Annotated in this window: 48 protein-coding genes and 1 other RNA gene (1 of these 49 only partly in view); 35 read left to right on the top strand and 14 right to left on the bottom strand. The window is 66.0% G+C overall.

Going from position 1 to position 56782, the window contains the following annotated elements:
* The 7 genes from AABF56_RS10565 to AABF56_RS10535 form a co-directional block, all read left to right on the top strand.
* Positions 1-915, top strand: partial view of a TRAP transporter large permease gene (locus AABF56_RS10565; protein ID WP_272805882.1) — the 3' portion only. It extends 408 nt beyond the left edge of the window; the window shows 915 of its 1323 coding nt (coding positions 409-1323); the start codon falls outside the window, past its left edge; its stop codon occupies positions 913-915.
* Between the two features lie 131 nt (positions 916-1046).
* Positions 1047-2102, top strand: a complete 1056-nt coding sequence (locus AABF56_RS10560) for a TRAP transporter substrate-binding protein (protein ID WP_244766822.1) — start codon at positions 1047-1049, stop codon at positions 2100-2102.
* Positions 2103-2183: 81 nt separating this feature from the next.
* Positions 2184-3548, top strand: a complete 1365-nt coding sequence (locus AABF56_RS10555) for a glutamine synthetase family protein (RefSeq protein ID WP_443021155.1) — start codon at positions 2184-2186, stop codon at positions 3546-3548.
* A gap of 207 nt (positions 3549-3755) precedes the next feature.
* A complete protein-coding gene (locus AABF56_RS10550; RefSeq protein WP_244766820.1) occupies positions 3756-5135 on the top strand; it encodes an aldehyde dehydrogenase family protein in 1380 nt (459 codons plus the stop codon).
* Positions 5136-5140: 5 nt separating this feature from the next.
* Positions 5141-6286 carry an iron-containing alcohol dehydrogenase gene (locus AABF56_RS10545; protein ID WP_272805880.1) on the top strand — a complete coding sequence of 382 codons (1146 nt, stop codon included), beginning with the start codon at positions 5141-5143 and terminating at the stop codon, positions 6284-6286.
* A gap of 220 nt (positions 6287-6506) precedes the next feature.
* A complete protein-coding gene (locus tag AABF56_RS10540; RefSeq protein WP_272805879.1) occupies positions 6507-7223 on the top strand; it encodes a ParA family protein in 717 nt (238 codons plus the stop codon).
* 255 nt (positions 7224-7478) lie between these two features.
* On the top strand, positions 7479-9002 hold the full coding sequence (locus AABF56_RS10535; protein ID WP_272805878.1) for a globin-coupled sensor protein: 1524 nt from the start codon (positions 7479-7481) through the stop codon (positions 9000-9002).
* 229 nt (positions 9003-9231) lie between these two features.
* On the opposite strand, the gene AABF56_RS10530 is transcribed toward AABF56_RS10535, so the two are convergent.
* On the bottom strand, positions 9232-10650 hold the full coding sequence (locus AABF56_RS10530) for a L,D-transpeptidase family protein (RefSeq protein WP_272805877.1): 1419 nt from the start codon (positions 10648-10650) through the stop codon (positions 9232-9234).
* 335 nt (positions 10651-10985) lie between these two features.
* Between AABF56_RS10530 and AABF56_RS10525 the strand changes: the two genes are divergently transcribed.
* Positions 10986-11840, top strand: coding sequence for a DUF4432 family protein (locus AABF56_RS10525; protein ID WP_272805876.1), 855 nt, complete (start codon positions 10986-10988; stop codon positions 11838-11840).
* A 158-nt stretch (positions 11841-11998) separates the two neighbouring features.
* Positions 11999-12337 carry a TIGR01244 family sulfur transferase gene (locus AABF56_RS10520; RefSeq protein WP_064330593.1) on the top strand — a complete coding sequence of 113 codons (339 nt, stop codon included), beginning with the start codon at positions 11999-12001 and terminating at the stop codon, positions 12335-12337.
* Between the two features lie 187 nt (positions 12338-12524).
* Here the strand turns inward: AABF56_RS10520 and AABF56_RS10515 are convergent, their stop codons facing one another.
* From AABF56_RS10515 to AABF56_RS10500, 4 genes are all read right to left on the bottom strand, one after another.
* On the bottom strand, positions 12525-14174 hold the full coding sequence (locus tag AABF56_RS10515; RefSeq protein WP_272805875.1) for a thiamine pyrophosphate-binding protein: 1650 nt from the start codon (positions 14172-14174) through the stop codon (positions 12525-12527).
* A complete protein-coding gene (locus AABF56_RS10510) occupies positions 14171-15367 on the bottom strand; it encodes a CaiB/BaiF CoA transferase family protein (protein ID WP_272805874.1) in 1197 nt (398 codons plus the stop codon). Before AABF56_RS10510 ends, AABF56_RS10515 begins: the two co-directional genes overlap by 4 nt.
* Positions 15368-15538: 171 nt before the next feature.
* Entirely contained in the window at positions 15539-16486 is a 948-nt protein-coding gene (locus AABF56_RS10505; RefSeq protein WP_064330590.1) for a DMT family transporter, read from the bottom strand.
* Positions 16483-17442 (bottom strand): alpha/beta fold hydrolase, encoded by a 960-nt coding sequence (locus AABF56_RS10500; protein WP_272805873.1) that lies wholly within the window; start codon positions 17440-17442, stop codon positions 16483-16485. The genes AABF56_RS10505 and AABF56_RS10500 overlap by 4 nt, the downstream gene beginning before the upstream one ends.
* A 189-nt stretch (positions 17443-17631) precedes the next feature.
* Between AABF56_RS10500 and AABF56_RS10495 the strand changes: the two genes are divergently transcribed.
* From AABF56_RS10495 to metF, 4 genes are all read left to right on the top strand, one after another.
* Positions 17632-18399 carry a ribonuclease gene (locus tag AABF56_RS10495; RefSeq protein WP_272805872.1) on the top strand — a complete coding sequence of 256 codons (768 nt, stop codon included), beginning with the start codon at positions 17632-17634 and terminating at the stop codon, positions 18397-18399.
* A gap of 177 nt (positions 18400-18576) precedes the next feature.
* A complete protein-coding gene (ettA, locus tag AABF56_RS10490; protein ID WP_244766810.1) occupies positions 18577-20226 on the top strand; it encodes an energy-dependent translational throttle protein EttA in 1650 nt (549 codons plus the stop codon).
* A gap of 148 nt (positions 20227-20374) precedes the next feature.
* Positions 20375-21382 carry an ArsR/SmtB family transcription factor gene (locus AABF56_RS10485; RefSeq protein ID WP_244766809.1) on the top strand — a complete coding sequence of 336 codons (1008 nt, stop codon included), beginning with the start codon at positions 20375-20377 and terminating at the stop codon, positions 21380-21382.
* 1 nt (position 21383) lies between these two features.
* Positions 21384-22286 carry a methylenetetrahydrofolate reductase [NAD(P)H] gene (metF, locus tag AABF56_RS10480; RefSeq protein ID WP_272805871.1) on the top strand — a complete coding sequence of 301 codons (903 nt, stop codon included), beginning with the start codon at positions 21384-21386 and terminating at the stop codon, positions 22284-22286.
* 499 nt (positions 22287-22785) lie between these two features.
* On the opposite strand, the gene AABF56_RS10475 is transcribed toward metF, so the two are convergent.
* From AABF56_RS10475 to AABF56_RS10460, 4 genes are all read right to left on the bottom strand, one after another.
* Positions 22786-23694 carry a DMT family transporter gene (locus tag AABF56_RS10475; RefSeq protein WP_272807485.1) on the bottom strand — a complete coding sequence of 303 codons (909 nt, stop codon included), beginning with the start codon at positions 23692-23694 and terminating at the stop codon, positions 22786-22788.
* Positions 23695-23863: 169 nt separating this feature from the next.
* Entirely contained in the window at positions 23864-25060 is a 1197-nt protein-coding gene (locus AABF56_RS10470) for a lytic murein transglycosylase (protein ID WP_272805870.1), read from the bottom strand.
* Positions 25061-25229: 169 nt separating this feature from the next.
* Positions 25230-26009, bottom strand: coding sequence for a glycoside hydrolase family 25 protein (locus AABF56_RS10465; protein WP_272805869.1), 780 nt, complete (start codon positions 26007-26009; stop codon positions 25230-25232).
* Between the two features lie 192 nt (positions 26010-26201).
* Positions 26202-26870 (bottom strand): outer membrane protein, encoded by a 669-nt coding sequence (locus AABF56_RS10460; protein WP_272805868.1) that lies wholly within the window; start codon positions 26868-26870, stop codon positions 26202-26204.
* 233 nt (positions 26871-27103) lie between these two features.
* On the opposite strand from AABF56_RS10460, the gene AABF56_RS10455 reads away from it, so the two are divergent.
* Both AABF56_RS10455 and AABF56_RS10450 read left to right on the top strand, forming a co-directional pair.
* The gene (locus AABF56_RS10455) at positions 27104-28666 is read left to right on the top strand and encodes a putative bifunctional diguanylate cyclase/phosphodiesterase (protein WP_272805867.1); all 1563 of its coding nucleotides are present in this window, start codon (positions 27104-27106) and stop codon (positions 28664-28666) included.
* A 65-nt stretch (positions 28667-28731) separates the two neighbouring features.
* On the top strand, positions 28732-30138 hold the full coding sequence (locus AABF56_RS10450; protein WP_272805866.1) for a serine hydrolase domain-containing protein: 1407 nt from the start codon (positions 28732-28734) through the stop codon (positions 30136-30138).
* Here the strand turns inward: AABF56_RS10450 and AABF56_RS10445 are convergent.
* A complete protein-coding gene (locus AABF56_RS10445) occupies positions 30123-30524 on the bottom strand; it encodes a ketosteroid isomerase-related protein (protein ID WP_272805865.1) in 402 nt (133 codons plus the stop codon). The two genes, AABF56_RS10450 and AABF56_RS10445, sit on opposite strands and share 16 nt — an antisense overlap.
* Positions 30525-30707: 183 nt before the next feature.
* Here AABF56_RS10445 and AABF56_RS10440 point away from each other — a divergent pair, with 183 nt between their 5' ends.
* The gene (locus tag AABF56_RS10440; protein WP_244766801.1) at positions 30708-31295 is read left to right on the top strand and encodes a GNAT family N-acetyltransferase; all 588 of its coding nucleotides are present in this window, start codon (positions 30708-30710) and stop codon (positions 31293-31295) included.
* Between the two features lie 190 nt (positions 31296-31485).
* Here the strand turns inward: AABF56_RS10440 and AABF56_RS10435 are convergent, their stop codons facing one another.
* The 3 genes from AABF56_RS10435 to AABF56_RS10425 form a co-directional block, all read right to left on the bottom strand.
* Positions 31486-32415 (bottom strand): lytic transglycosylase domain-containing protein, encoded by a 930-nt coding sequence (locus tag AABF56_RS10435; RefSeq protein ID WP_272805864.1) that lies wholly within the window; start codon positions 32413-32415, stop codon positions 31486-31488.
* A gap of 132 nt (positions 32416-32547) precedes the next feature.
* Positions 32548-33177: a LysE family translocator gene (locus tag AABF56_RS10430; RefSeq protein ID WP_272805863.1), complete on the bottom strand. Its 630-nt coding sequence runs from the start codon at positions 33175-33177 to the stop codon at positions 32548-32550.
* A gap of 82 nt (positions 33178-33259) precedes the next feature.
* A complete protein-coding gene (locus tag AABF56_RS10425; protein WP_244766798.1) occupies positions 33260-34474 on the bottom strand; it encodes a pyrophosphate--fructose-6-phosphate 1-phosphotransferase in 1215 nt (404 codons plus the stop codon).
* A 238-nt stretch (positions 34475-34712) separates the two neighbouring features.
* On the opposite strand from AABF56_RS10425, the gene AABF56_RS10420 reads away from it, so the two are divergent.
* From AABF56_RS10420 to aqpZ (AABF56_RS10330), 19 genes are all read left to right on the top strand, one after another.
* Positions 34713-35453, top strand: coding sequence for a J domain-containing protein (locus tag AABF56_RS10420; protein ID WP_272805862.1), 741 nt, complete (start codon positions 34713-34715; stop codon positions 35451-35453).
* Positions 35450-36214, top strand: coding sequence for an N-acetylmuramoyl-L-alanine amidase (locus tag AABF56_RS10415; protein WP_272805861.1), 765 nt, complete (start codon positions 35450-35452; stop codon positions 36212-36214). Before AABF56_RS10420 ends, AABF56_RS10415 begins: the two co-directional genes overlap by 4 nt.
* Before the next feature lie 225 nt (positions 36215-36439).
* A complete protein-coding gene (locus AABF56_RS10410; protein ID WP_244766795.1) occupies positions 36440-37102 on the top strand; it encodes a lytic transglycosylase domain-containing protein in 663 nt (220 codons plus the stop codon).
* A 73-nt stretch (positions 37103-37175) separates the two neighbouring features.
* Positions 37176-38357, top strand: a complete 1182-nt coding sequence (locus AABF56_RS10405) for an NAD(P)/FAD-dependent oxidoreductase (RefSeq protein WP_272805860.1) — start codon at positions 37176-37178, stop codon at positions 38355-38357.
* 41 nt (positions 38358-38398) lie between these two features.
* An RNA gene (gene rnpB / locus AABF56_RS10400) (RNase P RNA component class A) lies at positions 38399-38794 on the top strand.
* Positions 38795-39215: 421 nt separating this feature from the next.
* On the top strand, positions 39216-39656 hold the full coding sequence (gene mraZ, locus AABF56_RS10395; RefSeq protein WP_244766793.1) for a division/cell wall cluster transcriptional repressor MraZ: 441 nt from the start codon (positions 39216-39218) through the stop codon (positions 39654-39656).
* Between the two features lie 14 nt (positions 39657-39670).
* Positions 39671-40696: a 16S rRNA (cytosine(1402)-N(4))-methyltransferase RsmH gene (gene rsmH / locus AABF56_RS10390; protein WP_272805859.1), complete on the top strand. Its 1026-nt coding sequence runs from the start codon at positions 39671-39673 to the stop codon at positions 40694-40696.
* Positions 40697-40699: 3 nt separating this feature from the next.
* Positions 40700-41092: a cell division protein FtsL gene (gene ftsL / locus AABF56_RS10385; protein WP_244766791.1), complete on the top strand. Its 393-nt coding sequence runs from the start codon at positions 40700-40702 to the stop codon at positions 41090-41092.
* Positions 41092-42840 carry a peptidoglycan D,D-transpeptidase FtsI family protein gene (locus AABF56_RS10380; protein ID WP_272805858.1) on the top strand — a complete coding sequence of 583 codons (1749 nt, stop codon included), beginning with the start codon at positions 41092-41094 and terminating at the stop codon, positions 42838-42840. The genes ftsL and AABF56_RS10380 overlap by 1 nt, the downstream gene beginning before the upstream one ends.
* A 64-nt stretch (positions 42841-42904) precedes the next feature.
* Complete coding sequence (locus tag AABF56_RS10375) at positions 42905-44356, top strand: UDP-N-acetylmuramoyl-L-alanyl-D-glutamate--2,6-diaminopimelate ligase (protein WP_272805857.1); 1452 nt, start codon at positions 42905-42907, stop codon at positions 44354-44356.
* A complete protein-coding gene (locus AABF56_RS10370) occupies positions 44353-45786 on the top strand; it encodes a UDP-N-acetylmuramoylalanyl-D-glutamyl-2,6-diaminopimelate--D-alanyl-D-alanine ligase (RefSeq protein WP_272805856.1) in 1434 nt (477 codons plus the stop codon). Before AABF56_RS10375 ends, AABF56_RS10370 begins: the two co-directional genes overlap by 4 nt.
* 116 nt (positions 45787-45902) lie before the next feature.
* Entirely contained in the window at positions 45903-47003 is a 1101-nt protein-coding gene (gene mraY, locus AABF56_RS10365) for a phospho-N-acetylmuramoyl-pentapeptide-transferase (protein ID WP_244766787.1), read from the top strand.
* A 7-nt stretch (positions 47004-47010) separates the two neighbouring features.
* Positions 47011-48408, top strand: a complete 1398-nt coding sequence (gene murD, locus AABF56_RS10360) for a UDP-N-acetylmuramoyl-L-alanine--D-glutamate ligase (RefSeq protein WP_272805855.1) — start codon at positions 47011-47013, stop codon at positions 48406-48408.
* Between the two features lie 173 nt (positions 48409-48581).
* Entirely contained in the window at positions 48582-49736 is a 1155-nt protein-coding gene (gene ftsW, locus AABF56_RS10355) for a putative lipid II flippase FtsW (RefSeq protein ID WP_244766785.1), read from the top strand.
* A gap of 178 nt (positions 49737-49914) precedes the next feature.
* Positions 49915-51051 (top strand): undecaprenyldiphospho-muramoylpentapeptide beta-N-acetylglucosaminyltransferase, encoded by a 1137-nt coding sequence (gene murG / locus AABF56_RS10350; RefSeq protein ID WP_272805854.1) that lies wholly within the window; start codon positions 49915-49917, stop codon positions 51049-51051.
* Entirely contained in the window at positions 51048-52463 is a 1416-nt protein-coding gene (murC, locus tag AABF56_RS10345) for a UDP-N-acetylmuramate--L-alanine ligase (protein ID WP_272805853.1), read from the top strand. The genes murG and murC overlap by 4 nt, the downstream gene beginning before the upstream one ends.
* A complete protein-coding gene (murB, locus tag AABF56_RS10340; protein ID WP_272805852.1) occupies positions 52460-53434 on the top strand; it encodes a UDP-N-acetylmuramate dehydrogenase in 975 nt (324 codons plus the stop codon). Before murC ends, murB begins: the two co-directional genes overlap by 4 nt.
* Positions 53435-53568: 134 nt before the next feature.
* Complete coding sequence (gene aqpZ, locus AABF56_RS10335; protein ID WP_272805851.1) at positions 53569-54303, top strand: aquaporin Z; 735 nt, start codon at positions 53569-53571, stop codon at positions 54301-54303.
* Positions 54304-54433: 130 nt separating this feature from the next.
* Positions 54434-55120 (top strand): aquaporin Z, encoded by a 687-nt coding sequence (gene aqpZ / locus AABF56_RS10330; RefSeq protein WP_244766780.1) that lies wholly within the window; start codon positions 54434-54436, stop codon positions 55118-55120.
* 63 nt (positions 55121-55183) lie between these two features.
* Here the strand turns inward: aqpZ (AABF56_RS10330) and AABF56_RS10325 are convergent, their stop codons facing one another.
* Positions 55184-56488 (bottom strand): MFS transporter, encoded by a 1305-nt coding sequence (locus AABF56_RS10325; protein ID WP_272805850.1) that lies wholly within the window; start codon positions 56486-56488, stop codon positions 55184-55186.
* Between the last annotated feature and the right edge of the window lie 294 nt (positions 56489-56782).

Raw genomic sequence — 56782 nt, 5'->3', positions numbered from 1 at the left:
GACAAGGTCATGATGACGGGCGTCGTACAGGGCGGTTCGACGCTCGGCATCCTCCTGCCGCCGAGCGTCGTGCTCGTGCTCTACGGCATGATCGCCCGCGTGCCGGTCGGCCAGCTCTGGCTCGCCGGCGTGCTGCCGGGCCTGATGATGGCGGCGCTGATGGCGATCTACGTCTATGTGCGCTGCCGCGTGAACCCGGCGCTCGGCCCCGCCCTGCCGCCGTCGGAACGCAACGTGCCTTTCCGCGAGAAAGTGGCGCTCCTGTCTGCCGGCATCGTGCCGCTCGGCATCTTCGCGCTGATGATGTGGCTGTTCCTCAGCGGCATTTCGAGCCTGGTGGAAAGTTCCGCCATCGGCGCCATCTGCTCGGCGCTGGTCGCCTGGTGGCGCGGGCGCCTCAGCGTGCGGCTGTGGAACGACGTCCTGCAGAAGACGCTCGGCATCACCTGCATGTTCATGTGGATCCTGATCGCCTCGCTGTGCTTCGGCGCCGTCTTCGACGGTCTCGGCGCGGTCAAGTCGATCGAGCGCTTCTTTCTCGGCGACCTTGGCCTCGAACCCTGGCAGGTCCTGGTGCTGATGCAGCTTTCCTTCCTCGTCATGGGCATGTTCCTCGACGACACGGCCATGCTCGTCATCGTGGCGCCGCTCTACATCCCGCTGGTGCAGAAGCTCGGCTTCGACCTCGTGTGGTACGGCGTGCTCTACACGATCACCTGCCAGATCGCCTACATCACGCCGCCCTTCGGCTACAACCTGTTCATGATGCGTGCCATGGCGCCGCCCGGGATCGGCATGACCGATATCTACAAGTCGATCTGGCCCTTCGTCGGCATCATGGTGGCGAGCCTGATCATCATCGGCGTGTTCCCGGAGATCGCGACGTGGCTGCCGAACAACTACTACGCCAAATAACCGGTTCGCCGGCGGCGGCAGTCGCCGGCCTGCAAGGGAGAATGAGGCCGAGAGAAGAAAAGACGATTGACCGACCGGGATGAACGGCCGTTCCCGGCAAAACCGAGACGTTTAACCAGAGGGATAGAGATATGACCAACAGACGGCAATTTCTGACACGGGCCGGGGCAGTCACGATCGGCGCGGCCGGCGCCGCCACGCTTTCCGCCCCCGCCATCGTGAAGGCGCAGACCGCCATCAAGTGGCGTTTCCAGACCTATGCGGGCGCCGCGCTCGGCGAGCACGTCACCAAGCCGATCATCGACGCGATCAACGCCGCCGCCAAGGGCGAGCTGGAGATCGAGCTCTACTTCGCCGACCAGATCGTGCCGACGGGCGAACTGTTCCGCGCGCTTCAGGCCGGCACGATCGATGCCGTGCATTCGGACGACGATTCCATGGCGTCCCCGGCGGACGTCGCCACCTTCGGCGGCTACTTCCCGCTCGCCACCAAGCAGATCCTCGACGTGCCGGTGCTCTTCAAGCAATACGGCCTCGCCGACATCTGGAAGTCGTCCTACGAGAAGGTCGGCGGCGTCGTCTGGCTCTCCTCCTCGGGCCAGGATCCCTGCCACTTCAACACCAAGAAGGCGATCACCTCCGTCAAGGACCTCGAGGGCCTGCGCCTCTATACCTTCCCGACGGCCGGCCGCTTCCTCAGCCAGTTCGGCGTCGTGCCGGTGACGATCCCCTATGAAGACGCACAGGTCGCCGTGCAGACCGGCGAGCTCGACGGCATGGCCTGGTCGGGCATCACCGAGGACTACACGGTCGGCTGGGCCGACGTGACGGACCACTTCCTGACCAACAACATCTCGGGCGCCTGGATCGGCTCCTTCTTCGTCAACGAGCAGAAGTGGGCGGAACTGCCGGACCACCTGAAGAAGCTGGTCCTGACGGCGATCGAGGCCGGCAACAACTACCGCGACCAATGGTACTGGGGCGGCGAGGCGAAGCTGCGCGCCGAAGGCACGAAGCTGAAGCTCACCAGCATTCCGGCCGAGGAGTGGAAGGTCGTGGAGGATGCGGCCAAGGTGTTCTGGAAGGAGATCGCCGGCCAGAGCGAGACGGCCGCCAAGGTCGTGAAGATCTTCGAGGACTACAACGCCATCATCAACAAGGCCGGTCCGCCCTACGTCAACGGCTGATCGCATCCAATCCCTCCGGGCCGGGCCGGCAAGGCCCGGTCCGGCATGAAGCAGCAACCGCCAGGACCGCCACCGATGACCATGACCTATAGTTTTGACGACCTGAAGAAGGATGTGGCCGAGGGCCGCATCGATACCGTTCTGGCATGCCTCGTCGACATGCAGGGGCGCCTGATGGGCAAGCGTTTCCACGCGCAGTATTTCATCGACAGCGCTCATGAAGAGACGCACAGCTGCAACTACCTCCTGGCGACCGACATGGAGATGGAGACCGTTCCCGGCTACCGGTCGACGAGCTGGGCCGCCGGCTACGGCGACTACACGATGAAGCCGGACCTTGCGACGCTGCGCAAGTTGCCGTGGCTCGAAGGCACCGCGCTCGTGCTCTGCGACGTGCTCGACCACCACACCCATGCCGAGGTCCCGCACTCGCCGCGCGCCGTGCTGAAGAAGCAGGTCAAGCGGCTGGAGGCCATGGGCCTGAAGCCCTTCATGGCGAGCGAGCTCGAATTCTACCTGTTCGACCAGACCTTCGACGATGCGCGCGAGAGCGGCTACCGCGACCTGCGCACGGCGTCCGGCTACAACGAGGACTACCATATCTTCCAGACCACCAAGGAAGAGGATGTCATGCGGGCGCTGCGCAACGGCCTGCAGGGCGCCGGCATTCCGGTCGAGAACTCCAAGGGCGAGGCCTCGCCCGGCCAGGAGGAGATCAACGTGCGGTATGCCGAGGCCCTCACCATGGCCGACCGGCATTCGATCATCAAGAACGCCACCAAGGAGATCGCCTGGCAGCGCGGCAAGGCCGTCACCTTCCTCGCCAAGTGGAACTACAACCTGGCCGGCTCCTCCTCGCATATCCACCAGTCGCTGTGGAGCCTCGACGGCAAGGAGCCGAAGTTCTTCGACAAGGACGGCAAGTACGGCATGTCGGAGCTGATGGGCATGTATGTGGCGGGCCTGCTCGCCCATGCCAGCGAGATCACCTATTTCCTCGCGCCCTACATCAATTCCTACAAGCGCTTCGTCGCCGGCACCTTCGCGCCGACCAAGGCGATCTGGAGCAAGGACAACCGCACCGCCGGCTATCGCCTGTGCGGCGAGGGCACCAAGGGCATCCGCATCGAATGCCGCGTCGGCGGATCGGACCTCAACCCCTATCTCGCCATGGCGGCGCTGCTGGCGGCCGGCATGGCCGGCATCGAGCAGAAGCTGGAGCTGGAGGCACCCTTCGAGGGCGACGCCTATGGCGGCAAGGACATCCGCGAGATCCCCAAGACCCTGCGCGGCGCGGCCGCCGCGCTGAAGGAATCCGACATGCTGCGCGAGGCCTTTGGCGACGACGTCGTCGACCACTATGTGCGCGCGGCCGAATGGGAGCAGGAAGAATACGACCGCCGCATCACCGACTGGGAGGTGGCGCGCGGCTTCGAGAGGGCGTAGAAGCGTTTCGGGAATTGCCCCTCACCCTAGCCCTCTCCCCGCAAGCGGGGAGAGGGGACCTGCCCTGCGAAAGGGTGTTGGTCTGGGAAAACGGCACGGCATATTTCCTTCTCCCTGCTTGCGGGGAGAAGGTGGCCGGCAGGCCGGATGAGGGGCAACCGGAGCGCCAGAACTGAAATTCCGAATAGAACCAACAGGAAGTCGATCATGACTGTGATCAAATGCATATCCCCCGTCGACGGCTCGGTCTATGCCGAGCGCGAGGCGATGCCGCTGGCGGCCGCGCAAGAGGCTGTCGCCCGCGCGAAGAAGGCGCAGAAGGCCTGGGCCAGGCGCCCGCTCGAAGAGCGCGTCCAGCTCGTCCTCAAGGGCGTTGCCCGCGTCAACGAGATGGCCGACGAGATCGTGCCGGAAATCGCCTGGCAGATGGGCCGCCCGGTCCGCTACGGCGGCGAGTTCAAGGGCTTCAACGAGCGCTCCAACTACGTCGCCGAGATCGCCGGCTCCTCGCTGGCGCCGATCGTCATCGAGAACAGCGAGCGTTTCGAGCGCCGCATCGAGCGCGAGCCGCATGGCGTCGTCTTCGTCATCGCGCCGTGGAACTATCCCTATATGACCGCGATCAACACGGTCGCGCCGGCGCTGATGGCCGGCAATGTCGTCATCATCAAGCACGCCGCCCAGACGCTGCTCGTCGGCGAACGGCTGGTGCGCGCCTTCAACGAGGCGGGCGTGCCGGAGGATGTCTTCCAGAACGTCTTCCTCGACCATGACACGACCTCGGCGCTGATCGCCGGCAACGCGTTCGACTTCGTCAACTTCACCGGTTCGGTCGAGGGCGGCCGGTCGATCGAGCGCGCGGCGGCCGGCACCTTCACGCCGGTCGGCCTCGAGCTCGGCGGCAAGGATCCGGGCTACGTCATGGAAGACGCCGACCTCGACGCCGCCGTCGACACGCTGATGGACGGCGCGACCTACAATTCCGGCCAGTGCTGCTGCGGCATCGAGCGCATCTACGTCAACGAGAAGCTCTACGACGCCTTCGTCGAAAAGTCCGTCGCCTGGGTGTCCAACTACAAGCTCGGCAACCCGCTCGATCCGGAAACGACGCTCGGGCCGATGGCGCACAAGCGTTTCGCCGCGACCGTGCGCTCGCAGATCGCCGATGCGGTCGCGAAGGGCGCGAAGGCTCTGGTCGATCCAAAACTCTTCCCGGCCGATGACGGCGGTGCGTATGTCGCCCCGCAGATCCTCGTCGATGTCGACCATTCGATGGAATTCATGACGGAAGAGACGTTCGGCCCGGCCGTCGGCATCATGAAGGTCAAGAGCGATGAAGAAGCGCTCGCCCTGATGAACGACTGCAAGTACGGCCTCACCGTCTCGCTCTGGACGAAGGACGCCGATCGCGCCGCAAACATCGCCCGGGACCTTGAGACCGGCACCGTCTTCATGAACCGTGCCGACTATCTCGACCCGGCGCTCTGCTGGACCGGCGTCAAGGAAACGGGCCGCGGCGGCTCGCTCTCCGTCATCGGCTTCCACAACCTCACGAGACCGAAATCCTACCATTTCAGGAAAGCTTGAAGAGCATGACCATCACCGCCAACTGGAGCTACCCGACCGCGATCAAGTTCGGGGCCGGTCGCATCAAGGAACTCGCCGACCACTGCAAGGCCGTGGGCATGAAGAAGCCGCTGCTCGTCACCGACCGCGGCCTTTCGACCATGGCGATCACGAAGGAAGCGCTCGACATTCTCGACGCCGCCGGCCTCGGCCGGGCGATGTTCGCCGAGGTCGATCCGAACCCGACCGACAGGAACCTCGAAGCCGGCGTCAAGGCGTTCCGTGACGGCGGCCATGACGGGGTCGTCGCCTTCGGCGGCGGCTCCGGCCTCGACCTCGGCAAGGCCGTCGCCTTCATGTCCGGCCAGACGCGGCCGGTCTGGGATTTCGAGGATATCGGTGACTGGTGGACGCGCGCCAATTCCGACGGCATCGCGCCGATCGTCGCCGTGCCGACGACGGCCGGCACCGGCTCGGAAGTCGGCCGCGCCTCGGTCATCACCAATTCCGAAACGCACACCAAGAAGGTGATCTTCCATCCGAAGTTCCTGCCCTCGGTGACGATCTGCGATCCGGAGCTGACGGTGGGCATGCCGAAGGTCATCACCTCGGGCACCGGCATGGACGCCTTCGCCCATTGCCTCGAAGCCTATTCGTCGCCGTTCTACCACCCGATGAGCCAGGGCATCGCGCTGGAGGGCATGCGCCTCGTCAAGGAATTCCTGCCGCGCGCCTACAAGGACGGGACCGATATCGAGGCCCGTGCCAACATGATGTCGGCGGCCGCCATGGGCGCCGTCGCCTTCCAGAAGGGCCTCGGCGCGATCCATTCGCTGTCGCATCCGGTCGGCGCCATCTACAACACGCACCACGGCATGACCAATGCCGTTGTCATGCCGCCGGTCCTGACCTTCAACCGCCCGGCCATCGAGGCGAAGATCGCCAGCGCCGCCGCCTATCTCGGCATATCCGGCGGCTTCGACGGTTTCTTCGACTATGTGCTGCGCCTGCGCGAGGAGCTCGGCGTGCCGGACAAGCTGTCGGCGCTCGGCGTCGGCACGGACCGGATCGACGAGATGGCCGCCATGGCGATCGTCGATCCGACGGCCGGCGGCAACCCGGTGGAACTGACGCTGGACGCGGCCAAGCGCCTCTTCGTCGAGTGCATCTGAATTCTTGCCGTTAACAAATGACAGAGGCCCGGAAAACCATGGTTTTCCGGGCCTTTTGCTTGAGAAGGCGAAAGTCCGGCGCCGTTCTCGTTAATCTTCGCCATGCGCATGTTTCCATTTCGTTAACCATGTTTTGAAAGGTTTGAGCAAGCGGGCGCCATTCTCACCGGGCCGCCTGACGAGAGCGATGAGAAAGCTCGCAGCATTCATGAGGAAAGACATGCCAGTCATCACATTTGCCAATGCCAAGGGTGGCGCGGGCAAGACCACTGCGGCGCTGATCCTTGCCACCGAGCTTGCAAGCCGGGGCCACCGCATCACCATCCTCGATGCGGACCCGCAGCGCTGGATCAGCCACTGGCACGAGGTTTCCGGCCGCCAGCGCAACATCGCCGTCATCTCGGAAGTCACCATGGCTTCCATCCAGTGCCATATCCGCGAGAACCGCGATACGACCGACTATTTCATCATCGACCTCGCCGGCGCGCGAGACGCGCTGGTCGCCACCGCCATCGGCCTGTCCGACCATGTGATGATCCCGGTGCAGGGCTGTGCCATGGATGCGCGCGGGGCGGCGCATATCCTCGAACTCCTGAAGCAGTTCGACGAGAAGGCGGGCATCCGCATCAACCATTCGGTCGTGCTCACCCGCATGAATTCGCTGGTGACGACCCGCGCGATGAGCGCCATCAAGGCGCTGCTCGCCGCCCGCGGCGTTGCCGTGCTCGACACGCCAATCGGCGAGCGCACCGCCTTCCGCGACATCTTCGATTGCGGCGGCACGCTCTATACGATGGATGCGGCCAAGGTGAGCAATCTCGACAAGGCCTGCGAGAATGCGCGCCTTTTTGCCGACGAAGTGCTGCGCCTCCTGCCGGTGCGCAAGCGCATCGCCACCGAACGCGGCTTCTTCCGCACGCTGCAGCGGGCGGCCTGAGCCTTCCGGATTGACGATTGACAAGAACGGCTGCGACAAAGGGCGCAGCCGTTTTTCGCGCCGCAACGCCATGCCGGTAATGAACAATTTACCACGCTTAACCTAATGATATCGCGTCAGAAAGCGACCTCGCCGGCGATGCGCCGCCGCGGGGACCCATGAAGGGTTACGGGCAAGACGCGGTGCCGCCCGGCGCCGTTGCCCCGATTTTCCGCTGCTTTCCCCGTTTTCTCGAGTTGCCAGGATACCCCCGGAATGAAGCCAGTCCCGCAGACCGCCAGCCAGAACCACGACATCGCGCGCCGTCTGGACTATCTCGGCCTCGACGAGGCAGCGCTGAAGCGGCTCCGTACGCTGAAACCCTTCATCGAGAAGGAGCTCGGCCCGGCGCTGGACAAGTTCTATGCGATCGTGCGCAAGAGCCCGGAGGTGAACCACCTCTTCTCCAACGATGCCCATATGAACCGGGCGAAGAATGCCCAGCTCGGGCACTGGGCGAACATCGCGGCCGGCGATTTCACCGGCGACTACGCGTCCAAGGTGCAGACGATCGGCCATGTGCATGCGCGCATCGGCCTGGAGCCGCGCTGGTATATCGGCGGCTATGCGCTGATCGTCGAGCATCTCCTGACGGAGGCGGTGAAATCGCTCTGGCCGAAGCAGGGGTTCTTTGTCCGCCAGGAAATCGGGCCGGAGGAGTTTGCGGCGCGCTTCTCCAGCCTGCTCAAGGCCATGTTCCTCGACATGGACCTCTCCATCTCCGTCTACAACGACATGTCGGATCTCGCCAAGCAGCAGGCGGTGCAGGCGCAGGTCGTCGCCGAGGAGCGCAAGATCGTCAGCGACAGTTTCGGCGCCGCGCTGAAGCGCATTTCCGACGGCGACCTCACCGCGCGCATCACCGGCCCGCTGCCGGAAGCCTACGAGGCGCTGCGCGAGGATTTCAACCACGCCATTTCCACGCTCTCGCAGGCGATCGGCAATATCGGCGCCGGCGCGGGCTCCATCCATCTCAGCGCGCAGGAGATCGCGGCGGCCTCCGACGACCTTGCCAAGCGCACGGAGCGGCAGGCCGCGAACCTGGAGGAGACGGCGGCCGCCGTCGAGCAGGTGACCACCACCGTGCGCCAGACCGCCCAGAACGCCGACGAGGCGAACGCCCTCGTCATGGCGGCGCGTGACAATGCGCAGCGCGGCGGCGAGATCGTGGAGCACGCGATCGTCGCCATGGGCGAGATCCAGGCCTCCTCCTCGGCCATCGCCAACATCATCGAGGTGATCGACGAGATCGCCTTCCAGACCAATCTGCTGGCGCTCAACGCCGGCATCGAGGCGGCGCGGGCCGGCGAGGCGGGGCGCGGCTTTGCCGTCGTCGCCTCGGAAGTGCGGGCGCTCGCCCAGCGCTGCGCCGATGCGGCGAAGGACATCCAGAACCTCATCGCCAGGTCGCATGGCCAGGTCGAGGACGGCGTGCGCTCGGTGGGCGAGGTCGCCCAGTCGCTGCGCCAGATCGTCACCCAGGTCGTGGAGGTCAGCGCCGTCTTCAACACCATCCGTGCCAGCACGGCGGAACAGGCGACGGGCCTGCAGGCGGTCAACCAGGCGGTCAATGCCATGGACCAGATCACCCAGCAGAACGCCGCCATGGTCGAGCAGGCCAATGCCGCCAGCCAGGCGCTGACGCAGGAGGCCGCCTCCATCGCCGCCCAGCTCAGCGCCTTCCGCACCAGCGGCGAGGCCCGCCCGGCCCAGGGATCGGGGTATGTGCGGGCGGCTTGACCGCTGGCCTTCTCTGCCGTCGGGCCGCCCCTCATCCGCCTGCCGGCCCCTTCTCCCCGCAAGCGGGGAGAAGGGGATGGAGCAACGGTTCATTCATATCCGATTACTGGCAAGCGGGAGAGGCTTACCTGCAAGCGGTCATTGAGCGAGGAAGCCGGCGCGGCATATCCCTTCTCCCCGCTTGCGGGGAGAAGGTGGCGGCAGCCGGATGAGGGGCTACCCCCGATCGTCAGTCGACGAATTCGACCGTCACGCCGGCGCTGGTCATCTTGGCGAGCTCCGTCGCGTCCCAGTTGGTCAGGCGAATGCAGCCGTGGCTCTGGGTCTTGCCGATCTTCGAGGGTTCCGGCGTGCCGTGGATGCCGTAGGTCGGCTTCGACAGCGCGATCCAGACCGTGCCGACCGGGCCGTTCGGGCCGGGCTGCAGGGTCAGCACCTTGTTGTTGTTGCCCTGCTGGAAGTTGATCTTCGGATTATAAGTGTAGCCCGGATTGAGCGCGATGCGCTCGACCGTCACCGTGCCGGACGGCGAGGGCGTGTCGGCCGAACCGATGCTGGCCGGATAGGCGGCGATCAGCGTGCCGTTCTCGTCATAGGCGAGCACCTGCTTGCGGCCCTTGTCGGCGAGGATCTTGGCGACCTTGCCGGTCTTCCTCTCGCCCGTGTCGACGACCTTGATGATCGTGCCGGGAATGGTGAAGTCGACGCCCGGATTGATCTCCTTCAGATAGGCCTCGTCCATGTGGAACTTCTCGGCCAGCATCTCGGTGGTCGAGGTGAAGGAGAGATGCGGCAGCGCCGCCTTCTGGGCATAGTCGTCGGGGATGGCGGCGACATAGGGACCTGCCGCGTCGGCGGCGGTGATCTCGTAGGTGGTGAAGGCAAGGCCGCCGGACAGGCGCAGCCGCTCCAGGATGTCGTCGGCATTGTTCGGGTCGAGCGTCTCGCCCGTCGCCTGCTGCCAGGCCTCGATCGCCTTGGTGACGTTCGAGCCCTTCTTGCCGTCGATCACGCCCGGCGAAAAGCCCTCGCGGTCGAGGAAGACCTGAAGCGCGGTGATCTCGGCGGACGACACCTTGCCGATCGCGATCGCCGGGTGGAATTTCGGGCCGGGCACGAACTCCGCATCGGGATCGGTGCCGGTTTCCGGCAGGGCCGCACTGTCGTCGGAGAAATCGGGCAGGGCCTGCGAGCCGCCGAAATCGGCATCCGGCAGGGGCTGGCGCTCGATGCTGCCCGGCAGGCCTTCGCGCATTTCCGGTACGGAACTCGTCGTCAGTTCATCGCCATAGTCGGCCTCGGGCGCCGGCGGGAAATAGTCGGGGTTCGCTTCCGGATAGCCGCGCATCTCGCGGTAGCGGTCACGGCGCGGGCGATAATCGTCGCCGCGGGCGAAGTAGCGGTCGGCCTGCATGGCGGTGGCGACGATGTTGCCCCAGCCGTCGACATAGACGGTGCGGCCGCGGTTGTCGCGCATCGCGCGCACGCTGCCGTCGTCCGGAACATAGTCGAGGATATCGCCTTCCGGCGAGACCAGGACCGTGTCGCGCGCGGAGAAACGCTGCTGGGCATGTGCCGGCAGGGCGGCGATTCCCAGGACGGAAGCCGCTGCAAGGAGCGAAAGGCTTGTTTTAAAAATAGAATTCACGGCTCTTGACCTGCCTGCTTGCACATATCGCGCGGACGGAACACTTCAATTCAGACCTTAATATGAAAAAACTGAATCGATGGTGAACGTAAGGTCAACGCGTATTGCAAAAACTTGTGACCGGCCGTGATGGTTCCCTTGGAACGATGAGAGACGAGCCTTGCCAGGCGTAATGTTCCGCCGCCCTGCCGTGGAGCGTTTCCCGTTTTCCGCCGGTTTGCAAAAAACACGCTATCCTTTTGTTTTTCTGCGGTTCCGGACGCAAAACCGCGTCGCACTTCTGCGGGAATTGCTCTAGCATGCCGCCGTTCGATTGCCCCTTGCCGGAGTCCCGGATGACCTTTGCCCTTACCGCCCAAACGCCCGACCAGCCCTTCCGCCTCGACCTGACGCCGCAATCGGTGCTCGATGTCGCCGGCGCCGTCTTCCATGGCGTCGATCTCGCGCCGGGGGCGGCCGTGCCGTCGGACGGCGATCCGCGCATCGACAAGGCGCTGCCCGGCTTCCTGTTCACCTGCGGTCCGGATCACATCCGCCATCCGGTGCCGGTCGAGGGCGCGGCCGACGGGCGGCTCTATCCGCTGCACGGCTCGTTCTCCTCCTCGCCGGCACGGGACGTGCTGATCGAGGAGGACGAGGGGGAGGTGGTCTGCGAGGGGCGCGTCGCCGTTTCGCTCGCCCATGGCGGCAAGGCCGATCTCGCGCGCCGCTGGCGGGCCGACCGGCGCACCGGCCACATCACGCTCGACGACCGCGTCACCAATACGGGCGACACGTCCTGGCCGCCCTTCGGCATGTATCACATCAATTTCGGCACCGGCCTCTTCGATGCGGATACGCGGCTGACCGGGGCGATGCTGCCCGGCGGCAGCCTGCCGTGGCGCTTCGGCGAGGGCGACCGCGAGATCTTCTGCGTGCCGGCGGCCGAAACGGCGACGCACGGCTGGGCAGAGATCGCCATCGGCCCGATCGCGGCGCTTGGCGGTCGCAGCGTCCATATCCGCTTCCGCACGGATACGCTGCCGCATCTCCAGGTCTGGCGGAACCTGTCGCCGGGCTCGGCGGTGCTCGGCATCGAGCCCGTCTCGCACCGACTCGTGCCGCGCGCCGAGCTGATCGCCGCCGGCGAGGCCGCCGATTTCGCGCCCGGCGAAAGCGTCGGCTACGGCCTTGCCTTCGAGGTCCGCTAGGATATTTGTGCGCTTTTCGAGCGGAGAGGGGCGTTCGCGCGTTCCGGGGGCGGCACGCTTCGCGCCTTTTCGGGAATTGCTATAGATTTTGCGTGATTGACGCTCCCGCGGCGCGGGCTTAAACGGTGAGCACCCCTGTTTTCTAGAAGGAACCGCCCATGGATATCCGCGAGATCAACGACGAATATTCCGTCTCCGGCCAGATCGCCGTCGAGGATCTCGACGCCATCGCCGCCCTGGGGTTCAAATCCATCGTCTGCCACCGCCCGGACCACGAGCAGCCCGACCAGCCGGAATTCTCCGTCATCGCGGCGCGCGCGAAGGAACTCGGCATCGAGGTCGCCCATGTGCCGGTCGGCCCGATGGGCGTGACGGCCGAGGCCGTGCACGGCATGGTCGACGCGCTCGACGAACTGCCGCGTCCGATGCTCGGCTATTGCCGCTCCGGCATGCGCTCGACGAAGATCTACGAGCAGACGCAGCATATCCGCGGCTGAGGGCCTGGCCCCTCATCCGCCTGCCGGCACCTTCTCCCCGCAAGCGGGACGAAGGGGAATGCCGCAACGGTTTCCCAAAGCATCGACGATATTTTGGAAGGCGAGGCATCGCCCCATCCGCCTTCTCCCCGCTTGCGGGGAGAAGGTCGCGGCAGCGGGATGAGGGGCTTTCACGCCCTTAAAAACATCACGTCCCGCTGCGGATATCCGAGAGCGTGCGCGTCGGCGTGATCGCTTCCGGGTCGAGCTTCACCTCGATGATCGCCGGCTTGCCGCTCGAGCGGGCGCGCAGGAAGGCGGGCGCGAAGTCCTCCGTCTCCTCCACCGTCTCGCCATGGCCGCCATAGGCGCGGGCGAGCGCGGCGAAATCCGGGTTGGTGAGGTCCGTGGCGCTGACGCGGCCGGGATATTCCCGCTCCTGGTGCATGCGGATCGTGCCGTAGATGCCATTGTTGACGACGACGGTGATGATCGGAAGATTGTAGCGCACGGCGGTGGCGAATTCCTGGCCGTGCATCATGAAGCAGCCGTCGCCGGCAAAGCAGATGACCTCACGCTCCGGGAAGAGCTGCTTGGCGGCAACCGCGGCCGGCAGGCCATAGCCCATCGAGCCGGAGGTGGGGGCGGCCTGCGTGGCGAAGCGGCGGAAGCGGTGGAAGCGATGCACCCAGGTGGCATAGTTGCCGGCGCCGTTGGTGAAGATCGTGTCCTCCGGCGTGTTTTCCTCCAGCCAAGCCATGATCGGGCCCATCTGCACGCCGCCCGGGCCGGTTTCCGGCGGGGTCGACCATTTCAGGTAGGATTCGTGCATGGCGGCGGTGCGCGCGGCCCAGTGCGGGGCGGCCTTCGGCGCGAGGCCGTCGAGCGCGGCGACGAAATCCTCCGGCGCGGCGCAGATCGCAAGGTCAGGCCGGTAGACGCGGCCGAGCTCGGACGGATCCGGATAGACATGCACCAGCGTCTGCTGCGGGTAGGGCACCTTGAGCAGGCTGTAGGTCGAGGACGGCATTTCCGAATAGCGCCCGCCGAGCAGGATGACGAGGTCCGCCTCGCGGATCTCCCTGCCGAGCGCCGGGTTGACGCCGATGCCGCTGTCGCCGGCATAGTTCGGGTGCCGGTGATCGAACAGCATCTGGCGGCGGAAGGAACAGGCGACCGGCAGCGACCAGCGCTCCGCGAAGGCCGTGAAGCCGGCGACGCTCTCCTCCGACCAGCGCGTGCCGCCGAGGATGACGAGCGGGCGCTCGGCGGCTTCAAGACGGCCTGCCAGTTCCTCCACCTGCCTGCGGCCGGGATGGGCCTCGACCGGCGCATAGGCCTTCGCCTCGACCGTCTCGACCGTGTCCGTCAGCATGTCCTCGGGCAGCGCCAGCACCACCGGGCCCGGACGGCCGGAGGTGGCGACGGCAAAGGCGCGGGTGACGAATTCGGGAATGCGGCGGGCGTCGTCGATTTCCGCCACCCATTTGGCGACCTCGGTGAAGGCGCGGCGGTATTCCACCTCCTGGAAGGCCTCGCGCTCGCGCGCATCGCGCTGCACCTGGCCGATGAAGAGGATCATCGGGATTGAATCCTGCCGCGCGATGTGCAGGCCCGCCGAGGCATTGGTGGCGCCGGGCCCGCGCGTGACCATGCAGATGCCGGGCTCGCCCGTCAGCCGGCCCCAGCAATCCGCCATCATCGCCGCGCCGCCTTCCTGGCGGCAGACGAGCACGTCGATATCGGTGTCGTGCAGCGCATCGAGCACGGCGAGGTAGCTTTCGCCCGGCACGCAGGCGACGCGCCTGACGCCATTGGTAACGAGAGCATCGACGATCAACTGGCCACCGGTCTTCATGCGCTTTTCTTTCCTGCTTCGAGGATATCGAGTTCCGCCATCACGGCGTCGGTATGTTCGCCAAGCCGCGGGCTCGGCCGGTCATAGACAAGGGGCGTGCCCGAATAGACGATCGGCGTGCGCACGCCGGGAATGCGGTTGCCGTCGGCATCCGGCAGGTCGATGCGCAGGCCCCGCGCCTTCACCTGCGGATCCGCGAAGGTCTCGGCGATGGAATTGATCGGCCCGGCCGGCACGCCCTCGCGCTCGCAGGCGGCGAGAAGCTCGGCTTTGCTGACACCGGCCGTCGCCCCGGTGACGAGGCGGCGCACCTCGCCGCGATGGGCGACGCGCGCCCGGTTGGTGGCAAAGCGCTCGTCGTCGGCGCCGCCCTCGAGCTTCAGGATGCCGCAGAGCTTGCGGAACTGCCCGTCATTGCCGACGGCGAGGATGATGTGCCCGTCGGACGTCGGCACCACCTCGTAGGGCGAGATGTTCGGATGCGCGTTGCCGAGCCGCGTCGGCGCATTGCCGGAGGCAAGGAAGTTCATGTTCTGGTTCGCCATGACGGCCGACTGCACGTCGAGCAGCGCCATGTCGACATGCTGGCCCCGGCCGGTCTTCATGACATGGATGAGCGCGCCCTGGATGGCGGCGACGGCATAGATGCCGGTGAAGATATCGGCGATGGCGACGCCCGCCTTCATCGGCTCGCCGTCCGGCGCGCCGGTCACCGACATGAAGCCGGACATGCCCTGCACGATGTAGTCGTAGCCGGCGCGGGCGGCATAGGGGCCGTCCTGGCCGAAGCCGGTGATCGAGCAGTAGACGAGTTTCGGGTGCGCCTTGGCGAGGCTCTGGTAATCGAGCCCGTACTTGACGAGGCCGCCGACCTTGAAGTTCTCGATGACCACGTCGGCCGTCGCGATGAGGCGGTGGACGACGGCGCGGCCTTCCTCGGTCTTGAGGTCGACGGTAATCGAGCGCTTGCCGCGGTTGGTGGAGTGGTAATAGGCGGCCGAGAGGTTCTCGCCGTCCTTGCCGGTCACGAAGGGCGGGCCCCAGGCACGCGTGTCGTCGCCGCCGTCGGGGTTCTCGATCTTGATGACGTCGGCGCCCATGTCGGCCAGCATCTGCCCGGCCCAGGGCCCGGCGAGGACCCGCGCCAGCTCGATGACCCTTATGCCGGATAGCGGCAGGTTCGACTTCTCCATCGTGCACTCCCTTCCCGGCGGTGCCGGAACGCGGCCGGACGCCGGGCCTTTCGCCCGTTTCCCTTTGGATAACAAAAAGCTGCCGGGCACGATAGCCGGCGCCCGCGGGGAGATCATGACGGCTCAGACTGACATGATGCCTGCCGCGCCGTTTTGCGCGGCCGGGCGACGTCAGATCGGCGTGGAGACGGGCGGTATCGTCGCCGTCTTGTTGAGCTTGCGTTCGCGCCAGATGACATAGAGGCCGGAGGCGATGATGATGGCGATGCCGAGCCATTTCACGGCATCCGGCAGATGGCCGAACACGAACCAGCCGAGGATCGTCGCCGAGACGATCTCCAGATATTGCAGCGGGGCGAGCGTGGAGGCGGGCGCCGAGCGATAGGCATAGACGCCGAGCACGCCGGCAATGGTGGCGGCGACGGCGGCGCCGGCGATGTAGAGCGTGTTCGCCATGTCCGGCACGACGGGCGTCAGCATGGCGATGCCGAGCCTGCCGCCGGCAAGAAGCAGCAGGCCGGAGAACAGCGCGCCCCAGAGGCCGGCATAGAACTGCATGGACCAGGGATCCTCCTTCTGGGCGACGAGCCGGGTGAGGAGGAAGAACAGCGCGAGCGAGAAGGCCGCCACGACCGGCAGCAGCGCGATCGGGCCGACCTCCTGCAGGCTCGGCTGGATGACCAGCAGCGAGCCGAGGAAACCGACGCCGCAGGCCGTGTAGCGCCGCCAGCCGATGGTCTCCTTCAGGAAGATCGAGCCGAGGATGGTCAGGATGATCGGCTCGACGAAGAAGATGGCGATGGCATCGGCCACTTCCATGACGGCGAGCGGCGTGACGAAGGTGATCATGGTGATGGCCATCAGCAGGCCGCGGGCGGCATGCAGGCCCATCTTCCGGAAGGTCACGTCCAAAAGCGTGCCGCGCAGGAGACAGATCGGCCCCAGCACGGTCATCTGGAAGAGCAGGCGCACGAAGGTGATCTCGGTCGCGGGGACCGACGTGACCGCGAGCTTGGCGAAGATATCGATGATCGGCGAGATGAGCACCGAGAGCACCATGAGCAGGAGCCCGAGGCCGACCTCGTTGCGCAGCGGGGCGATGGTGGCGGATGTGGTCATGCGTGTTCCGGGGCGCGGGTCCATGCGTCGGCCACCCGCCGGCACCAGCCGGCAAAGGCGTCGACGGCGGGATCGCGGAGCGGCCGGCTCTCCTTGAGCGTTTCGTGACGCATGCCGCGATAGACGGTTGTCGTGACGTCCTCAAGCCGCGATTTTTTCAGTCGCCCGGCAAAGGCGTGCACGGCGCGGCCGAAATCCGTCGCCGGGTCCTCCGCGCCGCCGACGAGATGGATCGGCAGCCGCCTCGGCAGGCGCGCAAGCCCTTGTGCCGAGGCATTGGCGAAGGTGACGGCGAAGATGTCGATCCACATGGCGACATTGACGTCGAAGCCGCAGTGGGGATCGGCGATATAGGCGTCCACCTCGGCCGGGTCGTGCGACAGCCAGTCGAAATCCGTGCGGCGGTTCGCGATGGAGCGGCCCCAGGCCCCGAAGGTCAGGCGCGGCAGCACGCTGCTCGGCACGTCCGATCCCTTCAGCATGCGTTCTGCCGCCAGCACGGCCTGCGCCACGCGCCCGGCAAGCCCGGGTTCGAGATTGGAATTCCACACGGCGAGCGCGTCGATATCGCCGGGGTGTGCCTCGGCGAAGGCGAGCGCCATGAGCCCGCCCATCGAGTGGCCGAAGAGCACGACCGGAAGGCCGGGATGCCGTGCCGCCGCATGGTCGCGCACGGCGCGCATGTCCGCGATCACCCGGGCGATGCCGCCCTTCGGCGCGAACTGGCCGCGCGGGGCATCCGGCGCGCTGGTGAAGCCGTGGCCGCGATGGTCGTGGGCATAGACATGGAACCCCTCCGCCGCCAGGCGCGCGGCGAACGCCGCATATCGCGCGCTGTGCTCGGCAAGGCCGTGGCTGATCAGCAGGATGCCGCGGGGAATGCCCCGGGCAGCCTCGTGCCGCAGCGCAAGGCTCGCCCCGCTCGGGCTTTGCAGCGTCGAAACCTGCGAAAACACCGGTCCATCCTCCCGTTTCGGCCCTCCCGTTCTGGCAAGGTCAACGCGATTTGCCGTTGAAAGACAATGGGATGCGGCGTGTATTTTTCGATTTTCTCCCGCATGTCGCGTTTTTTCCGATTCATGGTTGCATTTTCCGGATCTTTGGTTGTAAATGATCTTGTTTTGTTCTCGTTGGGGGAGCCGGTCATGACGACCAATGCCGCACTGATTTTCAAAGCCGTCCTTTTCCTTGCCGTCCTGCCGTTGCTTCTCGCGTGTCTCGCGCTGGCTGCCGGTTTCCGTCCCGCCGCCGCGCAGACGGCGCCGGCAGGCGGCGGCGCGCGCGAGGTCCTATCCGTCAGCTGGCAGGCGGGCTACTGCGCCGCCCGGCCGAAAAGCCGCGGCTGCGCGGATTTCTCCGTGGACGCGCCGGCCGCAAGGCAGTTCTCGCTGCTCAGCCGCTTCCAGCTGCGCAAGAGCTATTGCGGCGTCGAGGCGGGCCTCAAGCAGCAGGCGCGCAAGGGCAAGTGGACGGAGCTGCCGGATCTCGTGCTCGCTTCCGGCACGAAGGCGCGCCTGATGGCCGCGATGCCCGCCGCGCGCCTCGGCCTCGACCGCCAGCAATGGCTGCGCAGCGGCAGCTGCGTCGCCGCCTCGCCGGAGGACTACTACAGCCGCTCGCTCGACCTGCTCGACGCGCTCAACGCCTCGCCGGTGCGCGCGCTCTTCACGCAGAAGGCGGGGGCGGCGATCACCCTTGCCGAAGTCCGCGCCGCCTTCGACGCGGCCTTCGGGGCGGGGGCCGGCGAGCGGGTGCGCCTCATCTGCCGCAAGACGGACGGCGGGCCCGTCGTGACCGGCCTCACCATCGGCCTTGCCGGCGACGCGCCGACGCTCGCGGACCGCATCGCCGCCGCCTCGCCGACGAAGTCCCGCTGCACCGAGGGGACGACGGGCGCGGGGCAGGCGGGGTAGGAGTGGCGGACGGGCGGGCTGCTGCGCCGATCTGGACTGCGGTGCTGCCGCGGAGGGTGTCACGGCGATGCGGGGCGGTGTTTCCGCCCCGGGGCGCGATGCGGCTTTCTCAGATTGCCGCGGGCGGAGAATTCGCCTACATAGCGGGCAAATTTGTCCGATCCGGAGCGCGTTTTCATGGCACGTCAGTTCATCTACCACATGTCGGGGCTCAACAAGGCCTATGGCAACAAGAAGATCCTCGAGAACATCCATCTGTCGTTCTATCCGGACGCAAAGATCGGCATCCTCGGCCCGAACGGCGCCGGCAAGTCGACCGTGCTGCGCATCATGGCCGGCCTCGACAAGGAGTTCACCGGCGAGGCCTGGCTTGCCGACGGCGCGACCCTCGGCTACCTGCCGCAGGAGCCGCAGCTCGATGCGTCCAAGACCGTGCTCGAGAACGTCATGGAGGGCGTCGCCCCCAAGAAGGCGATCCTCGACCGCTACAACGAACTGATGATGAACTATTCCGACGAGACGGCGGAAGAGGGCGCGAAGCTCCAGGACATCATCGACAGCCAGAACCTCTGGGACCTCGAAAGCCAGGTCGAGATGGCGATGGACGCGCTGCGCTGCCCGCCGGGCGACGCCTCGGTCGACAATCTCTCGGGCGGTGAAAAGCGCCGCGTCGCGCTCTGCAAGCTGCTGCTCGCCCAGCCGGACCTGCTGCTGCTCGACGAACCGACCAACCACCTCGACGCCGAGACGATCGCTTGGCTCGAAAAGCACCTGCGCGAATATCCGGGCTCCGTGCTGATGATCACGCACGATCGCTACTTCCTCGACAATGTCACCGGCTGGATCCTCGAGCTCGACCGCGGCCGCGGCATCCCCTACGAGGGCAACTATTCCGCCTACCTGCAGGCCAAGGCCAAGCGCATGCAGCAGGAAGGCCGCGAAGAGGCGACCCGCCAGAAGGCGCTCGCCCGCGAGCAGGAATGGATCGCCTCCTCGCCGAAGGCCCGCCAGGCCAAGTCCAAGGCCCGTATCCGCGCCTATGACGAACTGGTGCAGGCCGCGGCCGAGCGCCGCCCCGGCGACGCGCAGATCGTCATCCCGGTCGGCGAACGCCTCGGCAACGTGGTCATCGAGGCGGAGAACCTCACCAAGTCCTACGGCGACCGCGTGCTGATCGAGAACCTGACGTTCAAGCTGCCGCCCGGCGGCATCGTCGGCGTCATCGGCCCGAACGGCGCCGGCAAGACGACGCTCTTCCGCATGATCACCGGCCAGGAGCAGCCGGATTCGGGCTCGATCACCGTCGGCGAGACGGTCGATCTCGGTTATGTCGACCAGAGCCGCGATGCGCTCGCCGGCGACAAGACCGTCTGGGAGGAGATCTCCGGCGGCAACGACATCATCAAGCTCGGCAAGCACGAGATGAACAGCCGCGCCTATTGCGGCGCCTTCAACTTCAAGGGCGGCGACCAGCAGCAGAAGGTCGGCACGCTCTCGGGCGGCCAGCGCAACCGCGTGCACCTCGCCAAGATGCTGAAGGCCGGCGGCAATGTCATCCTGCTCGACGAACCGACCAACGACCTCGACACCGAAACGCTGGGGGCGCTGGAAGACGCGCTGGAAAACTTCGCCGGCTGCGCCGTCATCATCTCGCACGACCGCATGTTCCTTGACCGCCTGGCGACCCACATCCTCGCCTTCGAGGGCGACAGCCACGTCGAATGGTTCGAGGGCAACTTCGAGGACTACGAGAAGGACAAGATCCGCCGCCTCGGCGCGGATGCCGTCAACCCGAAGCGGGTGACCTACAAGCGCCTGACGCGCTGATCGGCGCTGCGTCCCGCCCTTTGAGAAACCCCGGTTCGCCGGGGTTTTTCTTTGGGCGTATCGGTGGGAAGATCGGCGACACGGATTTGCCCTTGCGCGACACGGGTTAATCACATAAACATATCTTTATGTCTTGATTGGATAAGCCATGGGCGACACGCAGAAACTCGGACTGGACGACATCGTGGAGATCCTGAAGGCGGCGGGCGAGCCGACGCGCCTTCGCCTTCTCGCGCTGCTTTCGCATGGTGACCTGACCGTGACCGACCTGACCGATATCCTCGGCCAGTCCCAGCCGCGCATCTCGCGCCACCTGAAGCTGCTCGCCGAGGCCGCGCTGGTCGATCGCTACCAGGAGGGCGCCTGGGCCTTCTTCCGGCTGAGCCAGGGCGGATCGGCCGTGGCGCTCGTCCGCCAGCTCCTCGAGGCCGCCGACCCGGCGGATGCGGTTTTCGCGCGTGATGACGAGCGGCTGCGGGTGCTGAAGAAGATCCGCGCCGACAAGGCGCAGGCCTATTTCAGCCGCAACGCCGCGGAATGGGACGCGGTGCGCCGGCTGCATGTCAGCGAGGCGGAGGTGGAGGCGAAGCTCGCCGCGATGATCGGCGCGGAGCCGGTGGACGCCTTCCTCGACCTCGGCACGGGCACGGGGCGCATCCTGCAGCTGTTCGAAGGGCTCTACAGGCGCGGCGTCGGCGTCGATGCCAGCCGCGACATGCTGGCGGTCGCGCGCGCCAATCTCGACCGGGCCGGCGTCACCAAGGCGTCGATCCGCCACGGCGATATCTTCAACCTGCCGCTGGAGCGTGACGAGTTCGACGTCGTGACGATCCATCAGGTGCTGCACTTCCTGGACGAGCCGGAGGCCGCGGTGGCGGAGGCCGCGCGCATGCTCGCCCCCGGCGGGCGCCTTGCCATCATCGACCTTGCCCCGCACGCGCTCGAACATCTGCGCGACGAGCATGCCCATATCCGCCTCGGCTTCTCGCACCAGACGCTCGCCGAATGGCTGGAGAAGGCAGGGCTTGCCGTCGAGGAGATCGTCGACCTCAAGCCCGCGCATTCGGCCGCCGATGCGCTGACCGTCACCATCTGGCTTGCCCGCGACCAGCGCGAACGGGCGGCCGACACCATTGCCATCCGCAGGAGGAGTTGACATGAAACCGGCGACCGCCAGCCCAGCCCGCAAGGACATCCGCCTGTCTTTCGAATTCTTCCCGCCGAAATCGGCGGAGGCCGAAGGACAGCTGTGGGAGACGGCCGCCGCGCTTTCGGCCTATGAGCCGGGTTTCATGTCGGTGACCTACGGCGCCGGCGGCTCCACCAAGGCCCCGACGCTCGCCACCGTCCGCCATCTCCTCTCGATGGGCCTGCCGGCGGCCTCGCACCTGACCTGCGTGGGCGCGACGAAGGAGGAGGTGCACGCCGTCGTCGCCGAGTTCCAGGCGGTCGGCGTCAGGCATTTCGTGGCGCTGCGCGGCGACCCGCCGGGCGGCGTCGGCACGCCCTACCAGCCGCATCCCGGCGGCTATGCCAATGCGGCGGAGCTGACCGCCGGCCTGCGCGGCCTCGCCGATTTCGAGATCTCCGTGTCGGCCTATCCGGAAAAGCATCCGCAGAGCCCGGATGTTGCCGCCGACATCGACATGCTCAAGCGCAAGGTGGATGCTGGCGCGACGCGCGCGCTCACCCAGTTCTTCTTCGAGAACGACGATTTCGAGCGCTACCTGGAGCGCGTGCGCAAGGCCGGCATCGCGATCCCGGTCGTGCCGGGCATCCTGCCGGTGCACAACCTCGCCCAGGTGCAGAAATTCGCCGGCCTCTGCGGGGCATCCGTGCCGGGCTGGCTGGCCGACCGGCTGGCGCCCATCGACGACCGGCCGCAGGAGCGCGCGGCCGTGGCGATCGACCTCGCCGCCCGCCAGGTGGAGAACCTCATCGCCCGGGGTGTCGGCGAATTCCATTTCTATACGATGAACCGCGCCACGCTCGTCTCGGCGGTCTGCGACCGCGCCGGCTTTGCCCGGAACGCGCGCCATGCGGCCGGGGCGGCGGCCTGACCGCCGGTCCCGCCCGACAGAACCGATCGCCGAAATGAAAATGCATGGCGCCGTCTCCGGGCCATGCATCCTTCTTGAATTCGTTTCGGCAGGGTCTTTTTGGTTTTTTCGTCCCTGGCCTCCCGGACTGCGCTTTGATCGCCTCAGATGAAGATCATCGTTGCGATGAAGAGGAACGCTGCACTGATCATCAGAACATTCAAGGAATGTGTGAGTCCCATGGCTACCTCCTTGCGTTTGCGGATCGATATTACGACCTAAAAAAGCGTATTGGAAAGGCGTTTTGTTGCTGCGTTGCAACATCCGGCATTCGCCGGGCCCTTATTCACAATGCTAACCTGCTGAATTTTCTCCTCTATCGTGGCCGCCACAAAAAATTCACAATCCCTACCAGATGACGAATGCCGACATTGTGCATTTACCAATGTGGCGCAAGTCGGGCGGCCATTCCGGCGGATTGCCATGAAACGGCCGGGAATGCGCTTTGTTCCCGCATTTTTCAGGCGGTGCGGAAACGGGCGAAAAGGCGCCCGTCGAGCACCACGAGGCCGAGGAGCACCAGGGCCATGCCGAGCATGCCGAGCGGCGTCAGGGTTTCGCCGAGGAAGAGCATGCCGGCGAGGATAGCGCTCGGCGGCACGAGCAGCGTGACGAGCGAGGTATTGGTCGCGCCGGCGGCCGCCATGATTCGGAAGAACAGGATGTAGCCGTAGGCCGTCGAGACCAGCGCCAGCGCCAGGACGGCGAGGATGGCCGGCAGCGGGGGCAGGGGGATCTGCCAGGGCGTATCGAGGGCGAAGGAAACGGGCAGCATCAGCAGCGTCGAAGCGGTGAGCTGGCCGGCGGCGGTGACAGGCGCCGCGACGTCGCGGAAGCGTTTGCCGTAGGTTGCCGCAAGGCCATAGGAGGCGGCGGCAAGCACGGGCAGGACGACGGACCAGAGCGGCGGGCCGCTGTCGCCGGTGAAGGGCGCGAGCGCGCGCGGGCCGATCAGCACCGCCGTGCCGACGAGGCCGATCAGGCAGCCGGCGATCTTTTGCGAGGAGAGCTTTTCGTCCAGCGTGAACCGGTTGGCGATGAGCACGGTGAAGATCGGCGTCGTCGCGTTGAGGATGGAGGCAAGGCCGGCGCCGATCTGCGTCTGGCCGAGGAAGATCAGCATGTGCGGCACGGCATTGTTGATGAGGCCGAGCAGCAGGAACGCGCGCCAGCGGGCGCGCAGCGTCGCGTAGATATCGAACCGGCCGGCAACATAGACATGCAGCGCAAGCGCGGCGATGCCGACGCGCAGGAGCACGAGGGTGGCCGGAGGAACATGGGCGACGGCGACGCGGGCAAAGAAGAAGGAGCCGCCCCAGATCATGCCGAGCAGGGCAAGCAGGCCCCAGGTACGTGCGCTCATGCGCATTGCTGATACCGATACCGGCTGTTCCATTGTTCTCTCCCTGGCACGCTGCCGTCTGCCGGCCTGGCGCACGGGCAGAAAGACAGAGCGGCAGCCCGGCCGAAACCGGGCTGCCGCTCTGGGTCTCTTCATGCCTATAGCACCGCGCTTGCGCGGCGCCACCCGATTTCCGTCACAGGGCGGACAGCAGGGCCTGGGTCGCCCAGCCGTCGGCGGGCAGGCCGAGGCGCAGCTGTTCCTTCTGGATCGCGGCGCGCGTGCCGGAGCCGAGGATGCCGTCGATCTTGCCGACATCGTGGCCGAGGCCCTGCAGCTTGGTCTGCAGCTGCTTCATGCTATCCTCGGAAAGGCCTTCCTCCGGGGTGCCGCGCTCATAGGGCGGGGCGCCGGCAAGGCGGGTCGCGAAATAGGCCGCCGACGTCGTGTAGATGAACGACTGGTTCCATTCGAGATAGATCTTGAAGTTGGGGTAGGTGATGAAGGCCGGGCCCTTGCGGCCCTGCGGCAGCACCAGCGAGGCTTCCAGGTTGCCGAAGGAGGTGTCGCCGTCGCGCGGCTTGACGCCGAGGGCGAACCAGTCGGCCGCCTTCATGCCCGGCTGCAGGCCGGTCTTCTCGAAGGGCAGCACATCGGGCACGGAGACTTCCTGGATCCAGGGCTGGCCCTTCACGAAGCCGAGGTGCTGGATGAACTTGGCGGCCGTCAGGATCGCGTCCGGCGAGGACTGCTTGACGTTGACGTGGTTGTCGCCATCGCCGTCGACGCCGAATTCGATGATGTCCTTCGGCAGCATCTGCACCTGGCCGATCTCGCCGGCCCAGGCGCCCGTGGTGCCGTTCGGGTCGAGGTCGCCATGGCCGACCATCTCGATGGCGGCGAGAAGCTGCGGGCGGAAGAGCTCCGGCCGGCGGCAGTCGTGCGAGAGCGTCACCAGCGCGTTGCGGGTGTTGAAATCGCCCTGCACGGCGCCGAAATCGGTTTCCATCGCCCAGAAGGCGGCGATGATCGGTCCCGGCACGCCGAATTCCTGCTCGGCGCGCTGGAAGACCGGAGCGAGGTCCTTCAGCTTCTTGCGGCCGATATCGAGGCGCGACTGGCTGACCGTGCGCTTAGAGAATTCGAGGAAGGTCTGGCGGAAGACGCCCTGGGCGCGGTCGCGCGACAACACCTTCTGGTCGATGGCGGCGCCGGCAAGCGCCCGGTCGGCGACATCGGCCGGAACGCCGCGTGCCAGCGCCTCGGCCTTCACGCCCTGAAGGAAGGCATTGAAGTCGCCGCCGCAGGCCGCCGTCGATTGGGCGTGCGCGCTGCCGGCGAGAAGAAGGGCCACGAGGCCTGCTGCAAGTTTCGTCTTCAGGTTTAGCCGCATCTCGAATGCTCCTTGGTCCGTTGCTGGCCCGGCTGTCTCAGATGAATGTGACGGAAGCAAGAAGAAAACGGCGGCCGCGGCGCGCCGTCGCCCTTTTCACGCGATTGTGCCTTCATGGCGCCGCGCGTCGGCCGCGAGGCGCCGAGGTCATCACGGAATCACGGTGCGGTCAGCGGGAAACCGTCTTCACCCAGCTGTTCCAGTTCTTCGCGGAGCCGGCGAAGACGTTGATGTCCGTATTGCCGGAAATGCCCGGCACGACGCCTGTCGAAGTATATTGCCAGAACGCCCACTTGCGCGCCGAATAGATGTTCTCCGGATGGTTCGCCACCGAGCGCAGCCAGAAGGGATAGGCCTCGAAATGGCCAACGAGGTTGTCGCGGTGGAAATCGACCGTCGTGTAGATGATCGGGCGCTTGCCGTAGTGCTTTTCGATACGGTCCATGAAGCGTTGCAGGGCGGTGCGCACCTCGTCCGGAGGCGGGCGCAGCTTGCAGGTCGGCGAGACGGGGTTCCATTCGGCGTCCAGCACCGGCGGAAGCTGAACGGCCTCCTTCGGCACGTTGGCGATGAACCAGTCGGCCTGGGCGTCCGCCGTCGAGCAGAAATAGTAGAAATGGTAGGGCGCGTGGGCGACGCCGGCCGCGCGCGCGCCGCGCCAGTATTCGGCAAAGCGGCTGTCGAGACGGTCGGTGCCCTCGGTCGCCTTCAGGAAGGCGAAGGAGACGCCGCTCTTCTTCACCGCCGGCCAGTCGATGTCTCCGTTCCATTTGGAAACGTCGATGCCGTGAACCTCGTGGCGATGCGGATTGCGCGCGCCGAAATCCTGCGGGTCCTTGTCGTCGAAGCGCGGCGGCACGGAGGCGGTCGACACGAGGTCGTAGTCGGTGGTGGAACAGGACGAAGCAAGAAGGGCGAGGGGCAGCAGAGCCAGAATGAGCCGACGCATGGGGGTCCCGTTGTTGCGCGTTTCCTAATCCTGCCTCGAACGGGGCGGGTCGTAAAGGGCGGACGCGCGAGACGGATCGAACACCACTCGCATGTTTCCGTAAAATTATGGTTAGCAGGCCGTTAAGCCGCGCGCGAAAGCCCCTCACCGTTCAGCACGGGGAGGGGTTTTGGCGGCTGGATACCGCTTGCGTCAGAACTTCATGCTCACGCCGAGCATGATCGAATGCGAATCGAGGTCGCCCCGCCGGCCGGCGGCATCGAAGATGTCGGAGTTGCCGTAGTCCGTGTAGCGGTACTCGATGCGGCCCGCCACCGTGTCGGTGAAGGCCTGCTCGACGCCCGCGCCGATCGTCCAGCCATGGACCGTGTCCTTCTCCTTCACGCCGGTGTCGCTGTTTTCAAGCTCCGCGCGGGTAAAGGCCCAGCCGCCCGTGCCGTAGATCAGGGTGCGGTCGAAGGCGTAGCCGAGGCGGGCGCGCACCGAGCCGCCCCAGTTCGTCTCCGCCTCGTAGCGCGTGCCGCCCGAGGCGAAGCGCTCGTTGTTGAAGTCGTGCTTGATGTCGGCTTCAACACCGTAGACCCAGCCGTCGTTGAAGAAGTTGTAGCCGGCATAGGCGCCGAGCGCGAAATCGTCGAGGCTTCTGTCTATGGCGGGGGCCGGGCCGCCGGAATTGAGATTCGTCCAGGCATAGCCGGCGTTCACGCCGACATAGAAGCCACCCCAATCATAGACGCCGGCCGCCGTCTCGACGATCGGCGTTTCCGCCGGCGGTTCGGCAATGGTCATGTCCGCCGCAAAGGCCGGGAGCGCACCGGCGCTGACGAGGATGCCGGCGGCACCGAAAATCATGGATTTCATCTGATGGTCCTTCCCACTCGGATACTCGCACGAAGCCCCACGCACGAATGACAACAAGGTCTCCAACGCGGAAAGGGCGCGATGGTTCCGAAGAAAAATACCCCCTTGAATCTTGGGGGGCGGATGCCAACGCTCCCTTAACACTCTGTCATTCTTTGTTCGCTAGAAACATCCGTGGGGCCGGCATTGGCCCGACGCACCCTGTTGTCATGATAACAACGGTTTAGGGTTACATGATGTTGAAAACCTTGTTGCCGAGGATCGAGCAGCGCTATGCGCTGACGGGGTCGATTTTCGGAGCCTTCCTTCCGACCCTCTGCTTTGCCGCCGACCAGCTCCTGCGGGATACCGCGCAGGAGAGCCTCTTCGGCTTTTCCGCCCCCACCGCCACGGCGCTTGCGCTCATGCCCGTCTTCTTCGGCGTCGGCTTCTACCAGATCGGCCGCTCGAAGGCGCTGCTCATCGCCGAGCTCAGCCAGCGCCGGCAGACCGAGCAGCGGCTGACGCACGATGCCCATCACGACCGGCTGACGGGGCTTGCCAACCGGTTCTGCCTCGAGCGCGACATCCAGGCTGTCGTCGAGAAGAGCGAGGAGGCGGACCGGCCGGCTCTGCTGCTGCTCGACCTCGACCGCTTCAAGTTCGTCAACGACAGCCTCGGCCACGATGCGGGCGACGCGCTGCTTGCCGCCATCGCCGGGCGGCTGCGGCGCGCGCTCTGCGCGACGACGGGCATCTACCGGCTCGGCGGCGACGAATTCGTCGTGACGATCGCGGGACGGCCCTCGGCGGGCAAGATCGAGGATGTCTGCCGCACGATCTGCGACCTCTTCGCCGAGCCGTTCGAATTGAAGCGCCACCGGGTCACGAGCGGCTGCAGCATCGGCGTGACCTTCATGGAAGCGGGCGACACGTCGATGTCCGAGCTTCTGAAACGCGCCGATCTCGCGCTCTACGAGGCGAAGGCGATGCCCGGCAGCGGCTTCCGCTTCTTCGATGCGGCGCTGGCCGCGGACGTGCAGGCCCGGTCCGCCATCGAGCACGACCTCGCCCGGGCGATCCGTGCCGACGAGTTCTTCCTGGAATACCAGCCGATCGTCGGCGTGGAGAGCCGCACGGTGCGCGCTTTCGAGGCGCTGCTGCGCTGGCGGCATCCCGAAAAGGGGCGGATCATGCCCGACATGTTCATTCCGGCGGCGGAAAAGACCGGGCTCATCCTGCCGCTCGGCAACTGGGTGGTGCGCGAGGCCTGCCGCGAGGCGGCGACCTGGCCGGCACCGGCGGGCGTCGCCATCAATGTCGTCGGCGACCAGTTCAAGGACCGTGCCTTCGTCGGCTATGTCAAGCAATGCCTCATGGAGACCGGGCTTGCCCCGGGACGCCTGACGATCGAGGTGACGGAATCCGTCTTCTCGGTCGACGAGACGGTGATCCGGGAAAGCCTTTCGGAGCTGCGCAGCCATGGCGTGCGCGTTGCGCTCGACGATTTCGGCATCGGCTTCTCCTCGATCAACAACCTGCGCGCCTTCCCGATCGACCAGCTGAAGATCGACCGCTCCTTCGCGCGGGCCATGATGGAGAGCAAGCGGGATGCAGACCTCGTCGATATCATCCTGAAACTCGGCCGCACGTTCCAGGTGACGACGACGGTGGAGGGCATCGAATCCGAGGGCCAGCTCGACTTCATCCGCCAGCGCGGCGCCTCCGAGGCGCAGGGCTATCTGATCTCGGGGCCGGTGGCCGGGCCGGACGTGATGCGCTTCCTGGCGCAAACCGACAAACGGCTTTCGGCGTGACCGCGAAAAGCCTTTTCATGACAGGCAAATCCTGATTGTCTTCGAGGCTGGAAGGAGAGGCCGGTATGAGACGATTCTACAGGCTTGCCGCCTGGACGCTTTCCCTCCTTGCCCTCTTCGTGCTGGTTGGGGCGAGCTGGCTCATCGTATCGCCGCCCGCGCTGCTCAGCGTCGGTTCGGGCTATGCCGCCAAGATCGTTTGCTCCAGCGTCTTCATTTCCGGTCGCGACCCGCAACAGGTGCTTGCCGAGGACGTTCAGGCGCCCGGCCATCCGCTCCTGAAGCTCATGCGGCAGGATGTCGATCTTGCCGGCAAGACGGTGACGACGCACCTTCTCGGCCTCTTCGCCCCGGGTTACGCCGCCTGGCACGAGGGGTTCGGCTGCTCCGGCGTGCCGGACGGCGATTTCGAGGCGGCGCGGCAGGCGGTTTCCGATGTCGCCCTGCCGAAGGTGCCGCCGGCGGACCCGGCCGCCGCCTGGCCCGATGGCGAGGCGGTGACGCAGGACGCGCGCATCGCCGCGCTTCTTGCCGATCCCGCGCTTGCCGGTCCCGGCATGCGTGCGATCGTCGTCGTGCATGGCGGGCGCATCGTCGCGGAAGCCTATTCGGACGGTTTCTCGCAGGCGGTGCCGCTGCTCGGCTGGTCGATGACGAAGTCGGTCAACGCGGCGCTGGTCGGCCGGCTGATGCAGGCCGGCGCCCTGACGCCGGCCATGGACAATCTCTTCCCGGAATGGCGCGGCGACGGCCGCTCGAAGATCACCCTCGGCCAGCTCCTGGCCATGGAAAGCGGGCTCGCCTTCAACGAGAGCTACGGCAGCGTGGCGGATGTGACGCGCATGCTGTTCCTCGAACCGGACATGTCGCGCTTCGTGCTGTCGCTGCCGCTCGACGCCAATCCGGGCGAGCGCTTCACCTATTCCAGCGGCACGGCGGTGCTGTTGTCACGCATCTGGATGGGCGCGCTCGGCGGCCGGAGCCAGGCGTTGTCCTTCCCGGCGCGGGCGCTGTTCGCGCCGCTCGGCATGGCGAGCGCGGTCATGGAAACGGACGAGACCGGCATTTTCGTCGGCTCGTCCTACATGTATGCCACCGCGCGCGACTGGGCCCGCTTCTCGCTCTTCCTGCTCAACGACGGGGTGTGGAAGGGCAACCGGCTGCTGCCGGCCGGTTTCGTCGGGGCCATGGCGATGCCGACGAGAGCCTCGGGCGGGGCCTACAGCCATATGCAGACCTGGACGAAAGGCCCGGGCGATCGGAGCGATGCGGATTACGGCCTGCCGGACGTGACCTTCTGGATGCTGGGGCACGACGGGCAATCAGCCGCCATCATCCCGTCCAAGGGGCTTGCGGTGATCCGGCTGGGGCTGACGCCGTCGAAACTCGGCTACCGGCCCCAGCCGCTGGTGAAACGCGTCCTCGACATCCTGGACGCGGCGGACCTCGAGGCCGGTCAGGCGCCGACCTGAGCGATCCAGTCGTTGAGGTTGTAGGTGTTGGAGATGCGCGCGACCTTGCCGTCGCGGATCTCGAAGAAGGCGCCGGCGGGCAGCACATAGGTCTGGCCGTTGGCCTCCGGCAGGCCCTCGTCGGTGACGAGATACTGGCCGTTGACCGTGAATTCGGCCGCCCCGCGCGTGCCGTCGTCGTTCGACATGATGACGATGTCCGTCAGCGTCTCGCGGTAGCTGCGGTTCATGTGCGCCATGAAATCGCGGAAGGCGTCCTTGCCGACCTGGCGGCCGCCCTGGTTGATGTCGTGGATGACGTCCTCGTGCAGGAGGTCGAAGAAGGCCTCCATGTCCTGCCTGTTGAAAGCATCGTAGTAGGCGCGGATCGTCTCTTTTGCCGGCATGTCATCCCTCATATCGTTGCTCCGGATCGCTTCCGCTTTTCTCCGAATCGCGAAAACGCTCCATCTCCTTGTCCTCTAGCATTTCCGGACGCAAAACCGCTCCGCAGTTTTGCCGGAAATGCTTTCGGGCGAAGCCCGACCGCCTTATAGCATTGTTCAAACCGCTGGGAATATTCACGGATCATGCAGATCAAGATTGTTCATGGCACGGCCGTGACGCCGCATATCGCCGACCTCGCGCGCCTGCGCATCGAGGTCTTCCGCGCCTTCCCCTACCTCTACGAGGGCAGCGAGGACTACGAGGCCTCCTATCTTGCGACCTATGCGCAATCGCCCGAAAGCCTCTTCGTTCTGGCGCTGGACGGAGAGCGCATCGTCGGCGCCTCGACGGGCGTGCCGATGACGGACGCTTCGCAGGTTTTCCGCGTGCCGTTCGTTGCCGCGGGCATCGATCCGGCGAAGGTCTTCTATTTCGGCGAATCCGTGCTGCTTTCCGCCTATCGGGGCAGGGGGCTCGGCGTGCGGTTCTTCGAGGAGCGCGAGGCCTATGCCCGCCGCCTCGGCCGCTTCGACTGGTGCGCCTTCTGCGCCGTCGACCGTCCGGCGGATCACCCGCTGCGGCCGGCGGACTATGTTCCGCTCGATGAATTCTGGGGAAAGCGCGGCTATGAACGGCGCGCGGATTTGCGCACCCTGCTCGCCTGGCAGGATATCGGCGAAGCGGAGGAGACGGAAAAGTCGATGACGTTCTGGCTTAAGGACGCGCGCTGAGCGGTTGCCCTTCTCCCTGCCTGCCGGCACCTTCTTCCCGCAGGCAGGGAGAAGGCCTATGCCGACCCGGCTTCCCGCAAATCGTACGGACACCGATACTCAGGCAACAATGGGGAGGAAACCCGCTCCGCGATCCCCTTCGCCCCGCTTGCGGGGAGAAGGTGGCGGCAGCCGGATGAGGGGCAAGTCCTTACCTCAGGCCGGTCTCGTCGAGGAGGCCCTTGCGCTTGGCATGGTAGTAATAGCCGGCCGCATAGAGGCGCACGGCGCCGTCATTCTTGTCGTCGGCCACCATCCAGGCGCCGCGCAGGTATTTTCCGGCATATTTGATGTTCGTCTCGGCGTCGAACAGCCCTTCGGCCGGGCCTTCGTAGCCCATGCTCTTGGCGGTGGCGTACTTGATCTGCATCAGCCCGTAGTGGCCGCGGTTGTAGGCCTTGGGATTGTAGGTGCTTTCGCGCTTGACGACGCGGTGCAGGAGCGATTCCGGTATGCCGTAGAGCGCGGCATATTTGCTGATAAGCGCGTCGATCGGCGTGCCCGACTTCTTGAACGGCTGCTCGGCCTGCGGAACGAGGAGGCGGGTCTCCGTCGTCAGCACGGCGTTGCTGACCAGCGCGGGTTTTGCCAGCGGCACGATCTTGCGGCTGGCGACGAGCTGTTCGAGGCCTTCCGGCTCGCCGCTGTCGAAGCCCGGTTCCATGACGGAAACGCCGATGACGGTGTCGAAGCCCTGCTGCGTCGCGGTCGCGACGCCTGCGGCCTCGTTGCCGGCAAGCGCGGCGGTGGCCGCGGCTGCGCCCGTCACGGGCCTGGCTTCCGCAAGGGCCGAGACCGGAACGGCGGCGTCCGCGGTGCCGGCCGCGACGGCGATCGGCGTCGGCAGGGCGTCCGGCGTGTTTTCCGTGCCCGGCTTGGCGTCGGGCAGGGCGGCATAGGAGACTTCCGTCGTCGTCCCGTCGGCGGCGGCGATATCCGTGGTCTCCGCCGATGCGGGCGTCACGGTCCGCGCCGAGGTCGCGTCGTCGGCGACGCTGGCGCAGCCGGCAAGGGTCGCAAGAAGGCCTGCGCAGGCAAGCGTGGCAATGCGTGCCGGACGGGAAACGGGGGTATCAGCCATGGTCGTCGCTCTCGGTTTGCCGGGGTGCGCGGGCGCCGGAGCGCCCCCGTCTTTGCAAATCAATCGGCCGTGGCCGTGTCCCGTCCATAGCCGATCGGGCGCGGGGCGGCAACCCGTAGGCTTGGCCATGCGTCAGGCGGTCGCCCGCTTGAGGCCGGCGGTGAGCAGTCCGGCGCCGATCAGCAGCGTGCCGCCGGTGCGGTTGACGGCCTTCTGGACCAAGGGTTTGCGGATGGTCTTGCGGGCCGCGGCGGCGAGCAGGGCGTAGGAAAAGGCGTTCAGCGTCGCGAGCACGAGGAAGGTGACCTCGAAGATCACCATCTGCGGCAGGACGGGCCGCGAGAGGTCGAGGAACTGCGGCAGGAAGGCGACGAAGAAGACGATGCTCTTGGGGTTCAGCGCGGTCACCACATAGGCATGGGCGAAGATGCGGAGGGGTTTTTCCTCCGCCGGGGCCGCGCCCTCGGCACCGGCCGCCACGGGCGCGCGCCACAGCTTGACGCCGAGCCAGACGAGATAGGCCGCGCCCACCCATTTCAGCACGGTGAAGATCGTCGCCGAGGTTGCGAGCAGCGCGCCGAGGCCGAGCATCGAGGCGGTCATGGCGGTAAAGTCGCCGAGCGCGACGCCGGCGACGGTGGCACCCGCCGTGCGGCGGCCGTGGCCGAGCGCATAGGAGATCACGAGGAGGATGGTCGGGCCGGGAATGGCCAGCATGACGGCGGAGGCGGCGGCGAAGGCAAGCCAATGTTCGAAGGACATGAAAACTCCCCGGATCGAGTGCGATCCGGGGAGCAAGCCACTACGGATTTTCGCCGTCAAGCAGCGTTTTCGCGGGAAGGCGTTATGCCGCCGGCTTCCACTTCTGGCCGATGGTGTCCATCACTTCGCCGAACCATTTTGCCGAGGTGTCGAAGTGCTTGCCGCCCTTGATGCGCGGGAACTCGATGGTGCGCAGCTTGCCGCCCTGGCCCTCGTCGTGGCCGGTGACGCCGGAGACCTTGTTGAGCGCGCTTTCGACGGCAAGGTCGGTCATGCTCTGGATGAGGCGGAGGTCGTCGCGGTTGGCGGGGGCGGAGCGGGCATAGTAGCCCGACTTCTGCACCATGGAGCGCTCGGCGCCGAGAAGGGCGGCGAACTGCTTGGAGAACCAGTTGCCGACATTGATCGTGTCGATCTTCACATGGCCGAAGGCGTCGCGCTTGACGGTTTCGCCGGCGGCTTCCCGCTCGGCGACGATGGCATCGAGGCAGGCGCCTTCCGAGACGAACAGCGTGACGAAGCCGGCGCGGTCCATGATGCCCTTGAGGCGCTCGGCTTCGGCTTCCAGGTTGAAGTCCAGCTCCGGCAGGTAGAGGCCGTCGATGTTCTTGAGCTGCTTGTTCATCATGAAGCCGTCGACATAGTCGTTGCCGCCGGTCTTCTGGATATAGGCGCGCGCCGTGGCGGCGGTGAGCCAGCCGCAATGGCGGCCCATCACCTCGTGCACGACGAGGGTCTTCGGCGCGGCGCTCTGCTCGTTGCTGACATGGTCGAAGAAGCCGGCGCCGACTTCGGCGGCCGTCCAGGCGCCCAGCGACTGGCGGATCGGCACGACGTCGTTGTCGACCGTCTTCGGCAGGCCGACGACGGTGAGGTTGTAGCCGTTGGCGCCGAGATAGGCGGCAAGGTCGGCCGCCGTCGTGTTGGTGTCGTCGCCGCCGATCGTGTGCAGGATGGTGATGCCGTCCTTGGCGAGCCGTTCGGCCGCCACGCGCAGCGGGTTCTCGCCTTCCTTGACGAGGCCGCGCTTCACGCAGTCGGCAGCGTTCGTCAGCTTGACGCGGCTGTTGCCGATCGGCGAGCCGCCATAGCGGTGGAGGAGGGGCGCCTTCTCGCGCATCTCCCGGGTGATCTCGATGCGGTCGGCAAGCAGGAGGCCCTGGTAGCCCGAGCGATAGGCGACGAGCTCGATGTCGGGTGCGATGTCGCTGTAGCGTTCGATGAGGCCTCCGACGGCGGATGACAGACAGGGGGCGAGCCCGCCCGCGGTCAGCATTGCGACTTTCTGCTTGGCCATAATTCCTCCTCGGCGTCAGCCCGTCTCGATGGTGCAGTTGCTCTAGCGCAGAATCCCCGGCAGGGGAACGGCGCGGCAAACTTATCCGCACTCCATGACGGATATCTCTCATGCTCCACAGGCGAAAACCGGACGCCCGGAAAATTTGATGCCTCCACTTATTGAGGGGCATCAAAATTTTGTCATCCAGCCATTTCCTGCCTTGCTTTCCCTGCAATTGTCTGATCAAGATCACCTTATGTTCCAGAATTCGCCCAGTTGCTTCATCAGTGCCGTATGGGATCGCCTCGTCGGCATGGTCTCGGACGCCGCCAGCAATGTGCTGTCGGGCGTGGTCGAGGCCGTGCGCACGCTGTTCGAGGGCGACCCGGAAACCCGCAAGCAGGTCGCCTTCTCGGTGGCGATGATCGCGCTTTCCGCCAAGATGGCGAAGGCGGACGGCATCGTGACGACCGCCGAGGTCGATGCCTTCAAGGATATCTTCAAGTATCCCGACAACCAGGCGGCCAATGTCGCCCGGCTCTACAACCTCGCGCGCCAGGATGTTGCTGGCTACGAGGCCTATGCGGAGAAGATGAAGGCGCTCTGCGTCTCCTGCGAGAAGAATTGCCCGATCCTCGAGGACATCGTCGACGGCCTGTTCCATATCGCGAAGGCCGACGGCCTGATCCACGAGAAGGAAATGGCCTTCCTCGGCCGCGTCGCCGAGATCTTCGGCATGGCGGACGAGCGCTTCGAGCAGATCACGGCGCGGCACGTCCATGCCAGCGGCCGCGACCCCTACAAGGTGCTGGGTGTCAAGCCGAGCGACGACTTTGCGGAAATCCGCAAGCGTTACCGGGTACTTGCCTCGGAGCACCATCCTGATAGGCTGGTGGCGCGTGGCGTGCCGGCCGAGTTCCGTCAGATTGCGAACGACCGCATGGCCGCGCTCAACGCTGCCTATGAGGCGATCGAGAAGGAACGCTGCGCTGCATGAGCGCATTCACATGTGACTACCCTGGTGCGACCGCCGCGCCGTCGCCGAACTTTGGCGCGCGGGCGGGCGGGCGCACGCCGGATATCATCCTCCTGCATTATACCGGCATGGACACCGCGGACGGCGCGCTGAAATGGCTCTGCGCGCCGGAAAGCCAGGTCTCCTGTCACTACTTCGTGCACGAGGACGGGCGCGTCGAGCAGCTCGTGCGCGAGGCGGACCGCGCCTGGCATGCGGGGAAAAGCTTCTGGAAGGGGGAGACCGATATCAATTCGGCTTCCATCGGCATCGAGATCGCCAATGCCGGGCATCCCGGCGGGCTGCCGGAGTTTCCCGACGCGCAGGTCGATGCGGTCGTCGAACTGTGTCTCGATTGTGGCAGGAGATGGGGGGTCGCTCCCGAACGGGTGCTCGCGCACTCCGACGTTGCCCCCGTCCGCAAGGTCGATCCGGGTGAAAAATTCCCCTGGGGCCGCCTCCATGCCGGAGGGGTCGGGCACTGGGTGGCGCCGTCGCCGATCGCCGGCGGGCGGTTCTTCCAGAAGGGGGATGCCGGCCAGCCGGTCGAAGCCCTTCAGACCATGCTGTCGCTCTACGGCTATGGCACTGAAATCGATGGGGTTTACTCGGAAAAAACAGAAGGCGCCGTCGCCGCTTTCCAGCGCCATTTCCGGCCGGAACGCGTCGATGGCATTGCCGATTTTTCGACCATCGACACGCTGCACCGGCTGCTTTCCGCGCTGCCGCGGCTGGCCGCCTGACAGCCTATCCGAATATTCGAATATTACGGTCTGTAACAGAAGTTTACCGTTTCGCCACATCCTGACCCGATTGGGCATGTTCTTTCCGCCTGCGTTCATTGCAGCGCAGCATGCGGTCAGGGCCTGATCGCAATCAATGAGGATCGAGACGTTTGCGCGGGCTGCGCGGCTTGAGATGCCGCGGGCCGGGGCTCTGCCTTTGCGCCTTTTGGAGACGATGACTAGATGAGAAGACTTCTTGCCGCCTTCGGTGCGGCCTGCTTTTGTGTGTCCGTTCTTTCCGCCGCCACGGCGCATGCCGAACCTTCTCGGGGCCCGGCCAAGAAACAGTATCTGTTCCAGACCTCCGAAAAACAGGAGGCCGCCGGCAAGGAAAAGCCGCGCAAGGTTTCCAGCAAGCGCAGCACCAAGCGCAAGACCGTCATCGACAAGGACGGCGTGGTCGTCGGCAGGCTGAAGACCTACAAGAGCACGACCGGCTATCCCAAGGCGGAGAACCCGCTGTCGGCGGAGCGCAAGACGGCCGGCTATTCCGGCCTGATCCAGACCTATGCCAAGGCCTATGGCGTGCCCGTCGACCTCGCCCATGCGGTGGTGCGCGTCGAGAGCAACTTCAACCCGCGGGCCCGCGGCAGCGCCGGCGAGATCGGCCTCATGCAGATCAAGCCGGCGACGGCGCGCATGATGGGCTATCGTGGCGGTGCCAAGGGCCTCTACGATCCCGAGACCAACATCAAGTTCGGCATGAAGTACCTCGCCATGGCGCACGACCTTTCCGGCGGCACGACCTGCGGCACGATCCTGCGCTACAATGCCGGCCATGGCGCCAAGCGCATGAACCCGGTCTCCAAGCGCTATTGCGGCAAGGTGCAGAGCATCATCGACTGACCGGCGCGACGTTTCGCGGGCTGGAATCGGCCCGCGGCCATGCTATGCCACCGGTGAAAAGCGAGGGTAGGGCATGGATCGGCATTTCGATTTCGTCGTCGTGGGCAGAGGCATGATGGGGGCGGCGGCGGCGCGCCACCTCACGGCAAAGGGCGCTTCCGTCGCGCTCGTCGGGCGGGGAGAGCCGGCCGACTGGCAGAAACACGACGGCGTCTTCGCCAGCCACTATGACAGCGGCCGCATCACCCGCACGATCGACCAGGACCCGGACTGGGCGCTGCTCGCCAAGCGGTCGATCGCCCGCTACCGCGCCATCGAGGCGGAGAGCGGCATAGGCTTCTACGGCGAGACGGGCTGCCTGATCAGCGGCCCCGCCGGCGGGGACTTCATCAATGCCGTCAAGGCCGTCGCGGAGCGCTATGCGCTGGAGGCGCCGCTCCTGGACCGGGCGACGTTGCGGGCGCGGTTCCCCTGGTTCGACCTGCCGGAAAGTTCCGCCGGCGTCTTCGAGGTGGAGGGCGCCGGCTATATCGACCCGCGCAAGCTCGTCGCGGCGCAGGTCGCCTGCATGGAAAAGGCCGGCGGCGTTTCCATTCCCGACGATGCCCTGTCGGTGACGGATGCCGGCGACCGCGCCTCGGTGGCGTTGAAGGCGGGCGGCACGGTCACCGGCGGGCGCGTGCTGGTGGCGACCGGCGGTTTCTCTCGCGCACCGGGGCTCCTGCCGAAGGTACCGGCGCTTGCCATCAAGGCGCGCACCGTCGTGCTGGCGCAGCTGTCGCCCGAGCAGGCGGAGGCCTATCGCACCATGCCGTCCTGGATCGACGAGAGCGCCGGCCCGGCCGATCATTTCTACTTCCTGCCGCCGATCGTCTATCCGGACGGCCATTCCTACCTGAAGATCGGCGGCGACCCGACCGAGGTGGAGATCGAGGAGGAAGAGGCGATTCGCGATTGGTTCCGCGGCGAGGGGCGCCCGGAGGCGATCGTGCATCTGAAGCGCCTGCTTGCACGCTCCATTCCCGACCTCGATCCGGTCCGCCTCGTCTCCGCGCCCTGCGTCACGACCTATACGGTGCATGGCTATCCCTATGCCGGCTTCGTGGGGAGCGACCGCATCGCGCTCCTGACCGGCGGCAACGGGGCGGCGGCGAAGAGTTCCGACGAGATCGGCCGCATCGGCGCGGACCTGGTGATTCGCGGGAAGATGGACGAACCGGACTACATGACGGATTTCGCGGTTCATTTCCGCTAAGACACTGGTCTTTCCCTTCCGTATCGGTTAGTCAGCGCCTGCCAGTTGGCCGGGCAGCCGCGCCTTGCAAGGGCCGAAAGGCCGCAGGGTGAGGAAAGTCCGGGCTCCACGGAAACACGGTGCCGGATAACGTCCGGCGGGGGCGACCCCAGGGAAAGTGCCACAGAAAGCAAACCGCCTTCCCCGGAAGGTAAGGGTGAAAGGGTGGGGTAAGAGCCCACCGCGGCCATGGCGACATGGTCGGCACGGTAAACCCCACCGGGAGCAAAACCGAATAGGGATGACGCGAAGCGCGCAAGCGCTTCAGCCCGTTTCCGGGCCGGTCATCCGGGTGGGTTGCAAGAGGCCGGGCGCAAGTCCGGTCCCAGATGAATGGCTGCCACGTTCCGGCGCAAGCCGGAGCCATACAGAACCCGGCTTACAGGCCAACTGGCAAAAATCTCTCCCCTGAAGAACGATTTTTCATGACGCGTTAATGCGCTGAATTCCTTGGGGTTCGCGCATGGCTTGCCGCGTGCCGAAACGCACGCCCGCGGTGTTCCGACCCACGCAAATACAAGGCGTTGGCAGGGGTTTCCTAACCATTTGTTAAACTTAACGCCTTATAAACATTTGACGGTCTCATCACGGGGAACGAGGTCACTTCCCATTGACGCCCATATGGTCCCATGGTATCCCAAACTCACACTGCACGAGGACGCATGAGCGTCCGATCATCGCAAAGCTTTGAGGCTAACCGGCTGGGGACGGTGCGTCGCGTAGGCGACGCATCAGGGCTGGCTTGCGTGCGCGGTGTTGTGTTGGGTCGGCCGGGGCGGATGCACAGCGCCTGGGCTCTGGAAGCGGCTGTATCGCGTCATGAACCGGTTCCTGTCGAATGCGACAAACAGGATCGATGCCAAGGGGCGGGTCTCCGTTCCGTCGGCCTTTCGCTCCGTCCTGTCGCAGCGCGACATCCGGGAGCTGTACTGCTTCCAGGATTTCTTGTTTCCGGCGATCAGCGTCGGCGGGCTGGATCTGCTCGATCGTTTCGAGCGCCAGATCGCCAGCGAGGACGTTCTTTCGCCGCAAGCCAACCGGATGTCGCTCCTGGTTCACGGGGGCGGGGTCTTCATGAAGCTCGATTCGGAAGGGCGCCTGCCGGTCACGGATTTTATCCGCGACTATACGGGCATCACCGCGGAGGTGACCTTTGTCGGTCGGGCGGATCATTTTCAGCTCTGGGCACCGCAGACATTCCTAGCCACGCAGGCGGCTGCCCGGGAAGAGTTCAGGACGCGAGGTCTGGGCTTGGGGTAAGACGGAGAATCGGAATGGCGGCGGATCTTGGCGGAGGTTTTTCTGATGCCGATGGCGGACCGGTCCGTCACATTCCGGTTCTTCTCTCCGAGGTCCTCGCGGCGCTTTCGCCCAAACCCGGCCAGGTCATCCTCGACGGCACGTTCGGCGCGGGCGGCTATACGTCCGCCATCCTTGCCGAGGGGGCGGACGTCATCGCGCTCGACCGCGATCCCAACGCCATTGCCGGCGGCAAGGCGCTGGTCGAAGCATCCGGCGGCCGGCTGACCCTCATCCATTCGCGCTTTTCCGAGCTTGCCGAGCACGCGCCCGCGGGCGGGCTCGACGGCGTCGTGCTCGATATCGGCGTCTCCTCCATGCAGATCGACGAGGCGGAGCGCGGCTTCTCGTTCCAGAAGAACGGGCCGCTCGACATGCGCATGTCGGCCACCGGCGTCTCGGCCGCCGATGTGGTGAACCGTGCAAAGGTCTCCGATCTCATCCGCATCTTCGGCTTCCTCGGCGAGGAGAAGCAGGCCGGGCGCATCGCCCGCGCCATCGAGAAGGCGCGCGAGAAGGAACCCTTCACCACGACGCGCCAGCTCGCCAACCTCATCGAGCTGACGACGCCGCGCAAGGCCAAGGACAAGATCCACCCGGCGACGCGCGTCTTCCAGGCGCTGCGCGTCTTCGTCAACGACGAGCTCGGCGAACTTGCCGAAGCCCTCTTCGCCGCCGAGCGTGTGTTGAAGCCGGGCGGGCGGCTGGTCGTCGTCTCCTTCCATTCGCTGGAGGACCGGATCGTCAAGAAATTCTTCCAGGATCGCGCCGGCAAGGCGGCGGGCTCCAGGCATCTGCCGCAAGTCCACGACAAGGCCGCAACCTTCGCACCAGTCGGGCGCCCTATGGTGGCGGCTGGCGACGAGGAGAGTGCGGTCAATCCGCGCGCCCGATCCGCGAAGCTGCGGGCAGGCGAGCGCACGAGCGCCCCCGCCGGGACGGATGATCTGTCCATTTTCAACCTGCCGAACCTTGCCGACCTTGCGAAGATGGGAAGCTGAGTGATGTTCCGTACCCTTGATGTCGTGATGATCGCCGTCATGACGGCAGCCGCCACCGTCACCTATTCGATCAAGCACCAGGCCGAGAACAAGCTGGAAGAGGTGCGCAAGCTCGACGCCGAGATCAAGCTGGAGGAGGACACGATCGACCTCCTCAAGGCCGACTGGGCTCTCCTGACCCAGCCGAACCGCCTGAACCGCCTGGTGAAGACCTTCGAGGCCGACCTGAAGCTCGTGCCGACCGAATCGACCCAGCTCGCCCAGCCGAACGAATTGCCCATGCCGACGGCCGAACTGCCGGCGCTGGCGCCGGAGAAGGACGAGAAGGTCGCCCAGAAGAACAAGAAGAAAGCCAAAGGCACGGACGCAATCCAAACCGGATCGGTGGCAAACTGATGTCGTTTCTCTCCCGCATCATGGACCTCAAGAGCAAGGCGCATTTCAGCGCCGGCGGCAACAACAACCGCGCGGCCGGCAATGGCGGCCATGCCTTCGAGGGAACGCGCAAGCGCTCCGGCTCGCAGGCCCGCAGCCGCGTCGCCGTCATCATCTGCTGCTTCGGCATGGTCTATGCGGTCATCGGCGGCCGCCTCGTGCAATATGGCATGGCCTCGCCCGAAACCGTGTCCTCGATCGGCCCCGCCGACCACCTGATGGCCTCGCGCCCCGACATCGTCGACCGCAATGGCGAGATCCTCGCCACCGACATCCGCACCGTCTCGCTCTATGCCGAGCCGCACAAGATCGTCGATGCGGACGAGGCGGTGGAAATGCTCGCCACCGTCATGCCCGACCTCGACCGGCGCGGCATCTACCGCAAGCTCACCTCGAAATCCCGCTTCCAGTGGCTGAAGCGCCAGCTGACGCCCAAGCAGCAGAGCCGCATCCTGGCGCTCGGCATTCCCGGTGTCGGCTTCCGGCCGGAAAAGCGCCGCTTCTATCCGGGTGGCGTCACCGCCTCGCACATCGTCGGCCATGTCAACATCGACAACCGCGGCATTGCCGGCATGGAACGCTATATCGACAACCAGGGGCTCGCCGACCTCGCCGCGATCGGCATGACGAGCGATGCCAAGCTGGAGCCGGTGCGCCTGTCCATCGACCTGCGCGTCCAGGCCATCGTGCGCGACGTCGTGGCGACGGGCATGGAGAAATACAAGGCGATCGCCGCCGGCGCCGTCGTGATGGATGTGCATACGGGCGAGATCCTCGCCATGGCCTCGGTGCCGGACTACGATCCCAACAACCCGGCCGAAGGCGCCAAGGAAGGCTGGATGAACCGCATGTCGAACGGCACGTTCGAGATGGGCTCCACCTTCAAGAGCTTCACGACGGCGATGGCGCTCGATTCGGGCAAGGTGAAGATCACCGACAGCTTCGACGCCCGCGCGCCGATCCGCATCGGCGGCTTCACCATCAAGGACTTCCACGGCAAGCACCGCGTGCTGACCGTGCCGGAGATCTTCCAGTACTCCTCCAACATCGGCACGGCCAAGATGGCCGACGTCGTCGGCATTGCCGGCCACAAGGAGTTCCTGACGCGGCTCGGCCTTCTGACCCGGCTCGAAACCGAGCTGCCGGAGGTGAAGACCCCGACGCAGCCGCGCGAATGGAAGAAGATCAACTCGATCACCATCTCCTTCGGCCACGGCGTCTCGACGACGCCGCTGCAGACGGCGGTGGCCGCGGCGGCGCTGATGAACGGCGGCCTCCTGATCAACCCGACCTTCCTGCCGCGCACGGTGGAGGAGGCGAACGAGGTGGCCAAGGTCGTCGTCAAGCCGGAGACCGGCGACAAGATGCGCTACCTCTTCAAGCTCAACGCGAACGACGGTTCCGGCCGCCGCGCGCTCGTTCCGGGCTTCAATGTCGGCGGCAAGACGGGCACGGCCAACAAGGTCGTCGGCGGCCGTTATTCCAACACCCAGAACTTCAACGCCTTCCTCTCCGCCTTCCCGATCGACGACCCGAAATATGTGGTCCTCACCTTCATCGACGCGCCGCAGACGGGCGAGGGCGGGGGGCGCACCGCCGGCCTCAACGCCGCGCCGATGGTCGGCGAGATCATCCGCCGCTCGGCCGCCCTTCTCGGTGTAAAGCCGAAATTTGGTGAGGACGGGTCTGCCTTGCTTGTGTCTTATTGAATGGAGAAGACGGGAGGCCGATTCGAATGGAAACGGCTTCCACTGGAAAGCAGCAGAGCGGACAATGAAGATCAGTGACCTCGCCGGACCCGAAACCGAAGACCTTTCCGCCGCAGCCGCGATAGACATCGGCGGCATAACCAGCGACAGCCGGAAGGTGAAGCCGGGCGATCTGTTCGTTGCACTCTCGGGCACCAGGGCCGATGGCAGCGCCTTCATCGCCGATGCCGTCTCGCGCGGCGCCGCCGCGGTTGCCGTTGCCGCCGGCAGCACGGCCGAAGCCTCCGTCCCGGTCATCCCCGTTGCCGAGCCGCGCCGGTTCCTGGCGCTTGCCGCCGCCCGCTTCTACGGCCGCCAGCCGGAAACCATGGTCGCCGTGACCGGCACGGCCGGAAAGACCTCCGTCGCCTCCTTCACCCGCCAGATCTGGGCCCATGCCGGCCACGCCGCCGCGATGATCGGCACGACCGGCGTCGTCGCGCCCGGCCGCAACGACTACGGCTCGCTGACGACGCCCGATCCGGTGTCGCTGCACGAACTGCTCGCCGAGCTTGCCGATGCCGGCGTCACCCATGCCGCGATGGAAGCGTCCAGCCACGGCCTCGACCAGGCGCGTCTCGACGGCGTGAAGCTTGCCGCCGCCGCCTTCACCAATCTCGGCCGCGACCACATGGATTACCACCCGACGGTCGAGCACTACATGGCCTCGAAGATGCGGCTGTTCGATACGCTGCTCGCCAAGGGCGCGCCCGCCGTCATCTATGCCGACGACGAATGGTCGGGCGTTGCGATCGAGGCGGCGCGGAAGGCCGGGCTCGATGTGCGCACGGTCGGCCGCAAGGGCGAATACCTGACGCTGAAGCGCGTCGAGCATTTCCGCCACAAGCAGACCGCCGAAGTGCATGTCGGCGACGACATCTATGAAGTGCATATCCCGCTCGCCGGCGATTTCCAGGTGGCGAACGCCCTGGTGGCGGCAGGCCTTGCCATGTCGACCGGCGTTCCCGCCGCCGTCGCCATGGCCGCGCTCGAAAAGCTGATCGGCGCCTCCGGCCGGCTCGAACTGGTGGGCCACGCCAGGAACGGCGCGCTCGCCTATGTCGACTATGCCCACAAGCCGGATGCGCTGGAAAACGTGCTGACCTCCGTGCGCCCCTTCACGACGGGCCGCGTCATCGTCGTCTTCGGCTGCGGCGGAGACCGCGACAAGGGCAAGCGGCCGATCATGGGCGAGATCGCAACGCGCCTTGCCGACGTGGTGGTCGTCACCGACGACAATCCGCGCTCCGAGGTGCCCGAAGTCATCCGCTCCGAAATCATGGCGGCGGCCAGGGGCGCGACCGAGATCGGCGATCGCGCCGAGGCGATCCGCAGCGCCGTCCGCATGCTGCAATCCGGCGACACGCTGATCGTCGCCGGCAAGGGGCATGAGGAGGGGCAGACCGTCGGCACCGTCACGCTGCCGTTCTCCGACCACGCGGAATTGCGCAAGGCCCTGGAGGAACTCGACCGTTGAAATGGCTCTGGACCACGCCTGATCTTGTCGCCGCCCTGAATGGCCGCCCCATCGGCAACCTGCCGCAGGGCGTCACCGGCATTTCCATCGACAGCCGCAACATCGCGCCGGGCGAAGCCTTCTTCGCCATCAAGGGCGACCGCGTCGACGGCCATGATTTCGCAAGCTTCGCGGTCGCGAACGGCGCGGCGCTGCTCGTCGTCAGCGAAGGCAAGCTGCCGGCGCTCGGCCGGCTCGTCACGCCGATGATCGTGGTGCCGGACGTGCTCCAGGCGCTCGTCGACCTCGGCTGCGCGGCGCGCGACCGCACCGCGGCCCGCATCATCGCCGTCACCGGCTCCGTCGGCAAGACGACGACCAAGGAGATGCTGCGCCAGGCGCTCGGCCCCTCCGGCAGCGTGCACGCCTCCGTCGCCTCCTTCAACAACCATTGGGGCGTGCCGCTGACGCTCGCCCGCATGCCGGAGACCACCGATTACGGCGTCTTCGAGATCGGCATGAACCATCCCGGCGAGATTCGCCCGCTGGTCGCCATGGTGCGCCCGCATGTGGCGATGGTCACGACGATCGCGCCGGCCCATCTCGGCAATTTCCGCGATCTCGAGGAGATCGCCGCCGCCAAGGCGGAGATTTTCGAGGGTGTCGTGCCGGGGGGGCACGCCCTTCTCAACCGCGACAACGAGCAGTTCGCCTTCCTCGAAAAGGCGGCTGAGACGGCCGGCGTCTCGCATATCCACAGCTTCGGCGCCGATGCCAAGGCGGAGTTCCGCCTGCTCGATTTCATCCCGAGCGCCGAGGGCGGGCTTTTGCGCGCCGCGGTCGGCGGGCAGACGCTGGAAGTGCCGATGGGCGCGCCCGGGCGGCACATTGCCGAAAACGCCGTCGCCGTGCTCGGCGCGGTGCATCTTGCCGGCGGCGATATCGAAAAGGCGATGGCGGGGCTTGCCACCATGCAGGCGGAGAAGGGGCGGGGACGGCGCTACCGGCTCGCCAAGGGTGGCGGCTGGTTCACGCTGATCGACGAGAGCTACAATGCCAACCCGGCCTCGATGCGCGCGGTGATCGCGCTGTTGCGCGATGCCGAGCCGCATGGCCGGGGCCGGCGCATCGCCGTGCTCGGCGACATGCTGGAAATGGGCGAGCATTCGCCTCTCGTCCATGCCGGCCTTGCCGAACCGCTTCTGGAGGCGGGCATCGGCGACGTCTGGCTCGGCGGACCGGACATGGCGGCGCTGCGGGATGTGCTGCCGGAGGGCGTGGCGACGGAATACCGCGACACGGCGGACGCGCTTGCCGCCCATGCGCTCGATGCGGTGCAGCCGGGCGACGTCCTGGTCGTGAAATCGTCGAAGGGCACGGGATTCAGCCGTATCGTGGCGGCCCTGCTTGACAAATATCCGACGTTCCCGGAGAGGGAACGCGAGCTTTGAGGGAGGTTCGGCCGGGCAGATGCCCGCCGGGCCTTCTTTTTTATGGAATCGACATCTCCGTCCGCGGTCGGTCACGCCGCGGATGATGCGGGGAACCTTTTGGGGAAAGGGTGACAATGCTGCTTTGGCTCGTCGAGCTGGCTGACACCGTCCAGGTGTTCAACCTGTTCCGCTACATTACCTTTAGGACGGGCGCTGCGCTGTTCACTTCGGCCACCATCGTCTTCCTCTTCGGACCGATGATCATCTCCTCGCTGCGCATCCGCCAGGGCAAGGGCCAGCCGATCCGTGCCGACGGACCGCAGACGCATTTCAAGAAGGCCGGCACGCCCACCATGGGCGGCCTGATGATCCTTGCCGGCATCGTCGGCAGCGCGCTGCTCTGGGCCGATCTTTCCAACGTCTATGTGGTCGCGACCCTGCTCGTGACGCTCGGTTTCGGCGCGATCGGCTTCTACGACGACTATCTCAAGGTCACCAAGCAGACGGAGAAGGGCTTTTCCGGCAAGGCGCGCCTCGGCCTCGAATTCATCATCGCGGGCGTGGCGACCTACTTCATGATGCGCGCCTCGCTTGCGACGGGGGCGGCCGGCTCGACCTTCGGCTCCTCCATCGCCTTTCCCTTCGCCAAGGATTTCCTGATCAATCTCGGCATCTTCTTCGTGCTGTTCGGCGGCTTCGTCATCGTTGCCGCCGGCAATGCGGTGAACCTGACGGACGGGCTCGACGGCCTTGCCACGGTTCCCGTCATGATCTCGGCCGCCTCGTTCGGCGTCATCGCCTATCTCGCCGGCAACGCCGTCTTCGCGAACTACCTGCAGATCCATTTCGTGCCCGGCACGGGCGAGCTTGCCGTCGTGCTCGGCGCGGTCATCGGCGCCGGCCTCGGCTTCCTGTGGTTCAACGCCCCGCCGGCCGCCATCTTCATGGGCGACACCGGTTCGCTGGCCCTCGGGGGCCTCATCGGCACGGTCGCCGTCGCCACCAAGCACGAGATCGTCATGGCGATCATCGGCGGCCTCTTCGTCATGGAGACGCTGTCGGTCATCATCCAGGTCGCCTCCTTCAAGCTCACGGGCCGGCGCGTCTTCCTGATGGCGCCGATCCATCACCATTTCGAAAAGAAGGGCTGGACGGAAAGCCAGGTCGTCGTGCGCTTCTGGATCATCGCCGTGGTGCTGGCGCTGGTCGGCCTCTCCACGCTCAAGCTGCGGTGAGCCGGTCATGATCCCCGTCACCACCTTCAAGGGAAAGACGGTCGCGCTCTTCGGGCTCGGCGGCTCCGGTCTTGCGACGGCACTGGCGCTTGCCGCGGGCGGCGCCGAGGTCATCGCCTGGGACGACAGCGCGTCGAGCGTCGAGAACGCGTCGTCCGCCGGCATCCGGACGGGCGACCTGCGCAGGCTCGACTGGAAGGCCGTGGCCGCGCTGGTGCTTTCGCCCGGCGTGCCGCTCACCCATCCCAAAGCCCATTGGAGCGCGGACCTTGCCCGCGCCGCCGGCGTCGAGATCATCGGCGATGTCGAGCTCTTCGCGCGCGAGCGCCGGGCGCATGCGCCCGATTGCCCCTTCGTCGCCATTACCGGCACGAACGGCAAGTCGACCACGACGGCGCTGATCGCCCATGTCCTCAAGGCGAGCGGGCGCGATACCCAGCTCGGCGGCAATATCGGCACGGCGGTGCTGACGCTCGATCCGCCGAAGGCCGGCCGCTTCTATGTGGTGGAGTGCTCCTCCTACCAGATAGACCTGGCGCCGACGCTGAACCCGTCCGCCGGCATCCTTCTCAACCTGACGCCCGACCATCTCGACCGCCACGGCTCGATGGAGCACTATGCCGACGTCAAGGAACGCCTCGTCGCCGGCAGCCGCACGGCGATCGTCGGCGTCGACGACAGTTTCTGCGAGCGCATCGCCGACCGCGTCGAGCGGGCCGGCACGAAGGTCGTGCGCATCTCCAAGCGCAACGTGCTGGCCGACGGCATCTATGCCGATGGCCCGCGCCTCGTCCTGGCGCAGGGCGGAGCGACCCGCGTGATCGCGGACCTTTCCCCGATCGAGACCCTGCGCGGCGCCCACAATGCGCAGAATGCCGCCGCGGCCGTCGCGGCATGCCTTGCGGTCGGCCTCAGTGAGGACGAGATCCGCGCCGGCCTTGCCTCCTTCCCGGGCCTCAGGCACCGTATGCAGCCGGTCGGGCGCAAGGGCGAGACGCTGTTCGTCAACGATTCGAAGGCGACGAATGCCGATGCGGCCGCGCCGGCGTTGTCGAGCTTCGAGCGCATCTACTGGATCGCCGGCGGCGTGCCGAAGGAGGGCGGGATTTCCTCGCTCGGTGCTTTCTTTCCGAAGATCGCCAAGGCCTATCTCATCGGCGAGGCGGCGCCCGCCTTCGCGGCGACGCTCGGCGAGGCCGTGCCCTTCGACATGTCGGGCACGCTGGAACGGGCGGTCCAGGACGCGGCGGCGGATGCCGAGCGGGAAGGAAACGGCCCGGTTGCCGTTCTGCTCTCCCCGGCTTGCGCAAGCTTCGACCAGTACAAGAACTTTGAAGTCAGGGGTGATGCCTTCGTGAAACACGTTTCGGCGCTGCCGGGCGTGTCCATGCTGGTCGAGGTTTAGGATGGTGTCGGGATTTGCGACCTTGCTCCTCTCTCCTCCGTCATCCTCGGGCTTGACCCGAGGATCCACGCGGCACGCACGGTGCAAATGGATCCTCGGGTCAAGCCCGAGGATGACGGAGGAGAGGGAGTGGACGCAGCAGAACCCGAACCGCTCAGTGAGAGGAACGAGACATGGTTAGTCGTGCCGAACGTGGTGCATTGGCGGACTGGTTCTGGACGATAGACCGGTTCTTCCTGGCGGCCTTCATCCTGTTGATGGGCCTTGGCTTCATGCTGTCCTTCGCGGCCAGCCCGCCGGTTGCCGAGCGCCTCGGGCTCGACAGCTTCCACTTCGTCAAGCGCCACGCCGTGTTCCTGATCCCGGCCATCGCGGTGATGTTCGGCATTTCCTTCATGTCGCCCCGCCAGGTGCGGCGCGCGGCGATGATCCTTCTCGTGGTCTCGCTTGCGGCCATGGTGCTGGCGCTGTTCTTCGGCGTCGAGGTCAAGGGCTCGCGGCGCTGGATCTCGATCGGCAGCTTCTCCATCCAGCCGTCCGAATTCATGAAGCCGGCCTTCGTCGTCATCTGCGCCTGGCTCTTTGCCGAACATGCCCGCCAGCCGGAAATCCCCGGCAACCTCTTCGCCATCATCCTCTTCGGCATCGTCGCGGCGCTGCTCGTCGCCCAGCCAGACCTTGGCCAGACCATCCTGACGGCTGCCGTCTGGGGCGGCATGTTCTTCATGGCCGGCATGCCGTGGCTGTGGATCATCGTGCTCGGCGGCGCGGCCGTCGGCGGCCTCCTGACGGCCTACACCTTCCTGCCGCATGTGGCCGGCCGTATCGACAAGTTCCTGACCGGTGAGGGCGACACGTTCCAGATGGACACGGCGCGGGAAGCCATCATCCGCGGCGACTGGTTCGGCCAGGGGCCGGGCGAGGGCACCGTCAAGCGCATCATCCCGGACAGCCATACCGACTTCATCTTCTCCGTCGCGGCCGAGGAGTTCGGCATCCTCTTCTGCATGGTCATCGTCATGATCTTCGCCTTCGTGGTGATGCGCGGCCTCAACCATGCCTTCAAGGAGCGCAACGATTTCACGCGTTTCGCCGTCGCCGGCCTCGTGCTGCAGATCGGCACGCAGTCGATGATCAATATCGGCGTGAACCTCGAGCTGCTGCCGGCCAAGGGCATGACGCTGCCGCTGATCTCCTACGGCGGCTCGTCGATGATCGCGATCTGCGTGACGGCCGGCTTCATTCTGGCGCTGACCCGCCACCGCCCGGAAAAGCGCGCCTCCGAGCGCAGCCTCTTCCGCGGCGGCATCGTGGCGCCTGCGGAGTGACCGGTTCGATGGCGCATGTGGGTTTCACCCCCCTCTGCCCTGCCGGGCATCTCCCCCTCAGGGGGGGAGACCGGCTGGAAGCAAGGCGGTGCCACGATTCAATCTCCCCCCTTGAGGGGGAGATGCCCGGCAGGGCAGAGGGGGGTAATGCCTCCGCAACGCACAAGGCATGCACTCCATGAGCAAAGGCATCGTTCTCCTCGCCGCCGGGGGCACCGGCGGCCATCTCTTTCCCGCAGAGGCGCTGGCGCATGAGCTGAAGGCCGGCGGCTGGTCGGTGCATCTCGTCACCGACAGCCGCGCCGAGCGTTTTGCCGGAAAATTTCCGGCGGACGAAATCCATGTCGTTCCCTCCGCGACGATCGGCTCGAAGAACCCGGTCAGCGTCGTGAAATCGCTCTTCACGCTGTGGAAGGGCATTCGCGTCGCGCGCAAACTGATGGCGCGCCTGCGGCCGAAGGTGGTCGTCGGCTTTGGCGGTTATCCCACCGTTCCGCCGCTTCTCGCCGCGACGGGCATGGGCATCCCCTCGATGATCCACGAGCAGAACGCGGTGATGGGCCGCGCCAACAAGGCGCTGGCGAACCGCGTGAAGGCGATTGCCGGCGGCTTCCTGCCGGAGACGGGCGGGCAATATGCGGCAAAGACGGTGACGACGGGCAATCCGGTCCGCCCCGCCGTGCTCGAAGCCGCGGCCATTCCCTACCAGGCCTCGGCGGAGGGCGAATTCCGCCTCGTCGTCTTCGGCGGCAGCCAGGGCGCGCAGTTCTTCTCCAAGGCCATCCCCTCGGCGATCGCGGCGCTGGAACCCGCCGACCGGGCGCGGCTCAGAATCACCCAGCAGGCGCGGCCGGAAGACCGCGACGAGGTCGTGCGCACCTATGGCGAGCTTGGCATTCCGGCCGATGTCTCGCCCTTCTTCACCGACATGGCGTCGCGCATCGGCAACGCCCATCTCGTCATCAGCCGCTCCGGCGCCTCGACCGTCTCCGAAGTCTCGGTCATCGGCCGTCCCGCCATCCTCGTGCCCTATCCCTATGCGCTTGATCACGACCAGGCGGCGAATGCCGCGGCGCTGGCTTCGGGCGGCGGGGCGAAGGTGATCGCGCAAGGAGAGCTTTCGACGGAGCGCCTGGCGGGCATCGTCTCCAAGGCGATGCATGACCCGGCGGGCATGACGGCCATGGCCGCAAACGCCAGAAAGGCGGGCAAACCGGATGCCGCGCGCTTGCTCGCCTCGATGGTTGAGGCTATTGCGGGCGGCAGGCCCATTGCACAGTTCAAGGGCGCACAATTCAAGGGAGAACGGCCATGAAGATGCCGCAGAGCATAGGGCTCGTTCATTTCATCGGCATTGGCGGCATCGGCATGAGCGGCATTGCCGAGGTGCTGCACAATCTCGGCCACAAGGTGCAGGGCTCCGACCAGGCGGACAGCGCCAATGTGCAGCGCCTGCGCGAGAAGGGCATCGATGTCTTCGTCGGCCACAAGGCGGAAAACCTTGGCGACGCCGAAGTGGTCGTCGTCTCCACCGCCATCAAGAAGAACAACCCGGAACTCGTCGCGGCGCGCGAAAAGCTGCTGCCGGTCGTGCGCCGCGCGGAAATGCTCGCCGAGCTGATGCGCTTCCGCAATGCCATCGCCATCGGCGGCACGCATGGCAAGACGACGACGACCTCGATGGTCGCGACGCTTCTGGAGGCCGGTGGCCTCGACCCGACCGTCATCAATGGCGGCATCATCAACGCCTACGGCACGAACGCGCGCATGGGCGAGGGCGAGTGGATGGTGGTGGAGGCGGACGAATCGGACGGCACCTTCCTGAAGCTGCCCGCCGACATTGCCGTCGTCACCAACATCGACCCGGAACATCTCGACCACTACGGCAATTTCGACGCCGTGCGCGCGGCCTTCCGCCAGTTCGTCGAGAACGTGCCGTTCTACGGCTTCGGCGTCATGTGCCTCGACCATCCGGAGGTGCAGGCCATGGTCAGCCGCATCGAGGACCGCAAGGTCATCACCTATGGCGAGAACCCGCAGGCCGACGTGCGCTTTTCCAATATCCGCATGGACGGCGCGATCTCCGTCTTCGACGTGGAGATCCGCCGCCGCCGCACCGGCCAGGTCATCGCGCTGAAGGACCTGCGCCTGCCGATGCCGGGCCGCCACAACGTTTCCAATGCCACTGCGGCCATCGCCGTTGCCCAGCGTCTCGGCATGTCGCCGGAGGCGATCGCCCGGGGGCTTGCCGGCTTCGGCGGCGTCAAGCGCCGCTTCACGCTGACCGGCAGCTGGAACGGCGTGAACGTCTACGACGACTACGGCCACCACCCGGTCGAGATCAAGGCCGTGCTGCGCGCGGCGCGCGAGGCCTGCGCGGGCCGCGTCATCGCCATTCACCAGCCGCACCGCTACAGCCGCGTCGCGAGCCTGTTCGAGGAGTTCGCCGGCTGCTTCAACGAGGCCGACACGGTGATGATCGCGCCGATCTATGCGGCGGGCGAGGACCCGATCGACGGCGTCACCGCGGAGGAGATGGTTTCCCGCATCAAATCCGCCGGCCACCGGGATGCGCGCTTCCTGCCGTCGCCGGAAGCTTTGGCGCCCGTCGTCGCCGGCATTGCAAAGCCCGGTGACTTTGTGGTTCTCTTGGGGGCTGGCAGCATCACGTATTGGGCGCAGGCGCTGCCGAAGGAATTGGCAGGCATTTCGGGGCAGGTGGCATGAAGCAGGTGGATGGTGCGAAACTTCTGGCGTCGTTGGGCGAGGGGATCAAGGAGGTCCGCGGCCGTCTGACGCCCGATGCACCGATGGACCGCGTCACCTGGTTCCGCGCCGGCGGCCTTGCCGAGCTGATGTTCCATCCGCACGACAGCGAGGACCTCGCCATCTTCCTCAAGCTCGTGCCGGAGGAGGTGCCGGTCACCGTGACCGGCGTCGGCTCGAATCTCCTTGTGCGCGACGGCGGCATTCCGGGCGTCGTCATCCGTCTCTCGGCCAAGGGCTTCGGCGATGTCGAGCTCGCGGGCGAGAACCGGATCAAGGCCGGCGCGATCTGCCCGGACAAGAACATCGCCGCCATGGCGCTCGACCACGGCATTGCCGGCTTCGAATTCTATTACGGCATTCCCGGCTCGATCGGCGGTGCGCTGCGCATGAATGCCGGCGCCAATGGCGGGGAGACCAAGGATCTTGTCGTGGAGGTGCACGCGATCGACCGCAAGGGCAATCCGCATGTGCTGTCCAATGCGGACATGGGCTATACCTATCGCCATTCCGCCGCGCCGTCCGACCTGATCTTCACCCACGCCGTCTTCCAGGGCGCGGCGGGCGACAAGACCGATATCCGCGGCAGGATGGATGCGGTGCGCCAGCACCGCGAGACCGTGCAGCCGATCCGCGAGAAGACCGGCGGCTCGACCTTCAAGAACCCCGAGGGGCATTCGGCCTGGAAGCTGATCGACGAGGCGGGCTGCCGCGGCATGATGATCGGCGGCGCACAGATGTCGCCGATGCACTGCAATTTCATGATCAACACGGGCCAGGCCACCGGCTACGAGCTGGAATATCTCGGCGAGACCGTGCGCAGCCGCGTGCTGGAGCATTCCGGCATCATGCTGCAATGGGAAATCAAGCGCCTCGGCAATTTCATGCCGGGCTACGAGGTCAAGGAGTTCCTGGGCCGCGCAACGGCCTGATCCGACACGATTCTTGCTGGGGCGTTCGAGAAACGCCCTCTCCCCCACAGGCAAGTTCACCGAAACGAAACCGTGTGACGTCGCGCCTCCGGCGCGCGACGGCCCTGCATGCCAGGGTCCTGATGGGGGTATTCATGAACAGGAAACTTGCCGCCGAGTTCATCGGCACGTTCTGGCTCGTCTTCTGCGGCTGCGGCAGCGGGATATTGACTGCTGCCTTTCCGCAGGTCGGCATCGGCCTTGCCGGCGTCTCTCTTGCCGCCGGCATCGCACTGATGGCGATGATCTACACGATCGGCGGCATTTCCGGCGGGCACATGAACCCGGCCGTTTCCGTGGGCCTTGCCGTCGCCGGCCGGTTTCCGGCCGGCCATATCCTGCCCTACATGGTGGCGCAGGTCGCGGGTGCGACGGCGGCGGGCGCCGTTCTCTATCTCATCGCCTCCGGCAAGGCGGGCTTCCGGCCGGGCGGTTTTGCCGCGAACGGCTATGGCGATCTCTCCCCGGGCGGCTATTCGCTGACGGCCGGCCTGGTGAGCGAAGTGGTGCTGATGGCGCTCTTCCTTTTCATCATCCTCGGCTCGACCCATCGCCGCGCGCCGGTGGATGTCGCGCCCATCGTCATCGGCCTCAGCCTGACGGCGATCAACCTCGTTTCGATCCCGGTCACCAACACCTCCCTCAACCCGGCCCGCTCGACGGGCGTTGTCTTCTTTGCCGAGACGGCGGCGCTTTCGCAGCTCTGGCTGTTCTGGCTCGCCCCGATGCTCGGCGCCGTCGTCGGCGCGGCGGCCTGGAGGCTGGTCGGCGAAAGCGGCGCGGCGCAGTCCGATCCCACCCTTGCATTGAAGGCGAATATGCGTGCTTGATTAGCAGGCGCGCAGATTCATTTTCTTCGTTCAGCCCCTGTTCATGCGGGTTTAGCGAAGGCTATGCTCGGTCGCGCGTTGGTTGCGCGATGAAGCCCCGCTCCAGCGGGGTTTTGACCAGGGGGCATTCATGTTCAAGAAACTCTCAGCCGAATTCCTCGGCACGTTCTGGCTCGTCTTCGGCGGTTGCGGCAGCGCGGTGCTGGCCGCCGCCTTCCCGGAGGTCGGCATCGGCCATCTCGGTGTCGCCTTCGCCTTCGGCCTTACGGTGCTCACCATGGCCTATACGGTCGGCGGCATTTCCGGCGGGCACTTCAACCCGGCCGTCTCCGTGGGCCTGACGGTGGCCGGCAAGTTCCCGGCGTCCAGCCTTGTGCCCTATATCGTGGCGCAGGTCGTGGGCGCGGTCGTCGCGGCGGTGGTGCTTTATCTCATCGCTTCCGGCAAGACGGGCTTCCAGGCGGGCGGATTCGCCTCGAACGGGTATGGCGACCTGTCACCCGGCGGCTATTCGCTGACGGCGGCGCTGGTTGCCGAAGTGGTGCTGACGGCCTTCTTCCTCATCATCATCCTCGGTTCGACCCATGGCCGTGCGCCGGTCGGCTTCGCACCGATCGCCATCGGCCTCGGCCTGACGCTGATCCATCTCATCTCGATCCCGGTGACGAACACCTCGGTCAATCCGGCCCGCTCGACCGGCGTCGCGCTCTTTGCCGATACGGCGGCGCTTTCGCAGCTTTGGCTGTTCTGGCTCGCTCCGGTCCTCGGCGCGGTGATCGGCGCGGTGATCTGGAAGGTTGTCGGCGAGGACGACTGATCGCGGAAAAAAAGAACCCGCCGCGTCGCCGCGGCGGGTTTTCTCTCGAAGGTCCCGAAGGGCTCAGACCTCTTCCTTGCCCGAAAGCAGGATGCAGGCCAGCGTGATCACGGCCGATATGCCGAGATAGTAGCCGACATAGGTCATGCCGTAGTTCGCCTGCAGCCACGTCGCGATATAGGGCGCGAGCGAGGCGCCGAAGATGCCGGCGAAGTTGAAGGTGATCGACGAGCCCGTATAGCGCACCTTGGTGGGGAAGGGGGCGGCGAGCGCCGTGCCGATGAGACCGTAGGTCATGCCCATCAGCGCCATGGCGAGAATGACGAAGACGAAGATGCCGCTCTCGCCGCTCGTCATCAGCTCCGGCAGGAGGAACGAGAAGGCGCCGATCAGCACGGTCGTGAGGATCAGCACCTCCCGGCGGCCGAACCTTTCGGCGAGCTTGCCGGCGAAGGGAATGAAGAGGCCGAACAGCACCGAGCCGAGCAGCTGGACTTCCAGCGCCTCGACGAAGGGCAGCTTCAGGACCTTGACATTGTAGGAGAGCAGGTAGGCCGAGCCGATATAGAACAGCACGAAGGTGGCAAGCGCCACGAAGGTGCCGAGCACGAGGCTGCGCTTGTGGTTGCGGAAGAGCTCCACGACCGGGACCTCGACACGCTCCTGCTTTTCGATGGCCTTCTGGAAGGCCGGCGTCTCGGTGATCGACAGGCGAACCCAGAGGCCGACGGCGATCAGCACGATCGAGGCGACGAAGGGGATGCGCCAGCCCCAGGCGAGCAGCGATTCCTGCGACATGACATGCAGCAGCAGCCAGAAGACGCCGGAGGAGAGGAAGAGCCCGACGGGCGCGCCGAGCTGCGGGAACATGCCGTACCAGCTGCGCTTGCCGGGCGGGGCGTTTTCCGTCGCCAGCAGCACCGCGCCGCCCCATTCGCCGCCAAGGCCGAAGCCCTGGCCGAAGCGGCAAAGCGCCAGGAGCAGCGGCGCGAGAACGCCGATCGTCTCATAGGAGGGCAGCAGGCCGATGATCACGGTCGAGACGCCCATGGTCAGAAGCGCCGCCACCAGCGTCGTCTTGCGCCCGATGCGGTCGCCATAGTGGCCGAAGACGATCGCGCCGAGCGGGCGGGCGAAGAAGGCGATCGAGAAGGTCGCGAAAGAGGCGAGGAGGGCCGTCGTCGGATCGCTGTTCGGGAAGAACAGCGTCGGGAAGACCAGCACGGCGGCCGTGGCATAGACGTAGAAATCGAAGAATTCGATGGTCGTTCCGACCAGGCTTGCAAAAAGAACGCGCGCCGGGGAGTTGAGCCCAGCGCGGTTGGAATGCGTTGCGGTCGGCGACCCGGAAGCGAGCGTGTCACTCATCAAGGGTGCCTTTTCTTGGTTTTTGAAGCTGTCTTGGGAGGCAGCGGCGGTTTATTACGCCAACCGGGCGGTCAGCGAAACAACAAAAGTACGCAGGCCGGCGAAAAATCGTACTTTTCGTGCGCTGGAGGCGGTGCCTGCGTTTACCAGGGGTTTGCGGCCATGGGCCCGTCCTCCGGCTCCGCTTTAGAGAATTCTAAATTCTTCTTTTTCTTGCGTCGGCCACAACTCTCTGATTCCAGAGAGAGAATCGAAGCGAGACTTGATTCGGGACAGGAAAATTCGCCTCCGGGC

Source organism: Shinella sp. WSC3-e, from assembly GCF_945994535.1.
Classification (GTDB): Bacteria; Pseudomonadota; Alphaproteobacteria; order Rhizobiales; family Rhizobiaceae; genus Shinella; species Shinella yambaruensis.
The sequence above is the reverse complement of the archived record's forward strand: the minus strand, read 5'-3'. Positions and strand labels throughout refer to the sequence as shown.

What these genes read in the sequence shown, in the direction of transcription:
- AABF56_RS10560 (WP_244766822.1), top strand. Translation starts at nt 1,047, where the DNA reads ATGACCAACAGACGGCAATTTCTGACACGGGCCGGGGCAGTCACGATC.
- AABF56_RS10555 (WP_443021155.1), top strand. Translation starts at nt 2,184, where the DNA reads ATGACCTATAGTTTTGACGACCTGAAGAAGGATGTGGCCGAGGGCCGC.
- AABF56_RS10550 (WP_244766820.1), top strand. Translation starts at nt 3,756, where the DNA reads ATGACTGTGATCAAATGCATATCCCCCGTCGACGGCTCGGTCTATGCC.
- AABF56_RS10545 (WP_272805880.1), top strand. Translation starts at nt 5,141, where the DNA reads ATGACCATCACCGCCAACTGGAGCTACCCGACCGCGATCAAGTTCGGG.
- AABF56_RS10540 (WP_272805879.1), top strand. Translation starts at nt 6,507, where the DNA reads ATGCCAGTCATCACATTTGCCAATGCCAAGGGTGGCGCGGGCAAGACC.
- AABF56_RS10535 (WP_272805878.1), top strand. Translation starts at nt 7,479, where the DNA reads ATGAAGCCAGTCCCGCAGACCGCCAGCCAGAACCACGACATCGCGCGC.
- AABF56_RS10525 (WP_272805876.1), top strand. Translation starts at nt 10,986, where the DNA reads ATGACCTTTGCCCTTACCGCCCAAACGCCCGACCAGCCCTTCCGCCTC.
- AABF56_RS10520 (WP_064330593.1), top strand. Translation starts at nt 11,999, where the DNA reads ATGGATATCCGCGAGATCAACGACGAATATTCCGTCTCCGGCCAGATC.
- AABF56_RS10515 (WP_272805875.1), bottom strand. Translation starts at nt 14,174, where the DNA reads ATGAAGACCGGTGGCCAGTTGATCGTCGATGCTCTCGTTACCAATGGC.
- AABF56_RS10510 (WP_272805874.1), bottom strand. Translation starts at nt 15,367, where the DNA reads ATGGAGAAGTCGAACCTGCCGCTATCCGGCATAAGGGTCATCGAGCTG.
- AABF56_RS10505 (WP_064330590.1), bottom strand. Translation starts at nt 16,486, where the DNA reads ATGACCACATCCGCCACCATCGCCCCGCTGCGCAACGAGGTCGGCCTC.
- AABF56_RS10495 (WP_272805872.1), top strand. Translation starts at nt 17,632, where the DNA reads ATGACGACCAATGCCGCACTGATTTTCAAAGCCGTCCTTTTCCTTGCC.
- ettA (WP_244766810.1), top strand. Translation starts at nt 18,577, where the DNA reads ATGGCACGTCAGTTCATCTACCACATGTCGGGGCTCAACAAGGCCTAT.
- AABF56_RS10485 (WP_244766809.1), top strand. Translation starts at nt 20,375, where the DNA reads ATGGGCGACACGCAGAAACTCGGACTGGACGACATCGTGGAGATCCTG.
- metF (WP_272805871.1), top strand. Translation starts at nt 21,384, where the DNA reads ATGAAACCGGCGACCGCCAGCCCAGCCCGCAAGGACATCCGCCTGTCT.
- AABF56_RS10475 (WP_272807485.1), bottom strand. Translation starts at nt 23,694, where the DNA reads ATGCGCATGAGCGCACGTACCTGGGGCCTGCTTGCCCTGCTCGGCATG.
- AABF56_RS10470 (WP_272805870.1), bottom strand. Translation starts at nt 25,060, where the DNA reads ATGCGGCTAAACCTGAAGACGAAACTTGCAGCAGGCCTCGTGGCCCTT.
- AABF56_RS10465 (WP_272805869.1), bottom strand. Translation starts at nt 26,009, where the DNA reads ATGCGTCGGCTCATTCTGGCTCTGCTGCCCCTCGCCCTTCTTGCTTCG.
- AABF56_RS10460 (WP_272805868.1), bottom strand. Translation starts at nt 26,870, where the DNA reads ATGAAATCCATGATTTTCGGTGCCGCCGGCATCCTCGTCAGCGCCGGT.
- AABF56_RS10455 (WP_272805867.1), top strand. Translation starts at nt 27,104, where the DNA reads ATGATGTTGAAAACCTTGTTGCCGAGGATCGAGCAGCGCTATGCGCTG.
- AABF56_RS10450 (WP_272805866.1), top strand. Translation starts at nt 28,732, where the DNA reads ATGAGACGATTCTACAGGCTTGCCGCCTGGACGCTTTCCCTCCTTGCC.
- AABF56_RS10445 (WP_272805865.1), bottom strand. Translation starts at nt 30,524, where the DNA reads ATGCCGGCAAAAGAGACGATCCGCGCCTACTACGATGCTTTCAACAGG.
- AABF56_RS10440 (WP_244766801.1), top strand. Translation starts at nt 30,708, where the DNA reads ATGCAGATCAAGATTGTTCATGGCACGGCCGTGACGCCGCATATCGCC.
- AABF56_RS10435 (WP_272805864.1), bottom strand. Translation starts at nt 32,415, where the DNA reads ATGGCTGATACCCCCGTTTCCCGTCCGGCACGCATTGCCACGCTTGCC.
- AABF56_RS10430 (WP_272805863.1), bottom strand. Translation starts at nt 33,177, where the DNA reads ATGTCCTTCGAACATTGGCTTGCCTTCGCCGCCGCCTCCGCCGTCATG.
- AABF56_RS10425 (WP_244766798.1), bottom strand. Translation starts at nt 34,474, where the DNA reads ATGGCCAAGCAGAAAGTCGCAATGCTGACCGCGGGCGGGCTCGCCCCC.
- AABF56_RS10420 (WP_272805862.1), top strand. Translation starts at nt 34,713, where the DNA reads ATGTTCCAGAATTCGCCCAGTTGCTTCATCAGTGCCGTATGGGATCGC.
- AABF56_RS10415 (WP_272805861.1), top strand. Translation starts at nt 35,450, where the DNA reads ATGAGCGCATTCACATGTGACTACCCTGGTGCGACCGCCGCGCCGTCG.
- AABF56_RS10410 (WP_244766795.1), top strand. Translation starts at nt 36,440, where the DNA reads ATGAGAAGACTTCTTGCCGCCTTCGGTGCGGCCTGCTTTTGTGTGTCC.
- AABF56_RS10405 (WP_272805860.1), top strand. Translation starts at nt 37,176, where the DNA reads ATGGATCGGCATTTCGATTTCGTCGTCGTGGGCAGAGGCATGATGGGG.
- mraZ (WP_244766793.1), top strand. Translation starts at nt 39,216, where the DNA reads ATGAACCGGTTCCTGTCGAATGCGACAAACAGGATCGATGCCAAGGGG.
- rsmH (WP_272805859.1), top strand. Translation starts at nt 39,671, where the DNA reads ATGGCGGCGGATCTTGGCGGAGGTTTTTCTGATGCCGATGGCGGACCG.
- ftsL (WP_244766791.1), top strand. Translation starts at nt 40,700, where the DNA reads ATGTTCCGTACCCTTGATGTCGTGATGATCGCCGTCATGACGGCAGCC.
- AABF56_RS10380 (WP_272805858.1), top strand. Translation starts at nt 41,092, where the DNA reads ATGTCGTTTCTCTCCCGCATCATGGACCTCAAGAGCAAGGCGCATTTC.
- AABF56_RS10375 (WP_272805857.1), top strand. Translation starts at nt 42,905, where the DNA reads ATGAAGATCAGTGACCTCGCCGGACCCGAAACCGAAGACCTTTCCGCC.
- mraY (WP_244766787.1), top strand. Translation starts at nt 45,903, where the DNA reads ATGCTGCTTTGGCTCGTCGAGCTGGCTGACACCGTCCAGGTGTTCAAC.
- murD (WP_272805855.1), top strand. Translation starts at nt 47,011, where the DNA reads ATGATCCCCGTCACCACCTTCAAGGGAAAGACGGTCGCGCTCTTCGGG.
- ftsW (WP_244766785.1), top strand. Translation starts at nt 48,582, where the DNA reads ATGGTTAGTCGTGCCGAACGTGGTGCATTGGCGGACTGGTTCTGGACG.
- murG (WP_272805854.1), top strand. Translation starts at nt 49,915, where the DNA reads ATGAGCAAAGGCATCGTTCTCCTCGCCGCCGGGGGCACCGGCGGCCAT.
- murC (WP_272805853.1), top strand. Translation starts at nt 51,048, where the DNA reads ATGAAGATGCCGCAGAGCATAGGGCTCGTTCATTTCATCGGCATTGGC.
- murB (WP_272805852.1), top strand. Translation starts at nt 52,460, where the DNA reads ATGAAGCAGGTGGATGGTGCGAAACTTCTGGCGTCGTTGGGCGAGGGG.
- aqpZ (WP_272805851.1), top strand. Translation starts at nt 53,569, where the DNA reads ATGAACAGGAAACTTGCCGCCGAGTTCATCGGCACGTTCTGGCTCGTC.
- aqpZ (WP_244766780.1), top strand. Translation starts at nt 54,434, where the DNA reads ATGTTCAAGAAACTCTCAGCCGAATTCCTCGGCACGTTCTGGCTCGTC.
- AABF56_RS10325 (WP_272805850.1), bottom strand. Translation starts at nt 56,488, where the DNA reads ATGAGTGACACGCTCGCTTCCGGGTCGCCGACCGCAACGCATTCCAAC.